Origin of the sequence: Stappia indica (assembly GCF_001696535.1) — a bacterium.
Lineage (GTDB): Bacteria > Pseudomonadota > Alphaproteobacteria > Rhizobiales > Stappiaceae > Stappia > Stappia indica.
The window spans coordinates 1-57244 of record NZ_MBQE01000005.1 but is presented as its reverse complement, the minus strand read 5'-3'; the positions used below and the strand labels follow the sequence as shown (position 1 = coordinate 57244).

Here is a 57244-nt window from a genome sequence, read left to right as displayed (position 1 = left end):
GTTCGTCGGCGATGATCAGCGCCGGATCGGCGGCGCAGGCGATGGCGATCATCACCCGCTGGCGCATGCCGCCGGACAGTTCGTGCGGGAAGGCGCGGGCGCGCGTCTTCGCATCGCGGATGCCGACCCGCTCGAGCAGCGCCACGGCCCGGCGCATGGCCTCGGCCCGGGTGACGGGGAAATGCAGCAGCAGGACCTCGGCGATCTGGGCGCCGACCCGCATGCCCGGATTGAGCGCGGTCATCGGCTCCTGGAAGATCATCGAGATCTCCTTGCCGCGCACCGCGTTCATCCGCTTTTCGGAGGCGTCCTGCAGCGCTTCGCCGCGCAGCAGGATCTCGCCGCTGCGGCGGACCGAACCGTCGAGCAGGCCCATGATCGCACGGCCGGTGACCGACTTGCCGGACCCGGATTCGCCGACGATGCACACGACCTCGCCGGGCGCGACATCGAAGCCGACACCGTCGACCGCCAGGAAATCGCCGAAGCGGACGGACAGGTCGCGGACGGACAGCAGCGGGGCGGCGGTCATTTGCGCAGCTCCGGATTGAGGACGTCCTGCAGCAGGTCGCCGACGAGATTGACCGCCAGCACCACGAAGAACAGGGCAAGACCCGGGAACACGGCCGACCAGGGATTGATGTAGATGTAGTTCTTGAGAATGCCGACCATCTGGCCCCAGGACGGGGTCGGCGGCTGCACGCCGAGACCGAGGAAGCTGAGGCCCGCCTCCATCAGCAGCGCGAAAGAGAAGGTGACCGAGGCCTGCACGGCGATGATCGAATAAAGGTTCGGCAGCGCCTCGTGGCGGATCAGCCAGAGCCGGCCGGCGCCGAGCGAGCGGGCCGCCAGCACATGCTCGCGGGCGCGGATCGAGCGGGTCATGTTGTAGACGACGCGGGCGAATTGCGGGCAGTAGATCAGCCCGATCGTGCCGATCAGCGTGCCGAGCCCCCCGCCGAGCAGCGCCAGCGCGATCAGCGCGACGAAGATTTCCGGCAGCGACACGAACACATCGATCAGCCGCATGGCGACCGCCTCGACGCGTGGGCCGCAAAAGCCGATCAGCACGCCGAGCAACGTGCCGAGCACGCCGGCGAGCAGCACCGCCGACAGGGCGACGCCGAGCGAGATGCGCCCGCCATGGATGATGCGCGAGAGGATGTCGCGGCCGAGCTCGTCGGTGCCCAGCCAGTGCGCCTGCGAGGGGCCGGAGAGGATGTTCAGCGTGTCGATGGCCAGCGGATCCTGGATCGGCAGCAGGGGCGCGGCAGCGGACAGCACCGCGACGACGAGCAGGAACAGCAGGGCGGCGGAGGCGGCCAGGTTCCGCCGGCTGCCCAGCTCGCGCAGGAAGGTCGAGAGGAAGGTGGTCGTCATGCGGTGGCCCTCACGCGCGGGTCGAAGAAGCTCTGGGCGAGGTCGATCAGCAGGCTGATGAGGATGAAGATCGCGAAGATGGCGATCAGGCTGCCCTGGATCACCGGGTAGTCGCGCGAGAAGGAGGCGCTGACCAGCAGCGAGCTGAGGCCCGGCCAGTCGAACAGCGCCTCGACGATGACCGTGCCGCCGAGCAGGTTGCCGGCGCGGATGCCGATGATGGCGATCACCGGCACCATGGCATTGGGCAGCGCGTGGCGGATCATCGCCCGCCCCCGCGACAGGCCCTTGGCACGGGCGAGCGCCACATAGTCGTTGTCCATCGTGTCGATCAGGCTGGCGCGGGTGACGCGGGCGACCACGCCCATGAAGTTGAGCCCGATGGCCAGCGAGGGCAGGACGAGACAGGACAGGTGCAGCAGGGGATCGTCGGCGAAGGGCACGTAGCCCGAGGAGGGCAGCACCTGCAGCCAGACGCCGAAGACGACCACGAGGATGACGCCCGAGACGAAGACGGGCGCGGAAAAGCCGATCACCGAGACGATGGAGCTGATCGCGCCGGACAGGCGGCCGCGGTTGCGCGCCGACAGGATGCCGAGCGGCAGGCCGAGCAGGACGGCGACCAGCAAGCCGCCGGCGATGAGTTCCAGGCTGCGGGGGATGCGCAGCAGCAGGTCGTCGAGCACCGGCTCGCCGGAGCGGATGGAGACGCCGAAGTCGCCCTGCAGCAGGCGCATCGCCCAGTTGCTGAACTGGACGAAGAGGGACCGGTCGAGGCCCAGTTCGTTGCGCATGCGCGCAACCGCCGCCGGATCGCCGCCGGTGGCCTCGCCCAGCATGATCATCACCGGATCGCCGGGGATCATGCGGGCGACGAGGAACACCGCCACGGCGGCGATGGCCAGCGTCAGCAGGGCAGAGGAAAGCCGGTGGCCGAGGAACCTCAGCATGGAACGCTCCCGTTGAACGGAGCCCGCCGCGTCAGCCGGGCAAGGGCGAAGGCGCGGCGGGCGGGTCTGCGATGCCGGACGACCCGGTCAGGCGAGGACGGTCCTCAGTCGAGGGCGATCTTCGGCAGCGAGATGGCCGGGGCCGCCTCGCTCAGCGCGCCGCCGAGATGCACGTAGCCCTTCACCTTGCGCGTATAGGCCTGGGCCTGTTCGCGGTAGTTGATGAAGATCCACGGCATCGTCTCGAGGATCCGCTCCTCCGCCTTGGCGTAGACGGCCTTGCGCGCGCCCTGGTCGGTGAGCTGGCGGCCCTCGTCGAGCAGCGCCTCCAGCGTCTCGTCCCGGTAGCCGATGGGCTTGGCCCAGTATGCGGATTCCGAGCCGAGATAGTAGCTGTAGGCGTCCGGGTCGTTCAGCTTCATGGAGACGCCGTAGATCATCGCGTCGTAGTCCGCGCCGTTCTTGCGCGAGACCAGATCGGACCATTCCACCAGGCGGATCGAGACGTTGACGCCGATCTCCTTGAGGTTGGCCTGCAGGATCTGAGCGGTCGTCGTGTAGATGCCGAGGCCCTGGTAGACGATCAGCTCCATGTCGAGGCCCTCGCCATGGCCGGCCTCGGCCAGAAGCGCCTTCGCCTTCTCGATGTCGAGGGAGACGGTGCCCTTCAGGTCGGCGTTGTAATAGGGCGAATCCTCGGGCGTGGGCGCCGAGAAGATCGGCGTGCCGTGGCCGAAGAAGGCCGCGCGCGAGATCGCCTCGCGGTCGACGGCAAAGGCCATCGCCCGGCGCACCCGCGGGTCGTCGAACGGCGCCCTGGTGGCATTGAACCACACGCTCATGAAGGCGCCGGAGGCGGAGTCCACCTCGAAGTTCGGCATGCGCGCCAGCATGTCGATGTCCTTCCACGGCACGAAGTCGATCATGTCGAGCTGGCCGGACCGCAAGGCGGAGACGCGCGCGTCGTCGCTCTTGATCATGCGGAAGTCGACCGTCTCGAGCTTCGGCTCGCCCTCGATGAAGTAGGAGGGGTTGGCGGCAAGGCGGGCGCGCACGCCGGACTCGTATTCGGCCAGCGTGAAGGGGCCGGTGCCGTTGGCCTGCGACTTGATGTTGACGCCGGACTCGACCCAGGCCTTCGACACCATCGCCGCCTCGGGCAGCGCCAGCACGGACAGGAGCGAGGCGTCGGGCTCCGACTTCTTCACCTCGACCGTGCGCTCGTCGACCTTGGCGATGGTGCAGTCGACCAGATAGCCGCGCAACGTCGCGCCGGTCGCCTCGTCGCGGATGCGCTCCAGCGAGAAGACGACGTCGTCCGCGGTGAGCGCGCTGCCGTCATGGAAGGTCACGCCCTCGCGCAGACGGAAGACGATGGTCGCCGCATCCGGCTGCTCCCAGCTTTCGGCCACCGCCGGCACGATCTCGCCCTTGGTGTCGAAGGTGACGAGGGGCGAGTAGAGCACGCCGATCAGCACCTTCCAGGAGTTGCCGGCATAGATGTGCGGATCGATGTTGGTGACCTCGGTCACCGTGCCGTAGCGCAGGGTCCCGGCCTTGCCGGCGGCAAAGGCGCTGAGCGAGGTGCCGCCGAGGGCAAGGCCCGTCAGGGCTGTCAGGCCCGTCAGGGCAAAGCTGCGACGTGTCATTTCCATGATGAGGCTTCCTTCTGGCTGGTTCTTTTTATCTTGATGGGGTCACGGCAACACGTCGACGAGACGGTCGATCTCGTCGGCGTCGTTGTAGTAGCTGGGCGAGATCCGCAGGCGGCCGCCCCGCTGGGCAAGGTCGACACCGGCCCCGCCCAGTCGCTTGTCGAGCTCTTCCGGCGCGAAGGCCGGATGGCTGAAGGAAAGATTTCCCGAGCGCTCGCCCTCGCCGAACGGACTGTGGATCTCGTAGCCCTTGGCCCGCAGGCCTTCGGCGGCGCGGGCGGTGAGCGACAGGATATGCGCCTCGATGGCGCGCGGGGTGAGCGCCAGCTGCATGCGCACAGCCGCATCCAGGCCCCAGATGCCGGGGAAGTTGACCAAGGCCTCCTCGAAGCGCCCGGCGCCGGGACGATAGTCCAGCACATAGTCCATATGCGCCTCGCCGCGGTCGACCGTGTGGTAGCCGACCGAGGTCGGCTCCAGCTGGTCGAGCACCGCATCGCGGCAGTAGAAGATGCCGGTGCCGACGGGGGCCAGCATCCACTTGTGGCCGCCGAAGGACATGAAGTCGATGCCGTAGCGCTCGACATCCATCTCCAGCGCGCCGACCCACTGGATGGCGTCGAGGTTGAGCAGCACGCCCTTTTCCCGGCACAGCGTCGCGGTCGCCTCCAGGTCCTGGCGGAAGCCGTTGGAGAACTGCACCGAGCTCAGCGAGACGAGGCGGGTGCGCGCGTCCATCGCCTCGCGGATGTCGTCGACGAGGATCCGCCCGCCGCGGTTCTTCACCCAGCGGATGTTGACGCCCCGGGTCGCCAGCTTCATCCAGCAATAGACGTTGGAGGGGTATTCGATATCCGGCAGGACGACATTGTCGCCCTCCTTCCAGGCCAGGCCGTTGGCGACGTTGACGAGGCCTTCCGTGGTGTTCTTGACGAAGGCGATCTCGCTGTGGCGGGCGCCGATCAGCTGGCCCACCCGCGACTTGATCACCTCGTCCGCATGGCTGCACCAGCGGGGATAGTCGTTGCGGCCATTGTCCCGGCAATTGCCGAGGAAGCGCTCGACGGCGGCGACCACCGGCAGGCTCAGCGCGCCGATGGAGGCGTTGTTGAGATAGGTGCGCTTCTGCTTGATCGGGAACAGGCGGCCGACATCGGCCAGCGTGGTGCCGGCGATCCCGTCCGGATCCTCGGCGAACAGCGGGTTGACGGGCGCCTGGTCGATGACAGTCATTCGGGGTCTCCTGAGAATTGCGGGCCGGCGGACGCGGCCGTCCCGCCCAGCGCCTTGAGGGCGGCGGCAGCGGCGCGAGCATGCCGCTCGGCGCGGGCATGGGTGGTCGCCGCCGAGCCGGTATGGGGATGAAGGGTGACGATGCGGGCCTCGTGCCGCTGCGGGGCGGCAAACCCCTCGCGCCAGAGCCAGTAGTGGTTGCCGGGCTCGCCGTTGACGGCGACGACGGCGTGTTCGCCGGCCTTGTCGATGGCATGGATGGTGACGCGCCCGACCAGGCCGCCCTTGAGGGCGCGCATGTCGTCGACGGCGGCATCCACCGCCTGCGCAACGGTCAATCCCATCTTCATGTAGAGGACGACGGCCCGCGCGGTGCCGCAGCGGATGGTCATCTCGCCGACGCCGGTGCAGGCGCAGGCGCCGTAGCGGCTGTCGGCATAGGAGCCGGCGCCGATCACCGGGCTGTCGCCGAGGCGGCCGGGATATTTCCAGCCCCAGCCGGAGGTGCTGGTGGCGGTGGCGATGCTCCCGCGGCCGTCGAGGCCGAGAAAGACCGTGGTGTCCTTGCCGATCTCCGGGTCCATCGACTGCCAGCACAGCTTGCGCAGGTCCGTCGCCGGCCAGGCCGCGCGCTCGTCCTCGCGCAAACTCTCCTCGAACCAGGCGCGCCAGGCGACGCGGGCATGGTCGGCCAGCAGTTCGCCGCGTTCGGCGCCGATCTCGCGGGCGAAGCGCATGGCGCCCTCGCCGACGAGAAACTCATGGGGCAGCTCCTCCAGCAGGCGGCGGGCGATGGAGACCGGATGCAGGAAGCCGGTGATGGCGCCGACCGCGCCGCTGCGCAGCGTATCGCCGTCCATCACCGAGGCGTCCAGCTCGACAACACCGAGAAGATTGGGCCAGCCGCCGCGCCCGACGGTCCACACGGACGGATCGGCCTCGACCAGGCGCACACCGACTTCCAGTGCATCGAGGGTGGGGGCGCCGGCCGCCAGCAGATCCGCCGAGGCGCCTATGCCGCAGGCTCCCTCGTTGTTGCTCAAGACGGTGCACAAGACCCAGCGCCCTCCGATCCGGGGTTCCCGACATGCTCGCGTCATGTGTATAATGAATATTGGATACAAAATAAAGTCCCATATCAAAGCTGCCCGATCCGGCCTGCGGCTGGTGCGAAACGGACCGGCTTGGGATATTGGTGCAGGTGAGAAGAGTCTGGAGCCCGTTCATGGATGACGCGACACACGTGATCGCCCGCAAGACCGTCACCATGCAGGTCACCGAGCGGATACGCTCGATGATCCTTTCCGGCGAGCTGGCGAGCGGCGAGAAGCTGAAGCAGGAAAAGCTCGCCGCGCGGCTGGGGGTGAGCCGGGTGCCGGTGCGCGAGGCGCTGAACCAGCTCGAGGCGGAAGGCCTGGTGAAGGTGGAGGCGCACAAGGGCGCGGTGGTCAGCGGCGTCTCCATCGAGGCGCTGCGCGAGATGTACGAGCTGCGGGCGCTGCTGGAGCCCTGGCTGATCGGCATCGCGATCCCGGCGATGCGGCCGGAGGATCTCGCCGCGGCCGAGGAGATCCTCGACCAGATGCTCGACAAGTCCACCCAGACCCACTGGACGCGAATGAACTGGGCGTTCCACCGCGCGCTCTACACGGCGGCGGACCGGCCGCAGAGCCTCGACATTCTCGAAAAGCTCTACATGAACACCTATCGGCACTTTCCCGTGCCGATGCGCTTCACCATCGGCAGCGAGGCGATGGATGTCGAGCACCGGCACATCCTGAAACTGTGCCGCGAGGGGAACATCGCCGAGGCGCAGACCTTCCTGAAGGACCACATCATGCGCGGCTCGGTCTCGCTGGTGGAGCGGCTGCAGCGCGCCGAACCGCAGGACTGAGAGCGGGCGGGACGCGCTCCCTCGACACCCAGACACGCAAAAGGCCCGCGGGAGAGCGTCTCTCGCGGGCCTTTCGGTGTCCGGCTGTCCAGTCGCAGTCGAGGGGAGGTGCGTCAGCCGGCGCGGTTTTCCGCAAAGGAGATCAGTTCGCCGAGCAGGCGCTCTTCTTCCGCCGTCGGGTCGGTCAGCGGCGGGCGCACACCGCCGGTCTCGAAGCCCTTGAGGCGCACGCCGGCCTTCACCAGCGACACGGCATAGCCCGGAGCGCGCTCGCGCAGCTTCATGAAGGGGAAGAAGAAACCCTTGAGCAGGGCCTCGCAGGTGGCGGTGTCGCCGGCGCGCAGCGCCTTGTAGAACTCCACCGCCATGCCCGGCACGAAGTTGAAGACGGCCGAGGAATAGGTGGTGAAGCCGGCGGCGAGATAGGCCTCGGCGAAGAGCTCGGCCGTCGGCATGCCGCCGAGATAGGTGAGACGGTCGCCGACGGTCGCCGTGACCTGGCGCACCAGGCCCATCTCGCCGCTGCCGTCCTTGAAGCCGATCATGTTCGGGCAGGCCTCGCACAGGCGCGCGACCGTGTCCGCCTTGTAGATGGCATTGTCGCGATTGTAGATCATCACGCCGATGCCGACGGCATCGCAGACCGCCTTGGCATGGGCGTAGAGCCCCTCCTGCGAGGCGTCGATCAGGTAGTGCGGCAGCAGCAGCACCCCGTCCGCGCCGGCGGCCTCGGCCTCCCGGGCGATGGAGACGGCAAGCGCCGTGCCGTAGCCGCAACCGGCGACGATGGGCGTGTCGCCGGCCGCTTCCTTGGCCGCGCGGGTCACATGCGCGATCTCGTCCGGGTGCAGCGAGAAGAACTCGCCGGTGCCGCCGGCGGCGAACAGGCCCGCCGCGTCGAAGCCGGACAGCCACTCCACATGCCGGCGATAGCTCTCGGCGTTGAAGGCGCCGTCGGTGCCAAAATGCGTGACAGGGAACGACAGGAGGCTGGAGGCCAGCCTGTCCTTCAGTTCGATCGGGTCCATGGAAGCGCTCCTCGTTGGCTTATCTGGTTCGCTGAGCTTCTACCGAGCATCAGATGAAAGTCAACAGTTGTATGATGTCTTATTTTATGATGGGTTGCGCGAACCGAGATTTCACACGAGGCAAGGAGCATCCGGACATGGCCTATCGCCCCCACGGCACGCATCTCATCGCCGGCGAGCGCGTCGATAGCAGCGCCCGCTTCGACAGCCGGCCGGTCAGCGGTCCCTCGCACAGCTTCGCCAATGGCGGGGCGAGGGAGGTCGACGCGGCGGTGCGCGCCGCGGAAGCCGCCTTCCTGCGCTACGGGCAGACCTCGCGCGAACAGCGTGCGGCGTTCCTGGAGGCGATTGCCGATGCCATCGAGGCGCGCGCCGAAGATCTCACCCCGACGGTGATGGCCGAGACCGGCCTGCCGCAGGCGCGGGTCGAGGGCGAGCGGGGACGCACCACCGGTCAGTTGCGCATGTTCGCGGGCCATATCCGCGCGGGGCGCCATCTCGACCTGCGCGTCGACGAGGCCTTGCCCGACCGCACGCCGCCGCGCCCGGAACTGCGGCTGTGCATGCGCCCGCTCGGGCCGGTCGCCGTGTTCGGCGCCTCGAACTTCCCTCTCGCCTTTTCCACCGCCGGCGGCGACACGGCCGCCGCCCTTGCCGCCGGTTGTCCGGTGGTGGTGAAGGGCCACCCGGCCCATCCGGCGACCGGCGAGATCGTCGCCGAGGCCATCGAGGCCGCGCGCATCGCCTGCGAGATGCCGGCCGGCACCTTCTCGCTGGTGCAGAGCGCCGACCGGGCGGCCGGCGAGGCGCTCGTCACCCATCCGCTGATCCGCGCGGTCGGCTTCACCGGGAGCCTTGCCGGCGGGCGGGCGCTGTTCGACCTTTGCGCCCAGCGCGCCGAACCGATCCCGTTCTTCGGCGAACTCGGCTCGGTCAACCCGGTCTTCGTGCTGGACGAGGCACTGCGGACCCGCGGGGCGAACATCGCCCGCGAATGGACCGCCTCGCTGGTGATGGGCACCGGCCAGTTCTGCACCAATCCCGGCGTGCTGGTGCTGCGCGAGGGCGAAGCGGCGGAGGCCTTCATCGCCGAGGCGGCGCGGGCGCTGTCGCAGGTCGCGCCGCAGCCGATGCTGACGGCGGAGATCGCCGCCTCATTCCGCAAGGGTGCGGGCGAGCTGGAATCCGCCGGCGGCACGCCGGTGCATCGCGGCCCGTCCTGCGGCCCGCGCGAGGCCTCGCCCGTGCTGCTGCGCACCCAAGGCACGCGCTTCCTCGCCGAGCCGCACCTTGCCGAGGAAGTGTTCGGCCCGCTCGGGCTGGTGGTGACTGTCGCCTCGAACGAGGAGATGGCACAGGTGGCGGGCAGCCTCGCCGGGCAGCTGACCTGCACGCTGCAGCTGGAGCCGGGCGACCATGCCCAGGCGCGCGCCCTGGTGCCGGTGCTGGAGCGCAAGGCCGGCCGGCTGCTGGTCAACGGCTATCCGACCGGCGTCGAGGTCTGCGACGCGATGGTGCATGGCGGGCCCTATCCGGCCTCGACCAATTTCGGCGCGACCAGCGTCGGCTCGCTGGCGATCCGGCGGTTCCTGCGCCCGGTCTGCTACCAGAACCTGCCGGCCGACCTGCTGCCGGACGATGCGCGGGCGGAGGCGCAAAACTGATGTAATCATACATCAGACGTCTTGACATTTTTATGTAGTATGTTGTCATACAAGTGACACGGCCGGCTCCGAGAGGGGCCGGCACGGCTTCAGGCAAGCGGGAGACGCGGCGAACATGACGAAGGACGGCAAGCAGATCCGGGTAGGGGCCGACATCGGCGGAACCTTTACCGATGTTGCCATGGAAGTTGGCGATGCGATGCACTCTGCCAAGGTGCTGACCAACTACACGGCACCGGAACAGGGCATCGTCGACGGCGTGCGGCTGGTGGCCGAACGCGCCGGCGTCTCGCTCGACCAGATCGACACGCTCATCCACGGCACGACGCTGGCCACCAACGCCCTGATCGAGCGGCGCGGCGCGCGCACCGCCTTCATCACCACCAAGGGCTTCCGGGACGTCATCGAGATGCGGACCGAGAACCGCTTCGAGCAGTACGACCTCGACATCGTGCTGCCGGCGCCCCTGGTGCCGCGCAACGAGCGCTTCGTCCTCAATGAGCGCATCGACGCCCATGGCAACGTGCTGAAGGAGATCGACGAGGCCGAGCTCGACGCCCTGGTCGAGAAGGTCCTGGCAGGCGGCTTCGAGAGCATCGCCGTCGGCCTGATCCACTCCTATGTCAACGGCGCGCACGAGCGGCGCATCCGCGATGCGCTGCTGGCCCGCCGGCCGGACCTCTTCGTCTCGATCTCGAGCGAGGTCTCGCCGCAGATGCGCGAGTTCCAGCGCTTCAACACGGTCTGCGCCAATGCCTATGTGAAGCCGCTGATGGCGTCCTACCTGCGCCGGCTGACCGACAGCCTCAAGGCCGCCGGCACCACCTGCCCGGTCTTCATGATCCATTCGGGCGGCGGCATCATCAGCGTGGAAAGTGCCATCGAGTTCCCTGTCCGGCTGCTGGAATCGGGCCCGGCGGGCGGCGCCATCTTCGCAGCCCACATCGCCCGCCAGCACGGGCTGGAGCGCGTGCTCTCCTACGACATGGGCGGCACCACCGCGAAGATCTGCCTGATCGACAACCAGGTGCCGAAGACCGCCAAGACCTTCGAGGTGGCCCGCACCTACCGCTTCAAAAAGGGCAGCGGCATGCCGATCTCGATCCCGGTGATCGAGATGGTCGAGATCGGCGCGGGCGGCGGCTCCATCGCCGCCGTCGATGCCATGCGCCAGATCCGCGTCGGCCCGCACAGCGCCGGCTCCGAGCCCGGCCCCGCCTGCTACGGCCGCGGCGGCGACAAGCCGACGGTGACCGATGCCGACCTGCTGCTCGGCAAGCTGGCGGCGGACGGGTTCGCCGGCGGCTCGATGACGCTGGACACGGGCGCGGCAACGGGCGCCATCGAGCGCGATCTCGCCCGCCCGCTCGACATCGACGGCACCACGGCCGCCTTCGGTCTGTGCGAAGTGGTCGACGAGAACATGAGCAATGCGGCGCGCATGCACGCCGTCGAGAACGGCATGGAGCTCGCCGACTACACGATGATCGCCTTCGGCGGCGCGGCGCCCCTGCATGCCGGGCGGCTGTGCGAGAAGCTTGGCATCAGCGAGCTGCTGGTGCCGCCGGGCGCGGGTGTCGGCTCGGCCATCGGCTTCCTGCGCGCGCCCTTCGGCTTCGAATCCGTGCGCAGCGCCTTCCTGCGGCTCAGCGCCTTCGATGCCGGCAAGGTCAACGCGGTGCTGAAGGAGCTGGCCGAGGAGGCCACCGCCTTCGTGCGCTCCGGCGCGCCGGACGCGGTGCCGAGCCTCGAATGCACCGCCTACATGCGCTATGCCGGCCAGGGCTGGGAAGTGCCGGTCGCGGTGGATGTGCGCGACTATGCCGCCGGCGAGGTCGACGTGTTCCGCAAGGGCTTCGAGGAGGTTTACGAGCAGCTGTTCGGCCGACTGATCGACAAGCTCGACATCGAGATCGTCAGCTGGTCGCTGCGGGCGAGCTCCGAGGCCTATCCGGCGCCGCGCGTGCCGCGCGTCGAGGCGAAACGCCGGCTGGAGGCGGCCGAGACGCGGCAGATGTTCGAGGCCCGCACCGCCGGCTTCGTCACCGCCGCTGTCGTCGCCCGCGCCGAGCTGGCGCCGGGCGACTGCGTCGCCGGCCCTGCCGTCATCACCGAAAACGAGACCACCACGATCATCACGGACGGACAGGAAGCGATCTTCCAGGCCGACGGATGCCTGCTCGTCCGCTCGAAAGCGTGAAGGAAACACAAGCCATGACCGGAAATTCGCTCTCCGACGTCCGCATGCAGGTCATGTGGAACCGCCTCATCTCGGTGGTCGAGGAACAGGCCGTCACGCTCATCCGCACCGCCTTCAGCACCAGCGTGCGCGAGTCCGGCGACCTGTCCGCCGGCGTCTTCAACCGCGGCGGCAAGATGATCGCCCAGGCGGTCACCGGCACGCCGGGCCACGTCAACGCGATGGCCGAGGCCGTCGGGCATTTCATCAACGACATCGGCCGGGACAACATCTTCGAAGGCGATGTCTACATCACCAACGATCCGTGGAAGGGCACCGGCCACCTCCTCGACATCACTATGGTGACCCCGTCCTTCCGGGGCGGCGCACTGGTCGGCTTCTTCGCCTGCACCGCGCATGTGGTTGACGTGGGCGGGCGCGGCTTCGGCCCGGATGCCAACGAGGTCTACGAGGAAGGCATCTTCATCCCGATCATGAAGTTCGTCGAACGCGGCACCGTCAACCGCGACCTCGTCAACATCCTGCGCCACAACGTGCGCGAGGCGGACCAGGTGGTCGGCGACATCTTCTCGCTGGCGGCCTGCAACGAGACCGGCCACCGGCGGCTGATGGACATGATGGGCGAGTTCGGCCTCGCCGACCTGGAAGAGCTCGCCGACTTCGTCTTCGACCGCAGCTACAATGCGACGCTGGAGCGGATCGCGGCTCTGCCAAAGGGCTCCTACGACAACGTGATGCGCGTCGACGGCTACGGCAGCCCGGTCGATCTGGCCGTGCGCATCGACGTGCATGACGACCACATCCTTGCCGATTTCGACGGCACCTCCGGTCCGAGCCCCCTCGGCATCAACGTGCCGATGATCTACTCCAAGGCCTATGCCTGCTACGGGCTGAAATGCGCGCTGGCCCCGGACATTCCCAACAATCACGGCTCGCTCGCCCCGTTCCACTTCGCCGCGCCGAAGGGCTGCATCCTCAACGCGCAGCATCCCGCCCCGGTGGCGGTGCGCCACGTGCTCGGTCATTTCATTCCCGACGCGGTGCTCGGCGCGGTGCACAAGATGCTGCCGGGCCGCGTGCCGGCGGAAGGCTCCGGCGCGCTGTGGAACCTGCATGTCAGCGCGCGTCCGCTGCAGGGCGCCGAGGCGCCCGCCGACGGCGGCCGGCGGGCCGAGGTGCTGCTGTTCAACAGCGGCGGCGCGGGTGCGCGGGCCAGCCTCGACGGCCTCAGCGCCACCGCCTTCCCCAGCGGCGTGCACTCCATGTCGATCGAGGCGACCGAGCATGTCGGCCCGGTGATCTTCTGGCGCAAGGAGCTGCGCGACGGGTCGGGCGGCGCCGGCCAGTATCGCGGCGGCCTCGGCCAAGTGGTCGAGATCGGCGCGGCGGCCGGCCACGAGTTCCACTTCAACGCCATGTTCGACCGCATCGACCATCCCGCGCGCGGACGCGACGGCGGCCATGACGGCGAGCCGGGCTCGGTGACGCTGGACGACGGAACGCGCCTTGCCTCCAAGGGACGCCAGCACGTGCCGGCCGACCGGCGGCTGATCCTCTCGCTTCCCGGCGGCGGCGGCTTCGGTGCCCCGGACAAGCGGGACCCGGATGCGTCGGCCCGCGACGAGGCGTTCGAATATGTGGCGAGCAAATGAGCGGGGTCGCCATGACCTACGAGGCCGAACGCGCCAGCCTCATCAAGCTGTCGCCGGCCATGGCCATCTCGGTGCGGGCGCGCGAATTGCGCGCCGGCGGGGCCGATGTCGTCGACCTCAGCGTCGGCGAGCCGGACTTCGACACGCCCGCCCATATCCTGGACGCGGCCGAGGCGGCGATGCGGCGGGGCGAGACCCACTACACCGCCGCCGATGGCACAACGGAGCTGAAAGACGCCATCGTCGCCAAGTTCGCGCGCGAGAACGGGCTGAAGTTCTCCCGCCAGGAGGTCTCGGCCGGCAACGGCGCCAAGCAGGTCATCTTCAATGCCCTGATGGCGACGCTGGAGCCGGGCGACGAGGTGCTGGTTCCGGCGCCCTACTGGGTCTCCTATACCGACATGGCGCTGCTGCTGGGCGGCGTGCCGAAGGTGGTCGAATGCCCGATCGAGGCGGATTTCAAGCCGACCCCGGAGCAGCTGGAAGCGGCGATCACTCCGAAGACGCGCTGGCTGTTCCTCAACTCGCCGGGCAATCCCTCGGGCGCCGCCTTCTCCCGCGCCGAGCTTGAAGCCCTCGGCGCGATGCTCGAGCGGCACCCGCGGGTGCTGGTCCTGTCGGACGAGATCTACGAACACATCCTGCATGACGGGGCGCAGGCGACGCCTTTCCTCGCCGCCTGCCCGCAGTTGCGCGACCGCACGGTGACGGTCAACGGCGTCTCCAAGGCCTATGCGATGACCGGCTGGCGGATCGGCTATGCGGCAGGGCCCGCCGGCCTGATCAAGGTGATGGCCAAGATCCAGTCGCAGAGCACGTCCAACCCCTGCTCGGTCGCCCAGGCGGCGGCGATCGCCGCGCTGAACGGGCCGCAGGACTTCGTGGCCGAGGCGGGCCGCGAATACACCGCCCGGCGCGACCTGGTGATCGAGGGGCTGTCCGGCATTCCCGGCCTGCGCCTGCGCAAGCCGGAAGGCGCCTTCTACGCCTTCCTCGAGTGCAAGGGCCTGATCGGCCGGCGCCGGCCGGACGGCACGGTGCTGACCAGCGACGCGGATGTCTGCGAATACCTGCTGGAAGCGGCCGGCGTTGCCACCGTTCCGGGCGCCGCCTTCGGCCTGTCGCCCTATGTGCGCCTGTCCTTCGCCGCCGCGCGCCCGCTGCTAGAAGCCGCCTGCACGCGCATCCGCGAGGCGGTCGCAGCGCTCGGAGATGCGGCATGAGCCCGCTGGAGCGGCTGCGCGATCTCGGGCTGGAGCTGCCGCCGGTGCGCACGGCTGCCGGCTCCTACATTCCGGCCCGGCGGGCAGGCCCGCTCCTGTTCCTGTCGGGACGGGGCGGGGCCGGGGCCGACGGACAGGTCGCCTCGGGCCGTGTCGGCGAGGGTGTGACGACGGCCGAGGCGCACGACCATGCCCGCTCGGCCGGGCTGCAGCTGCTGGCCGCCGCACAGGCGGAGCTCGGCGATCTCGGCCGCATCCGCGCCGTGGTCAAGCTGCTGGGGATGGTCAACGCCGTTCCCGGCTACCGCGACCACCCCAAGGTGATCGACGGCTGCTCCGACCTCTTCCTGCAGGTGCTGGGCGAGGCCGGACGCCATGCGCGCAGCGCCGTCGGCGTCGCCTCGCTGCCGCACGACATGAGCGTCGAGGTGGAGGCCATCCTGCTGGTGGATGACTGAGGGGAAACCGCCAAAGCAGGTTGCTATTGCTGGCACGGTCATGTGGTCTGTTATATGATGCCCAACAGGCATAGCGGGACGCAAAAAGGAAGAAGAATGCTCGGGAGACGGGAAAGCCTTTCATCGCAGCTGAAGAAGCAGATCCTGCAGAAGATCGACGACAAGGTTTATCTTCCCGGCGAGCGCATCCCCTCCGAAAGCGACCTGTGTGCCGAGTTCGGCGTCAGCCGCACGGTGGTGCGCGAGGCGGTCGCCTCGCTGCGCGCCGACGGGGTGCTCAAGTCGCGCCAGGGCATCGGCGTCTTCGTCGACGACGCCCCGCGCCTGCAGCCCTTCGAGATCTCGCCGCTGCCCGATGCGGCGGTGCAGGAGATCCTGCAGATCCTGGAACTGCGCCTCAGCGTCGAGCTGGAGGCCGCCGCCATGGCGGCGGAGCGGCGCAGCGACGAGCAGCTGGCCGAAATCCGCGATGCGCTGGCGCGGCTGTCGGCGGAAGGCGCCGGGCAGAGCGGGCCGATGGACTTCGAATTCCACCTCGCCATCGCCCGGGCCACCAACAATCCGTATTTCGAGAAGTTCCTGACCTTTCTCGGGCCGCAGATCATCCCGCGCCTGCGGGTCAATGCCATCGCCGGCACGGCCCGCACCGGCGCCTATAACGACAAGCTGCAGGACGAGCACCGCGCCATTCTCGATGCCATCGAGGCGCAGGACCCGGCCGCCGCGCGCGATGCCATGCGCCGCCACCTGTCGGGCAGCCTGATGCGCTACCGCCAGTCCGCCGTCTGACGCGGACCGGCGCGCGGCAGCATCGCCCGCCAGCGCGCGCCCGTCCTCGGAACGACCGTTTCGCCTGCCCTTTCCTGCGCCTGATGCCTCCGACCGCCTGCGGCCGGCCGATGCCGGCTGCGCGTCTGCGCTCCATCGCCCGACCATCGACAAAATCGCGGGAATCGCCGAAACCGCGTTTTACGGTTTTGACACATATGACAACATATGACAGTCTGCATACCTAAAGCGAGAGGCAAGCCAATTGCCCACGCGCCGGGCAGTGCCCGCAGGCGCCCATCACCCCAACAGACGGAGAACAAGAATGTCCCTGAAGTCCCTGCTTCGCGCGGCCGCCCTGGCTTCGGCCACGCTCGCCCTCGCCGGCCCCGCCCTTGCGGCAACCCAGTGGACGATGGCCTCGGGCTATCCGGAAACCAGCTTTTTCACCAAGAACATCCGCCAGTTCATCGCGGCGGTGGAGAAGAGGACCAAGGGCGAGCTGAAGATCGACCTGCGCTCCCATGACAGCCTGATCAAGCTCGACAACATCAAGCGCGCGGTGCAGTCGGGCCAGGTGCAGATCGGCGAGATCCGCATGGGCGTCTACGGCAACGAGCAGGAGATGTTCAATCTCGACAACATTCCCGGCGTCGTGCCGACCTTCGACAAGTCGTGGAAGCTGATGGAGGCCCAGAAGCCGTTCTACGACGAGTGGTTCGGCCGCAACGGCATGCGCGTCATCACCTATGTGGCCTGGCCGGGCCAGGGCTTCTTCACCGCCGAGCCGATCAACTCGCTCGACGACCTGAAGGGCGTGAAGCTGCGCATCTACTCGCAGCAGACCCAGGTGATGGGCGAGAAGCTCGGCACCCAGGCCATCATCCTGCCCTTCGCCGAAGTGCCGCAGGCCTTCGCCACCGGCATGATCGAGGCGCTGTGGACCAGCGCGCAGTCGGGCACCGACGTGCAGGTGTGGGATTACCTCGACGTGTTCACCTATACCGGCACGATGCACAACAAGAACGCCGTGATCGTCAACGAGCGGGCCCTGCGCGCCCTTCCCGAGGACATCCGCGCGATCGTCCTGGAAGAGGGCGAGGCGGCGACCGCACGCGGCTGGGAACTGGCCAAGGCCGCCAGCGAGGAGCGCGAGAACGTGCTCAAGGAGCACGGCATCACCATCAACCAGGCGCCGCAGGACGTGCTCGACCGCATCGACGAGATCGGCAAGGAGATGGTCGCCGACTGGATGACCCGCGCCTCCGACGCGGAAAAGGCGGTCTACGAGGCCTACCAGGCATCGCTCGACTGATCCGGCCACAGCCAAGGAGGGAGGAATCGGCTCATGATCCGACGCGTCCTCGACAGCCTCTATGAGGCGGCCGGCTATCTGGCAGCCTTGTTCCTGATCGGCATCGGCGTGACGATCGTCGTGCAGGTGGTGGCCCGCACCATGTCGGTCACCGTCGATTCCACCGAGGCGGCCGGACTGTGTCTGGCCGCCGCCACCTTCTTCGGCCTGGCCCATACGTTCCGGCATGGTGCGCATGTGCGCATCACGCTGGTCGTCGGCCATCTGCCGGCCGGGCCGAAGCGGGTCTTCGAGGTGTTCAACTGCCTCGTCGCCGGCGCCGCCGTGTGCTTTCTCGCCTGGCACGTCATCGAGCTGACGTTCCAGTCCTACGCCTACAACGACGTCAGCCCGGGCCTGCTGGCCATGCCGTTCTGGATCCCCCAGGCCGGCGTCTCGGTCGGCGTCGTGCTCTTCGCCGTCGCGATCCTCGACGACCTGGTGCAGGTGCTGCGCGGCAGGGCGCCGAGCTACGACGGCGACACCCACCCCGAAGACAGCCACGCGGAGTAGACCCTCATGGACATGATCTTCGTCTCCGCCATCACCCTTGTGGTCCTCGTCTTCGGGCTGCTGGCCTCCGGCGTGTGGGTCTCCGTCACGCTGCTGGCCGTCGGCATGGCGATGATGGCGCTGTTCACCTCCGCGCCCACCGGCTCGCTGATCGCCTCGACCCTGTGGGACAGCAGCTGGGGCTGGGCGCTGACCTCGCTGCCGCTATTCGTGTGGATGGGAGAGATCCTCTTCCGCTCGAACCTGTCGGAAAACATGTTCCGCGGCCTGTCGCCGCTCGTCGGGCGCCTGCCCGGCGGCCTGCTGCACGTCAACATCCTGGGCTGTGGCGTGCTGGCGGCGATCACCGGCTCCTCGGCGGTCACCTGTGCCACCATCGGCCGCATGACGGTGCCGGAACTGTCGAAGCGCGACTACCCCGACAACATGACCATCGGCACGCTCGCGGGCTCGGGCACGCTCGGCCTGCTGATCCCGCCCTCGATCATCATGATCGTCTACGGCGTGACGGCGGAACAGTCGATCGCTCGCCTGTTCATCGCCGGCGTGGTGCCCGGCCTGCTGCTGATCGCCCTGTTCATGGGCTACACGGCGATCTGGAGCCTGGTGCGCCGCGACAGGATGCCGGCGCCGGAGACCGCACCGACGTGGCGCGCCAAGCTGGCGGGCCTGCGCAACCTCGCCCCTGCCGTCGGCCTGATCGCGCTGGTGATCGGCTCGATCTACGGCGGTTTCGCCACCCCGACGGAAGCGGCGGTGATCGGCGTGATCGGGGCGCTCGCCCTGTCGGCGCTGAGCGGCACCCTGACACGGGCGACGTTCATGGACGGGGTGATGGCGGCCGTGCGCACGTCCTGCATGATCTCGTTCATCATCGCCTGCGCCGCGTGCCTGTCCATCGCGGTCGCCTTCGTCGACCTGCCGCGCCAGCTCGCCAGCTGGGTCGATGCGCTGAACCTGTCGCCCTATGCGCTGCTGGCGGTGCTCGGCCTGCTGATCCTCATTCTCGGCTGCTTCCTGGAAGGGATCTCGATCATCGTGCTCACCTCCTCGGTGATGCTGCCGATGGTGCAGACGGCGGGCGTCGACCTGATCTGGTTCGGCATCTTCATCACGATCCTGATCGAGGCGGCGCAGATCACCCCGCCGGTCGGCTTCAACCTGTTCGTGATGCAGAGCGTGACGGGCGCCAACATCCTCACCGTGGCGAAGGCGACCTTTCCGTTCTTCCTGCTGCTGATGGGGCTGCTGACGCTGATCACCGTGTGGCCGGACATCGTGCTCTGGCTGCCCCGCCTGATGAACTGAGGGCGCGGCAGCCTCCCACCTCGCCTCCCGCCGCCTCCCTCGGACCGGCAGGCGCCTGCAGATCGCGGGCGCCTGCCTTTTTTCGCAGTCCCCGCCGTCGCGCTCCCCTACGGAAGCCGGACGCTGGACAGGGCGGGCAGGCACACCTATTGGTAGTGCATGTCGGTCCTCACCCTCTCCGCCAGCGATTTCGATCCGGATGTCAGGGTGGCAGCCTTCCAGGACGCCGTTGCCTCCATGTGCCGGCTCCAGATCACCCCTGCCGACGACGCCGCCTTCCACTCGCACACGACCATCGGCCTGCTGCCCGGCCTGATGACCGGCAAGACGATGCATTCGCGCTGCGGCGTGGTGCGCACCCAGGCGCTGGCGGCGGAAACCGGCGACAACATCATGGTGCATGTGCCGTTGTCGGGCGGCTTTTCCATGTACCAGCAGGGCGGCAGCAATGTCGTGTGCACGCCCGGCTCCGTCTATCTCGACCCCAACGAGATGCCCGGCTCGGCCGAGTTCCACGGCGAGCGCAACGACGCCTTCTACCTGTCGATCCCGCGCGCCTTTCTCGCCTCCGCCGGCACCAGCCTCAACGGCGCCCTGCGCGAGGTGCGACCCGTGACGCCGCAATGGCGGCTGCTGCTGCGCTACGCCCGCTCGCTGCACGAGGAACTGGCGCTCCTGCCGGCCGAAGAGATCGCCACCTGCTCCAGCCACATCCACGACCTGACGATCATGGCGATGGGCGCCTCGCGCGAGGCGGAGGAGATCGCCAGGGGGCGCGGCGTGCGCGCCGCCCGGCTCAAGGCGATCAAGGCCGACATCGAGCAGAACCTCGTCTCGCCGCAGCTCGACAGCGGCTGGATCGCCGCGCGCCATTCCATCTCGCCGCGCTACATCCGCTCGCTGTTTGCCGGCGAGGGAACGAGCTTTCGCGACTATGTCGCCCGGCGCCGGCTGCTGCTGGCCCATCGGCGCCTGTGCGATCCGGCCCAGAGCATGCTCGGCATCAGCGAGATCGCGCTGTCCTGCGGCTTCAGCGACCTGTCCTGGTTCAATGCCAGCTTCCGCCGTACTTTCGGCAGGACGCCGAGGGACGTGCGCGCCGAGGCGCTCGCCGCCGCCTTCGCCGCAAGGTGAGCGCCGCGCCCGGCCACAGGCCAGGCGCCGTTCACGAATGCGCGAGGCGCCCGATCTGTGCCGCCTGCCCCGCATCCGCTACCGCCGGCCCCAAGAGCAGGACCCGCGAACCGACTACGCTCGCCCCGCATCCCGCGCGGGATGCCGCGATTCATCGCCACATCTTCTGCGGGAGAGCCTTGCATGTGGGATTTCAGTATGGGCCGGTCGCTCGGCCTGATGGCGCAGACCGCGCCCTTCATCATCTTCCGGATGGTGGTCTATTTCGGCATCGCCTGCGCCTATGTCATCGTCACCGGCACGGGCGCCGGCATCGGCTGGGGCATCGGCGGTTTCGGCGACGAGGGCTTTCGCGCCAGCTCCACCATGTGGGGCGGCATTGCCGGCTTCGGCCTGACCGCCGGCGTCCTCTATCTGCTGCGCGAGTACATTCTCTATGTGGTCAAGGCCGGCCACATCGCCGTGCTGGTGGAGCTCATCGACGGCAAGCAGATGCCGGACGGCCAGGGCCAGATCGCCCATGCCCGGCAGGTGGTGACGGCGCGTTTCGCCGAGGCCAGCGTGCTGTTCGCCATCGACCAGCTGGTCAAGGGCGTGCTCGCCGCCGTCACCGGGCTGATCCAGGGCATCGCTTCCTTCCTGCCCATTCCCGGCATCCAGCAGATCATGGGTCTGGTGCGCGCCTTCCTGCGCATCGCCATCGGCCTCGTCGACGAGGTGATCCTGGCCCACGCGATCCGCACCCGCAGCGACAATCCCTGGGCCTCCGCCCGAACCGCCCTGGTGCTCTACGGCCAGAATGCCGGGCGGATGATGAAGAACGCCGCCGTGCTGACCTTCATCGTCTACGGCCTGTCGTTCCTGGTGTTCCTGGTCATGCTGGCTCCCGCCGCGGCGGTCGTCTACCTGATCCCCGGCGCCTGGTCGGCCGGCGGCATCGTCTTCGCGCTGATCTTCGCCTGGGCGGTCAAGGCGGCGCTGATCGAGCCCTTCGCCATCGCCTGCATGCTGCAGGCCTTCTTCAAGGTCACCGCCGGCCAGACGCCGGACCCGGCCTGGGACGCGAAGCTGTCGCAGGTCTCCAAGAAGTTCGACGCGATCAAGCAGAGGAGCGGGTTGTGGTCTCCGGCGCCGTCCTCCACCCCGCCCGCCGGGCCGGCACCGGCACAGCCGCAGGCCTGAGGCCCGCCGCGCATCGACATTGAAATCGCTTTGGTCCGGCTCAATCCGGCATTTGCCTTTTAGGTTGGCAAAGCAGGGACGCAACTGCCGGAACCGGACCGCAAACGGGGGCGCACCATCCCACCCGAAGGATCCATGAAATGATTTGCAGATCACGTCTTGCCTGCGGCGGCATCGCAGCCCTCGCCCTGCTTGCGGCGACCGCCGCCCAGGCACAGCCCGCCCCCCAGGTCGCGCCGCAGGCCGACTTCGTGTTCGACACGCTCGGGCCGGCTGCCTGCGAAATGCCGCCTCCCGGTTTCGACATCTCGCAGTTCCGCACCTTTGTGGAGACCAAGCCCGACGCTCCGGTCACCAGGGGCGAGATTTCCGGCGGGCTCGCTGCCGGCTTTGCGGGCGGCGGGCTCTACGGCACGGATGCAGGCGGCGGCCTCGTCGTCGGCGTCCAGGGCATGGTGTTCGACGACGCGCCGGCCCTGACCATGCTCTGCATGGTGCTGGTCCGCCTCGGCGACAGCGAGGCCACATCCGGCGCCATTGTCGGCGAGGCGGGGATGGCGGATGCGCCCGACGGCGCCTTCTTCGGCGTCTTCAAGCTGGTCCAGCGCAACGACGCGGACGTGCCCGTCACCCTGGCCTCCGGCACGGTGGACGGCGGCTCTGTCTCCTTCGACCTGCGCGACGGGCTTCTCGTCGACGGGTCGATCACCGTCGAGGGCAGCTATCGGCAGCTGCCCACCGACGAGGCCGTACCCTTTTCGGCCCGCATCGCCATCCCGCGCGCCGAAAACGTGCTGCGTCCGGCCCTGAGGCTCGCCCGCGACTGAGCGGCCCCATGAGGAGGAAGATCATGAAACAGTCCGGCTTCACGGCGGCACTCGCCGCCGCAACGCTCGGTGCGCTTGCCATCACGCAGGCAGCGAACGCCCAATCGTCTTCATCGCAGTCACCGTCGTCCCAATCCGGCAAGGCGGCGATCCTCATTCTCGATGCCTCCGGCTCGATGTGGGGCCAGCTCGACGGCGGCATCACCAAGATCGAGGTGGCGCGCGACGTGATGGGGCAGTTCTTCGCCACGCGCGATGCGTCCATCCCGCTCGGGGTCATCGCCTATGGCCACAACCGGCGCGGCGACTGCTCCGACATCGAGATCATCGCCCGGCCAGGGAGCCAGGACGCCCGCGCCCTGTCGCAGCGGCTCAACCGCATCAACCCGCGCGGCATGACGCCGATTTCCGAAAGCCTGCGAATCGCTGCCCGAGAGATCCCGCCGACGGCCGAGGAGGCCGACATCATTCTGGTCACCGACGGGCTGGAGACCTGCGAGGCCGATCCTTGCGCGGTCGCCGCCCAACTGGCGCAGGAGGGCATCAAGATCCGCGCCCATGTGGTCGGCTTCGGCCTGAGCGAGCAGGAGGCCGATGCGCTCGCCTGCGTGCCCGACCAGACCGGCGGGCAGCTGCTACGCCCGCAGTCCGGCGCCGAGCTCACCGACGCGCTCAACCAGATCGCCGCGGCCGAGCCGATGCCGGAACCAGAGCCAGAGCCGGCCGTCCAGGAAGCCTTCTTCGACATCGGCCCGAAGGCCGAGGCCGGGCACACCTACCGGATTTCGTACAAGGGCACGGCGCGGCCCGTCGACTATGCGGGCTTCACCCGGCGCGGTGCGGCAGAGCCCGATGTCAGCCCGTCCTTCGGTGTGATCGGCGGCAGCGGCAACACCGGCAACAACCCCTTCACCAGGCAGGCCCCGGCGGAGCCCGGCGACTACGACCTGATCCTCTTCGTCACCGGCCAGGGCATCATCGCCCGCCAGCCGGTCGAGGTGGTTGCCGCGTCGAACGGGTTCGATCCGATCGGCTCGGTGGAGCCGGGCAAGCGGTTTCCCTTCACCTGGCGCGGTCCGGACCAGGTCCAGCAACGCATCGTCATCGCGCGGCCGGACGATCCTGCCGGCACTTACCAAGGCGACTGGGGCTATTCGCTCAGCAAGAACGGGCGCATGGGCCTGAAGGCTCCGGCCGAACCAGGCCTTTACGAGCTGCGCTACCTCTCCGCCAACCAGAAGGAGATCCTGTTCTCCCGGACCTTCGGCGTCGGCGTTCCTTACGAGGACGCCGACCTGACGACCAGCACGGAGCTGGCGGAGCGCGCCTTCGCGGCAACGCAGGCCGCGCCCGGACAGGACGCGCTGCCGATGGTGCGCGCCACCTTCCGCCTGCCGGACGGCTTCCCGCCGACGCCGCTGTCCTGGTCGGCCGTGCCGCTCGATCCCGACATGAGCCCGGAAGCCTGGGCGCCGCAGTCCGAGATGGTGGTCGGCGAGGGCGAGTTCGAGCCGGGGCGCTACGAGGTCTCGACCATGGGACCGGGCGAGACCGAGTTCCGCGGCGTCGTCGAGATCGTGCCGGGGCAGCCCAACGACTTCGTCATCCCGCTGGTCGGCGGCGGCGAGGCGGAGCAGAACCCACCGGGACAGCGCGGCGATGCCGGCCCCTCGGGCGCCGGCTCCTCGGGCGCCGGCACCCTGGCGCAGGAGAGCCAGGGCATGACCTGCCGGGCCCCGTCGGGCTGCGCCTATCACGACCCGGTGACGGGTCTGGCGCTGATCCTGCCGCAGGGCTGGCAGATCGAGCCGCCTTTCTTCTACGAGACCGCGGCAGGGTCGAAGGCCCGTCTTCCCTCCGCCACCCTGTTGCGGAACGCCGGCGGCGAGCTGCAGCAGATCATGCTGAACCCGCGCCAGTGGATGGCCGCCAGCGGCCCCTGCACCGACACGCCGGCCGGCGAGCTGTGCCGGGTGACCAGCGCGGACGTTGCCTATCTCGGCGCCTTCGAGGTGGTGCGCTCCTCGCTGCGGATCGCGACGGCAAGTGCCGCACCGGCCCCCTCCGCCGTGCCGCGCAGCACCGCCCCGGCGGCAGGCGCAGGCGCGGCTGCCGGCGCCGGTGCAAGCGCAGGTGCGGGGACAGGTTCCAGCCGGGGCGGGGATATCCAGCCGCGCAACGGCCGCTGGACGGTGACGGTCGGCCAGACCGCCGTGGAGGGCTGTCCGGCGATGATCGCCGAGCAGATCCGCGGCGCCGGGTTCGAGCGCCGCTCCGGCACCCGCGAGATGACCTTCTCCGATCCGTTCCATCCCGGCCCGCTGATGGCCGAGGCACCAAGGCAGATCGACTGGTCGCGCACCGGACCGAGTAGCTGGCAGGCGGCCCTCATCGGGCAGTCGATGGGGCCGACCGGCCAGGTCGACGTGCGCCTGGAACTGACCGTCGTCTCGGAGACCGAGCTGCACGAGGTCAGCCATTTCTCGATCCAGCTTCCGGCCCCGTTGATGGCCGCGCTCGGCGGCGGCGGCAGCGGCGCCTGCACCTCGCGCACCGGGATGCGGTGGACCTGGCAGGGCTGAGCCTGGCTTGTCCCCGCTCTATCCCCGTTTCACCGGTCGCTCGCTCCGGTCCCTGGCAACAGGGGCCGGAGTTTTTTTTGCAAGGACCACCCCGATCCGCCGGAATTGAGAGGCCATTCTCGAAATTTCGCGATTTCGAGACGGAATTTCGCAAAATCCGTCTCAATTTTCGCAAACGCCGCCGGCGGGGACAGGCTACATCTCGCGCCAGAAATGGCACGCCGCGCGGTGCTGCGGGGAGACCGCATCCAGCTGGGGTTCGACCTCGCGACACGTTGCGCGAACATGGGCGCAGCGACTGGAAAAGCTGCAACCCGGCGGCGGGTCGAGCGGATTCGGCAGGTCACCCTTGAGCACGATCCGGCGCGAGCGATACGTGGGATCGGGTCGCGGCACGGCGGACAGCAGCGCCTTCGTGTAGGGGTGCTTGGGCGAGGAAAAAAGCTCGTCCTTCGGTCCCTGCTCGATGATCTTGCCGAGATACATCACCGCGATCTCATGGCTGATGTAGCGCACCACACCGAGGTCATGGGAAATGAAGACGTAGCTGACCCCGAGCTTTTCCTGAAGATCCGTCAGAAGGTTGATGATCTGCGCCTGGATCGAGACGTCGAGCGCCGAAACCGGCTCGTCGCACACGATCAGGCTCGGGTCGACGGCAAGCGCCCGGGCAATGGCGATGCGCTGGCGCTGCCCGCCGCTGAACTGGTGGGGATAACGGTCCATCTGATAGGGCGCCAGCCCGACCAGCTCGAACAGCCGCGCAACGCGCTCGCGCACGTCCTTTCGGGTCGCGATCCTGTGGAGCAGCATCGGTTCGGCGACCAGCTGCCCGGCGGTCATCTTGGGATGCAGCGAGGAAAACGGGTCCTGGAAGACGATCTGCATCTTGCGCCGCATGGCGCGCAATGTTGCTGCCGACGCCGTGGTGACGTCGGTCCCGTCGAGGTGAACCTGGCCGCCGGTGGGCTGCTCCAGCCGCAGCAAGCTACGCCCGAGCGTGGACTTGCCGCAGCCGCTTTCGCCGACGATGGCGAAGGTCTTGCCCTTGCCGACCGTAAAGCTGACGTCGTCGAGGGCCTTGACCGTCTGCGTGTCGCGGCGGAACAGGCCGCCCCCGCCGACATTGAAGTGCTTGGTCAGGTTGCGGACTTCAAGCAAGGGCGTTTCGTTTTGTGCGGTCATGCGCTCGCTCCCGGTCCGGCGTGCCAGCACGCAACCCTGTGTCCTGCCAGCTTTTCTTCGAGCGGCGGCCTTTCCGCACGGCATTTTTCGTCGCTGAAGCTGCAGCGCGGATGGAAGGCGCATCCCTTCGGCCGGTCGTGCGGCGGCGGCACGGTGCCGGGAACCGGCTGAAGCCGGTGCTGCTCGCCCTCAACAGCCGGTATCGATGCGAGAAGGCCCTGGGTGTAGGGATGGGACGGCGCGGCAAACAGGCTGTGAACCGGCGCCTGCTCAATGATGCGCCCCGCATACATGACGATCACGTCGTCGGCCATCTCGGCGATGACGCCGAGATCGTGGGAAATCAACATGATCGCGGTGCCCGACTCCGTCTTCAGCGAGCGCATCAGGTCAAGGATCTGGGCCTGGATCGTCACGTCGAGCGCCGTGGTCGGCTCGTCGGCGATCAGGACACGCGGCTCGCAGGCGAGCGCGATCGCGATCATCACCCGCTGCCGCATGCCTCCCGAAAGACTGTGGGGATATTCGTCGACCCGCTTTTCCGGATTCGGGATGCCGACCTTGCGCAGCAGCTCGATGGCTTTCTGGCGCGCCGCAGCAGAGCTGAGCGAGGAATGGGCCCGCAGCGCTTCGCCGATCTGGTAGCCGACCGTGTAGACCGGGTTCAGGCTGGTCATCGGCTCCTGAAAGATCATCGAGATGCGGTTGCCGCGCACCTGCTCCATCTGCTTGTCGGACAGCGGAACCAGATCGCTTCCGTCGAGCAGGACCTGCCCCTCGGCGATCTTGGCCGGCGGGGTGGGGATAAGCTTCATGATCCCGAGCGACAGCATGCTTTTTCCGCAGCCGGACTCGCCGACGATGCCGAGCGTCCTGCCTTCATGGACCTGGAAGCTGGCCCCGTCGACGATCGGGGATACCATCTTGCCCGTCACGAGCTCGATGGTGAAATCCCGGATGTCGAGAACGGGCGCGGCCGCGGCGCCGGGACTATCTGCATGGTTGGTCATGGTCGTCCTCAGCTTCGCAGGCGCGGATCGAGAATGTCGCGCAATGAGTCCCCGAGAATGTTCATCGACAGGACAAGGAAGAAGATCACGAAGCTCGGGATCAGCGTCACATGGGGGGCAAAGAAGAAGAAGCCGATGCCCTGTGCCGCCATGGTGCCGAGCTCCGGGGCGGGAGGCTGCGTTCCAAGGCCGAGGAAGCTGAGCGAGGCGCCCAGCAGGATCGCCTGGCCGAGCCGCAGGGTCAGGAACACCACGATCGTGGAGATGCAATTGGGCAGGACGTAGCGCCAGAGCAGGGCCCAGTCGTTCAGCCCGATGGCGCGGCCACTGCTGACATAGTCGTGGGCCAGTGCCATCAGCGCGGCACCGCGTGCAATGCGCGCGACCAGAGGCGTCGTCGACACAGACAGGGCGATGATGACGGCAGTGGTTCCCGAACCGATGATCGCGGCGATGGCGAGGCCGAACAGGATTGCCGGAAACGAGAGGATCACATCCATCAACCGCATCAGGATGGTGTCTGCCTTAGGGTAGAAGCCGGCCACCAGGCCGATCACCGTACCGACGGTTCCGCCGACGAAAATCGCCGAGAAACCCAGCAGGATCGTCACCCTGAGGCCGTAGAGGCTGCGGCTGAAGATGTCGCGCCCCTGGCCGTCGGTGCCGAACAGGTGCTCAAGGGACGGTGCCTTGAGCACCTTCATCATGTCGATTGCGAGGGGATCGTACGGCGCGATCCAGTGCGCCAGGACAGCCCCGAGAAACAGCGCCGACAGCGTGGCAAGGGCAATGCACGACACCGGGTCGCGGCCGAGCGACACCAGCAGGTGGCGCCCTGGAAAGCCCGCCGCAGTTTCGGAAGAGATGGGAGACGTCATTTCGCTTGCACCCTTGGGTCGAGCACTGCGTAGAGCAGATCAACGATAAGGTTCATGGCGATAAAACCGAGGGAAAGCGCAATGATTGCGCCCTGCGCGACGGGTATGTCGTTGGCGACGATGGCTCCTACGGCAAGCCGTCCGACGCCTGGCCAGGAGAAAATCGTCTCGGTGACGATGGCCCCGCCGAGCAGATAGCCGATCTGCAGGCCGACAAGCGTCGTCACGGGGATCAGCGCGTTGCGCAGCCCATGGCGAAACGTCACGACGCGTTCGCTCAAGCCCTTGGCCCGGGCCGTTCGCACATGGTCGGCCTTCAGCGTTTCCAGCATCGACGTGCGGGTCATGCGCGCCACGGGCCCGATGAAGATCAGCCCGAGGCAGACGGAGGGAAGGACCGCGTGCCGGAAGCCGTCCAGCGTCCACAACGGGCCGCCGCGCCCGGTGAAGGGCAGCAGCTGCAGCTTGTAGCCGAACACCCACAGCAGGATCATGCCGATCAGGAAGACCGGCAGCGAAACGCCGGCGACCGATCCGCCCATGATCACCCGGTCCCAGATCGTTCCGCGCCGCGAGGCCGCCAGAACACCGAGCAGGATCGCCGTCGGAAGAGCCCAGACCAGGCAAAGGACGACGAGTTCAAGCGTGGCACCGAAGGCCCGCGACAGCTCGTCCGCGACGGACATGTTGTTGACGAGCGACGTGCCGAGGTCGCCCGTCAGGACGTTCCCGACATAGCGCAGGAATTGCTCCCACAAGGGTCGGTCGAGCCCCATCTCCGTTCGGATCTGGGCGATGACCTCGGCACTTGCCGCCGGCCCGGCGCGCACCGTCGCCGGGTCGGAAGGCACGAGGTTCAGCAATGTGAACCCGATCACCAACACCCCGAGAGTGACCGGAACAGCCAGCACCAGGCGTTGAAAAGCGTATCTCAGCATGCGTGTGGTCTCCCGGACACTCTATGGCGACCAAGCGTTCAGGTCGGCTCGGTGGCGCGGACCGACGGCTTCACGTCGTTGGGACGCAGCACCTGGGTGATGAAATGCTGGGTCTGCGGCTTGTAGGTCTCCCACAGCGCGCGCAGCTTCTTTTCAGGGCTCGCCTCGTAGTCGACGCGCAGATCGACCAGCGGCCAGTCCTGCTCGTCGACGATGAGAAGCGCTGCCGAATACAGCGGCTGCGTCTCGCCGCCGGCGGCAAGCCCCGCATCGATGGCCGCCAGAAGCCGCTCCGCAAACTCCAGATCCAGCGATGCCTCATAGGCCTTTACCATGGCCTTCGGCACGTCCGCATTGGCGATGACATTCCCCGTCGAGACGCAGTTCCGGCCCTGATAGCCCGAATTGATGGACGGGATTTTCGGGCCGCAATAAAAGGCCGTGCCGCCGTTCCTGTCGATGGCTGCGACCTGGCGCTGGTCGGGGAACTCGCTTTCGTCGATGAGGCGCTTGACGGTCTCCTCGGCGCTCAGGCCCTGTTCGAGCAGGTCCAGCCCCTTGGGCCCGAGCCGGATGTCGCTGCGGTGCTGGGAGGTGACGGCCCCCACCTTGGCGCGTGCCCACGGGCAGCGATTGCCAACCGCGATCGAGGATGTGGTGATCCCGATCCCGAACATGCCTGTCGCTTCGTCGCGGGCGATGAGAGAAAAAGTCATTTCGTCGATTCCTGTTTGGTCGGTCTATCTGTTGAGCAGTGCGCGCAGCCGGTCGTCGATCCCCATCGCGGTGGCGATCACGGGCATGAACCAGGCGTTGCCGCGGTAGAAGGGCGGCGCCTTGAAAGCGTTGCCGTTGAAGGCGCATGGCGCGTCGTCGCCGTTGGCGAGCCTGGCGATCCGCATCCCCAGATACGAGGCCATGACGACGCCCGAGCCATTGCAGCCGGTCACGTAGTGAATGCCGTCATACACGCCGATATGCGGGACGCGATCCATGGTGAAGGCGACGTTTCCTTCCCATGCGCGGCTCGCCTTCAAGGGCGGCAGGTCGGGCAGAACCTGGCGGAGAACGGCCATGAGCCGCGTCGCGATGTGCCGCGCGTCGAAATTGTTTCTCGACAGGGCCCTGCCGCCGACCAGAAGCCGGCGCCCGTCGGGGCTCTTGCGGATCGCATAGGCGAGGCTGCGCGTGTCGTTCACCAGGCTTTCGGTCGGCAGCAGGGCGTCGATGGCGGAGGCCTCGAGCGGTTCCGTCGCAACCATATGGCTGCCGACCGGGATCACCCGCCGGCGAAACCATGAAAACGCGGTATCGGTATAGGCGTTCGTCGCCAGAACGACGGTCGCGGCCTTGATGTGCCCTCGCGCCGTGCGGACAACGAAACCCGGGCCGGCCCTGTCGACCCCGACCACCGGCGTGTGCGCCACCAGCGCCACCCCTCGCCGGGCGGCGCCGGCCAGCAGCCCCTCATGATAGCGGGCCGGATGGACGCCGCCGTCATCGGGCAGAAGAAGCGCGCCGTGGTAGAGCGGCGTGCGGACGTGTGATTGCAGCTGGTCCTTTTCGAGCACCTGCGAACGGATGTCGAATGTCGCCAGGGTTTCGCTCTGCCGGCGGATGCCGGCCAGGTCCTTTTCGGTCCAGGCGCAGATCAGACGCCCCGACTGCCTGAGGTCGCATTCGATGCCTTCGTCCGGGACGAAGTTCAAGAACCAGCTATAGGCCCCGGACGTCTCCTCGAGAAGCTCGCGCGCCTTTGCAGGTCCGAAGCGGCGCGACAGCACCGGGAAGGACTGGCGCAACCGGCCGCCGATCATGCCGACGCTGCGGCTGCTGGCGCCGAAGCCGAGACTTCTGGCCTCCAGGACGGTTACCGAGCGCCCCTGTCGTGCAAGCTCGATGGCGCAGGACAGGCCGGCATAACCAGACCCGACAACGACGACATCGGTTTCGTCGGGAAGGAGATGCTCCGCGGCACCGGGCCGCGGAACATCCTCCCACCAGTATGGCTCCGGCTTGAAATCAGCCGACAGCGCATCGCTCATTTCACGACCTCAATGTCGAGGCCCTTGTAGAGCGCGCTGTTGTAGATGCCATGCACCCGGACGCCTTTGACCCTGTCGGTGGAGAACAGGAACAGCTTCTCGTGAACCAGGGGGATCACCAGGGCTTCCTCGACGATGGTCTTCTGGATCGCGGCGTAGGCAGCGCTTTTTTCTTCGGCCGACAGAGCGGTCTGGCCCTTTTCCAGCTGAGCGTCGGTTTCCGCGCTGTCCCAGTGGAACCGGTTCGGAGCGGGGATATTGTCGGACTGGAAGACCATCAGCGCCTCGCCGGCCGTCGCATAGGGCGCAAAGAGCGCATATCCGTCGAAGTCCGGGGAACTGTTGATCTGCGCCATGGCCGCGGCCGGCTCGACCAGCTGGAGCTGCAGATCGATGCCGACCTGCTTCATGTAGCCCTGGATGGCCTCGAGGCGCGAGCGCCAGCCCGATGTTCCGGCCGCAAGAATGCCGGGAGCCAGACGCTTGCCGTCCTTGTAGCGGAAGCCATCATCCGCCAGTTTCCAGCCGGCTTCGTCCAGCAGCGCACGGGCCTTGTCGGGATCGTAGGAGGCCTGGTACTCGCCCGAATAGTCGATCGTCTTCGGGCTGATCAGCGTCGTTGCCGGCGTTGCTTGGCCGAACCACATGCTGGCCGCCAGCGCTTCCCGGTCGACGGCGTGGTTCATGGCCTGGCGAACGCGGCGGTCGCTGGTCATCTCGCGGAACGGACGCAGACCGAGGTAGGCGGAGTAGTTGGAAACGCGCGGCTCGGCGATCGTCAGGTTGGGCGCGGCCCGCAACTGCTCGATGGCCCATTCGGGCATCACATAGGAGATGTCGCCGGCGCCGGTCTGCAGGGAGGCCAGGATCGCACCTTCTTCCGGAACGACCTTCCAGATCACGGAGTCGACCAGCGCAGGCCCGGTATTGGCGTAGAATTCCGGCCCCCAGGTGTAGGCGTCGTGGCGCGTCAGCTTGAAGTGATCGCGCGGCATCCAGCTTGCCCAGCAGAACGGCCCCGTACCGTTCAGGCCCTTGACGCCGAAGTCGGCACCGAGCTTTTCGACGTCGTCCTTGTCGATGATCGCACCGAAGCTCTGCGCAAGATGAAGCAGCAGCTCATTGTGCGGGCGCTCGAGCGTGTAGCGCACCGTGTGGTCGTCGGCCGCCACGATCTCCTTGACCTCGCCGAGGCGCCAGGCCGTGGGAGAGCGCGTCGCGGGATCGAGCAGGCGGTTGAAGGAGTAGACGACGTCGGCGGCGGTCAGCTTCTTGCCGTTGCAGAAGGCAACATCGTCGCGCAGGTGAAAGGTGTATTCGAGCCCGTCTTCCGACACGTCCCACGACTTGGCGAGCAGCGGGTGCAGCGTTTGCTGGTCGTCTTCCACCGACACCAGCGTGTCGGTCATCATGAACAGGACTTCCGCGGCCCCTCGGCCGGTGACCTTGTGAGGATCGAAGCCGACGGAGTCGTTGCGAACGAGCACCGTGACCGAATTTTCCGCGAGAGCACCGGTCGCCAGTGCAAGGACCGAGACGGTCAACCCCAGTGTAAACAGGCCGATTTTCTTCATATCGTTCCCCTCTTTTTCGACTATTGCGCCTGATTGAGGTAGCGGACCGCGCTCATGGCGTGGACCTTCACCACAGTGATCAGCTCTTCGATGGTGACATGCTCGTCTCGCCGGCCCATCGTCTTTGGCGAGGGTCCGTAGAGGTAGGCCGGGATGCCGCGATGCCGCCAATACCGGGTATCGGAACCGCCCAGACTGATGATGGGTTGGGGCCGCAGACCGGTGACCGCCTCGGCCGATTGCTGAAGGATCGCGACCATCTCGTGTTGCGGATCGCACCAGCTTGAATCGTAGCTGTGGTGATCTCGGATCTCCCAGGTCGTCGTCGGATATCTAGCTACGATCGACAGCAGCTCCCGCTCGACGAGCGAACGCTGCAAGCCCGGCGGCATCCTGATCTCGACCTCGAGAACGCACTCGTCCGGCAGCATGTTCACCTTCAGACCGCCGCGAATGACGCCGATGTTCACCGTCGCCTTGTCGACGACATCGCACGCGCCGGCCCCCAGGCTCTTGTCGGTCGCCTCCCGGATCTCCGGCCTGGAGAGAACATCGAGAATGTGCTCCGGCAGGTCCGGAGTCAGGTCCGCCAGCGTCTCCAGCTCGCGCACCAGATCGGCCGCGATCTTGATGGCGCTGTCGCTCATGTGAGGGTAGGCGCCGTGACCGCCTCGGGTCTTCGTCGTCAGGACCGCTCGCAGCGCGCCCTTCTCGCCGAACCGCAAAGTGGCAAGCCCGCTCGGCTCTCCGTCGAGGCAGCAATCGCCGAGCACCTCGTCGGGAATGGCCTGCATGAGATAGCCCGTGCCCCAGCGCCCGCCGGTTTCCTCGTCGGACACGACGGTCAGGGTCAGGCGGCCCGAAAGCTGCTCGAGGAGACGCGCGACGTATCGATAGGCAAACAGCGCGGCGGTCGTTCCGCACTTCATGTCGGCCGCGCCGCGCCCGTACACGCGGCCGTCGACGACCTCGCCGCTCCACTGGCTGCGCTCGCCCGGAATGTCCTCTATCGCGGGAAACACATCCATATGCCCGTTGAGCACGAGATGCTTGCCCGGCCGGCCACTGTCGAGCGTACCGACGATGTTGGGCAGGTGATCCTGGCCGGACAGAACCCGATAGGGCAGGCTGGCGGCTGCGAGAAACTGCTCGACGCAGGCACTGGCCTCGCGCGTGTCGCCCGGCGGGTTCGGGGACTTCGCCTGCAGAAACCTGCTCAGGAATGCAACGATCTCGTCGCGGTCCTGCTCCACCCAGTCGCCGACCTTCTGCGCCAGCTCATCCGCCGTCTGCATCACGCCCCCTCTCTTTTCGCATTATGTTAGCGCTAACGTTAGCGTTCACATTTCCCTTCAAAGCGACGGCGTTGTCAAGTAGGTTGCGCGATAAGATTCGACGGAGGCCAAATGGCTGACAATTCAATCCGCAGAGGGATGGGCTGGGCGACCATGGCCGACGTGGCTCGCGAGGCCGGCGTGTCTCTCATGACCGTATCGCGGGTGTACAAGCGACCAGAGTCGGTCTCCCCGCGCACGCGCGAAAACGTGCTCAAGGCGGGCGCGCGCCTCGGTTTCCTGCCCAACAGCGTTGCCGGAAACCTGGCGTCGGGAAAGACCAACATGATCGGCATCGTCGTGCCGTCGCTGCGAAACTCGAACAACGCCACGAGCATCCAGGGCATGGCCGACTACCTGCGCCAGGCCTCCTATCACTTCATGATCGCCAATACCGGCTATTCGCTCGAGGACGAGACCGCCGTCGTCAAGGCGTTCGTCCAGCGCCGCCCGGACGGGATCGTGCTGACGGGAACCCGTCACGGGCAGGAAACGGTGGATCTACTGAAGGCGGCCGGCGTGCCCGTCGTCGAGACCTGGGAGACCAAGGGCCCGTTCCTGGACATGGCGACCGGGTTTCGCAACTACGAAGCCGCGCGGGAAATTACCGCGCACCTCATCGAGCGCGGCTATCGCAAGATCGGCTATATCGACTACCCGGCCATCGGCCTGACGCGCTACGTCGAGCGCCTGGCCGGCCTGAAGGACGAGCTCAAGGCCGCCGGACTGCCGAGCGGCCACATCGTGTCGCCGCTCGAGGCGCAGGACCTCTATCAGGATGCCTCCAGCTTCCGGGGCGGGGCCGTCGGCCTGCAGATGCTTCAAGGCAAATACGATATCGACGCCGTCCTGTGCGCTTCGGACATTCTGGCGGTGGGCGCGCTGTTCGAATGCCAGCGGCAGGGCATCACCGTGCCCCGACAGATGGCCGTGGCGGGGTTCGGCGATTTCGAGATCGCGGCCGAGGTGCATCCCGGACTGACCACGATTCGCACGAACGGCTACCAGATCGGCTGGAATGCAGCGGAAATGCTCGTGCAGAGGATCCTGCAGCCGGATGCCGACATCCCGCTGCGGGATGTCGGCTATGAGCTCGTCACCCGCGGCAGCACCTGAGACAACCCCTCGGGTCGCCCCGTGGCGGACATCGGGATCGACACGATGCGCGTCGCGGATTATCTATAATCTATGACCGCAGCGACAGAAGACCCCATTTCCGAGCGAATCGCGCGCATCCTTGCGGACCGGATCATCTCCGGCGAGATCCAACCCGGGGCACGATTGCGACAGGACCATGTCGCGACGGAATTCGGCACCAGCCATGTGCCGGTGCGCGAGGCATTTCGCGCCCTGCAGACCCAGGGTCTGGCGGAGAGCGAGCCCTGGCGGGGCTTTCGCGTCACGGACTTCGACGTCGCCGAATTGCGCGAGGTCGCCGAGATGCGGGCCAGCCTCGAATCGCTGGCCTTGCGGCACGCCGCACCGAACCTGACGCGCGCGATTCTTGCGGAAGCAGAAGAGGTTACCCGGCATGGAGACCGCGCCGGCAACGTCCGCGACTGGGAGGCCGCGAACCGCAGGTTCCACCGGCTGATCCTCGCCCCATGCCGCATGCCGCGCCTGCTGCAGACCATCGACGGCCTGCACGCCGCCAGCGCAAGGTTCCTGTTCGCGGCCTGGCGCAGCGACTGGGAAGCGCGCACGGACCACGACCACCGCACCATCCTCACTGCCTTGAGGGACGGGCGCACGGAGTTCGCGTGCTCGACGCTGGCGCGCCATGTCGGCTGGATCGGGAAGCGCAAGCCGACGTCAAAAAACACCGACGCCAGAGAGACTTATGAAATTCCCGGATGATTATCTATAATCTGAGTTGATCAGACGAGAACGCCTCCAGAATTATAGATAGGACCTGAACCTATCTTCCGAGGACGTTCTCATGGCATTGCTGACCCCCTCCTTGACGCGCTCGACCTCGCTTTGGCGCGGTGTCGTGATTTCGCTTTGCGGCGCGGCGCTGATCACCCTCGGCGCCAAGGTGCAGATCCCGTTCTGGCCCGTGCCGATGACGCTGCATACGTTGGCCGTGTTTTTCCTGGCGGCAGCTCTCGGCCCCCGGCTCGGCTTTGCCGCCATGGCCGCCTATCTCGGCGCCGGGGCGATGGGCCTCCCGGTGTTTTCCGGCTCGCCGGAACGCGGGATCGGGCTTGCCTACATGGCGGGCCCGACCGGCGGCTATCTCGCCGGCTACCTGCTGGCGACCCTCGTGGCCGGGCGGCTGGCCGAAGGGCGCGGCCTTGCGGGTCGGCTCCTGGCGATGCTGACCGGCCTTGCCGTGGTCTATGCCTTCGGCCTGATCTGGCTCGCCCTTTTCGTTCCCGTATACGGCCTGATCGCCGCCGGCTTCGCCCCGTTCATCCTCGGCGACCTGGTCAAGATCGCACTCGCCGCCACCCTGGCAACCGGCCTCGGCCGCGTGAAAGGACGCGTGGAATGACCCACCCAGAGATCAGGAGCGACTGGTCGATGGAAGAGGCGCGGGCGATCCACCGCCTGCCCTTCCCCGACCTGATCTACCGGGCGCAGGCCCTGCACCGGGCGCATTTCGACCCGGCGGCGATCGAGACGGCGAGCCTCCTCAGCATCAAGACCGGCGGCTGCCCCGAGGATTGCGGCTATTGCTCGCAATCGGCCCATCACCGGACCGGGGTGAAGGCGACGAAGCTGATGGAAACCGCTGAGGTGCTGGCGGCCGCCCGCCGCGCCAAGGCCGCGGGCGCCCAGCGCTTCTGCATGGGAGCCGCCTGGCGCAGCCCCAAGGATCGCGACATGGACACGCTGTGCGAGATGGTGCGCGGCGTCTCGGAGCTGGGGCTGGAAACCTGCATGACGCTGGGAATGCTGAAGCCAGACCAGGTGGCGCGGCTCAAGGCGGCCGGGCTCGATTTCTACAACCACAACATCGACACCTCGCCCGACTATTACCGGCAGATCGCCTCGACACGGACGATGGACGACCGGCTGGAAACCGTCGGCCACGTCCGGAAGGGCGGGATCAGGGTCTGTTGCGGCGGCATCGTCGGAATGGGCGAGACACAGGAGGATCGCATCGCCATGCTGGTGACGCTGGCCACCTTGCCCGCGCATCCCGACAGCGTGCCGATCAATCTGTGGAACGAGATCGAAGGCGTGCCGGTGCAGGACACGGCTCAGCCGGTCGATCCGTTTGCGCTCGTCCGTCTCGTGGCGCTGGCGCGCATCCTGATGCCGGCCTCCGTTGTGCGTCTGTCGGCCGGCCGCACGGGAATGAGCGACGAGCTGCAGGCGCTGTGCTTCCTTGCCGGGGCGAACTCCATCTTCGTCGGCGACCAGCTGCTGACCACCGGCAACCCGGCCGCGCGGAAGGACCGGGAGCTGCTGGCACGGCTTGGAATGCATGTCGCGCCGGCTCACTCCCGCCCGGCGGTCCCGGCGGACGCGGCAGCGCCGGGCCAGCTGCGGGCAAGGAGTTCCACCGCCCGGGCGATCTGAGCCTCGCCCAGTTGGAGCGGGGCGGGGCCGGGCGCAGGGTAGTCGACCGGCCGGATGCTACAGGGACCTCGAGACGCGCGCGACGGCATTGCGCAGCCACAGATGCGCGGGATCGCCGCCGCGCCGTTCATGCCAGACCTGAACGAACGGAAAGGACGGGATCGAAAACGGCGGCTCGAAGATGACGAGGGCCGGGTCGCGTTCATGGCCCCCCAAGGCCTTCCGCGCGACGGTCAGGACAAGATCCGTGCCCTGGATCAGCCGCGGCGCATTTCCCCAATGCGGCAGCGTGACGGCGACGCGGCGCACATGGCCGATGGCGCGCAAGGCCATCTCGATCTCGGTATTCGCTTCGTCCTTCAGCGCCACGAGCATATGGGGCCGGGCGAGATAAGCCTCCAGATCGAGACGGCCGCGTCCCGCCAGCCCCTCCCGGTCCGCGAGGCACGCGAAGTGCTCCAGGAAAAGCTGCTCGGCCTCAATCCGTTCGGGAAGATCGGGAAAGACGCCCAGCGCCAGATCGCACTCCCCATCCAGAACCAGCTGAACCATCGCCTCGCGGCTCGCCTGGGTTATCGCCAGATCGATCCCCGGCGCTTCGCGGCGCAGTTTTTTCAAAAGATCGGGAAGAACGACCGCAGAGCCGTAATCCGACATCGCCAGACGGAATGCCCGCTTCTCCCTGGCGGGATCGAAGCCGCCCGGTCCCAGCACCTCCCGCACCTGTCGCAGGGCCTCGGTCAGGACGGGCGCGATTTCGCGCGCCCTGGCGCTCGGCACGAGCCGCCCGGAGCGGCGGATCAGCAGGGGATCGCCGAAGAGATGCCGCAGGCGTGCGAGCGCGTGGCTCACGGCCGGCTGGCTCATGTTCAGCCGAGCGGCCGTGCGCGACACATGCCGCTCGGCCAGCAGCGCGTCGAGAACCACCAGCAGGTTGAGGTCGATGCCCCTGAGAGTATTCATGTTATGCATGTTGCGGATATTTTATTGGAATTTCCATCCACAAATCAAATACCGCATCTGGTGCGCATCGGAGGTTCATCCATGCACACCAACTCACTGCTTCTCATTCTCGCGGCCATCATCACAGGTGCCGTTGTGCCGTTTCAGGCCGGGGCGAATGCCGCCCTCGGGCGGTCGCTCGGCCATCCGCTTTGGGGCACGCTCATCTCCCTTTGCGTCAGCTTCGCCTGCATCTTGCCCGTCATGGCGCTCGCGAAGGTGGGAGCACCAACCCTGTCCGGCCTGGTGCAGGCGCCGCGCTGGATATGGATCGGCGGCATTGTCGGCGCCGTCTACATAACCGGCGCGCTCATGCTCGCGCCGAAGCTCGGCGCCGCCGGCTTCATGATGGCGGTCATCGCCGGCCAGATGCTGGCGTCGATCATCATCGACCAGTGGGGCCTTGTCGGCCTGCCTCAAAAGCCCGTCACGCTCTCCCGTCTGGTCGGCGTCGGTTTGATCTTCCTCGGATTGATCGTGATGCAGCTGCAGGCGTTCGGCCTGAAGCCGCTTGCGAGCTCCTGACGGCGCAACACCGGCCCAGACGTTTCAAGAAAGATCCCCCATGAAACTGCTTCATATCGATTCCAGCATTCTCGGTGCGCACTCGGTGAGCCGGGAGCTGTCCCGGGCGACCGTTCAAAGGCTGAAAGACCTTAATCCGGAGACCGACGTCGCCTATCGCGATCTGGTCGCCGCTCCCGTTCCGCATCTGACCGGCGAGCACCTCGCGGCCTCCCCCGCGGTGGCGCAGGAGATCGCGCTCGGCGAAGAAATCCTGGACGAGTTCATGAGTGCCGACGTCGTCGTCATCGGCGTCGCATTCTACAACCTGGCCATTTCAAGCCAGCTCAAGGCGTGGATCGACCGGATCGTCATCGCGGGAAAGACCTTCCGCTATACCGAGACGGGCGTCGAAGGGCTGGCGCGGGACAAACGGATCATCCTTGCCGTGGCGCGCGGCGGGCAGTACCGGCACGGCGGGTCCCTCGTCCCGTGCGAGCATGCCGAAGCCTATCTTCGGTCGATGTTCGCCTTCATCGGCGTGACACGGATCGAGGCGGTCGTGGCGGAAGGTCTCTCCCTCAGCGAAGCCCGAAAGCAAAGCGGCAAGCAGGCGGCTTTCGAGGCCATATCTGCGCTGGCCCCGTGCTGCGGGCACCGCGGCGCCGCCTGACGGGGGAGCGTCCCTTTCCAGACATTGACGGCAGATTCCGGCAAGCCTAGAAAAAGTGCAGCAGCAGAAGGAGATTTATGCGCAGAGGCAGCTAACGCAACCGCTCCCGGCGGTCTCGAACGGCACTTGGAAAAGTCGCCGCACCTCTCGGCATACCCATCCTTCGGAGTTGTCATGAAAACCCATGACGCCGTCATCCGGCCCTATGACCCGGCCACGGATACGAAAAAGCTGTCGCACATCTGGCTCGAAGCCTCGCTGCTGGCCCATCCCTTTGTCGGGGAGCAGCGCTTGCGCGGGCAAAAAGCGCTTATCGAAGACCGATATCTCCCGCAATCCGAGACCTGGGTCGCTTGCATGGGCGGTGATCCCTGCGGCTTCATCAGCCTGCTCGGCACGTTTGTCGGGGCCATTTTCGTGTCGCCCGACCGGCAAGGATCCGGGCTTGGGCGTCAGCTGATTGCCCACGCCGTGGCCCTCAAGGGCGAGCTGACGCTTGAGGTCTACACCGATAACCGGCAGGCGATGGCCTTCTACAAGCGCCTGGGGTTCCGGGAGATTTCACGCCGCCCCGTCGACGACGACGGGAACGCGTTCGAAAACGCCCGCCTTCGCCTGATCGGCTAGCGGACGGTCGGGCGGGGAAAATCCCGCCCGGCCAACTCCCGGCGAGCTGCGCGCCCAAGTCGTGGGCAGTACAAAGCCCGACACCTAGCTCAACAACCTCAGCCCCTGCGAAAACGGCTCTCGCCCCTGCCTGATCCCCCAAGCGCCCGCCCTGGCGATGCACGTATCCTCGCGCCGCAGAGCAAGAGGCCAAGGGTGGATGCGGATGATCGGTGGAAATTCATGTGTCACTGCGAGCGGAAAGCTGCTGGGAACGGTGCTCGGGGCGCTGCTGGGTTCGACCGCGTTGAGCGCCCTTGTCAGCCATCCGGCCCATGCGCAGCAGGTCATCGAGGGCGGCGCGAGCGAAACCGTCATCGGCGGAGGCGGCGGCACGCGGCCGGACCCCTGGATCGTCGGTGCCCCGCTCACGGTCGGCCAGGCCGGCTCGGGCACGCTGACCATCACCAATGGCGGCGGCGTCGGCAGCGGCGTCGGGCGGATCGGCAATGGCAGCACCGGCACCGTGACGGTCGATGACCTCGGCTCGACCTGGGATCTGCAGAATGCCGCGCTCTATGTCGGCAGCGCCGGCGCGGGCAACCTGAACATCACCGATGGCGCCGTGGTGGAGAACGGGTCGGCCTACATGGCCGACGGGGTCGGCAGCGAGGCGGTGGTCAACGTCAACGGCGCGAACGCAGCCTGGCTCAACGGCGGAGGCCTGATCGTCGGGGGAAGCGGCGAGGCCACGCTGAACATCTCCAACACCGGCGATGTCAGCAACAGCAGCGCGCGCGTCGGCGATGTCGCGGGCAGCATCGGCAACGTGAATGTCGACGGCGCGGGGTCGACCTGGACGAATTCGGCCAGCCTCTATGTCGGCGATCAGGGGCAGGGCTTCCTGAACATCACCAATCAGGGCGTGGTCAGCAGCAACACCGGCGTGATCGGGGTTTCAGACGGCGGCGAGGGCACCGTGACGGTGGATCGCGGGACCTGGACCATCGCCAACACGCTCGATGTCGGCAACGACGGCACGGGCAGGCTGGATATTTCCGGCGTCGGCGCGGTCACCAACGGCAATGCGAATGTCGGCAGCGCCGCCACAAGCAGCGGCGTGGTCACGGTGAGCGACCTCGGATCCGTCTGGAGCAGCGCCACCCTGGTCGTCGGCGAGTCCGGCACCGGCGAAGTGCATGTCGCCAATGGCGGCACGGTCAACAGCACCGTGGGCACCATCGGCTCGGAGAGCGACGGCGTCGGGACCGTCACCGTCAACGGCGCGACGTGGAACAACTCCAGCAACCTGCGCGTCGGCAGTCGCGGCACCGGCACGCTGGAGATCTCCGGCGGCGGCTCGGTCGGCAGTGCGGCCGGCTTCGTTGCCGCGGCGGCGGGCGGCGTCGGCACGGTCACCATCGACGGGGCCGGCTCCAGCTGGACCACCACGGGTGCGAATTTCATCGGCTGGCAGGGCGACGGCACCCTCACCCTCACCAATGGCGGGCGGGTCGTGGTCGGCTCCGGCCAGCTGTCGCTGGCCAATGCCGTGCCGACCACCGGCACGCTCAACATCGGGACGGGCGGCGCGGCGGGCGTGGTCGACGCCATCACGGTCGATGGCGGGGCCGGCACGGCGGTGATCAATTTCAATCACAGCGATGCCGACTATTACTTCACCAGTGACGGCACGGTGGCGGGCACGAACGTGACCATCACCGGCTCCGCCGCGGTCAACCACATCGGCTCCGGCATGACGACCCTGCGCGGCATCAACAGCCATACCGGAGGCACGACCGTCTCCAGCGGCACGCTGCGCAACATGGGCGTGGTCGGCGACGTGCTGGTCACCGGGGGCACCTTCGGCGGCGACGGCACCGCAGGCGCCGTCACCGTCGCGTCCGGCGGCACCCTGGCGCCGGGCAACTCCATCGGCGTGATGACCGCCGCCTCCGTCAGTTTCGTCCCAGGTTCGGTCTTTGCGGTCGAGCTGGACGATGGCGGCTTCGTCGCCGGCATCAACAACGACGTGCTCAATGTCGCCGGAGCAGCAACCCTCACGGGCGGTACGGTGCATGTGACGCCGGAAAACGGCACCGACGACGGCTCGACCTATCTGCCGGGCACCTACACCCTTCTCACCGCGGGCGGCGGCGTCAGCGGCACGTTCGATGCCGTCACAGACACCTACGCCTTCCTCGGCTTCTCGCTCTCCTACGATCCGAACACCGTCTATCTGACCTCCACGGCAGCCACCAGCTTCTGCCTTGCCGGCATGACCGCAAATCAATGCGCGGCCGGAAGCGGCGCCTACTCGCTCGGTGCGGGAAACAGCGTGTTCAACGCCGTCCTGGCACTGGCCGCAGCGGAGGCCCCCATCGCCCTCGACCTGCTGTCGGGCGAGGTACATGCCTCGGCACACACGGCGCTTCTGGAGGACAGCCGCTTCCCCCGCGAAGCGGCGATGGAGCGCCTGCGTGCAGCGCGCGGCGGCGCCGGCACCAGTGACGGCACCCGGATCGAGGATCGCATCTCCGAGAGTTTCGGCCTTTGGGGACAGGGCTTCGGCTCCTGGAGCCGATGGGACGGCGACGGGAATGCCGCCACGATGGACCGCAGCATCGGCGGATTCCTGATGGGCGGTGACGCGCAGCTCTGGGACGGTGTGCGTCTCGGCGTGCTGGGCGGCTATTCCCGGTCGAGCTTCAGCGTCGACGACCGGTCCTCCTCGGGAACCGCCGACACCTACACGCTCGGTCTGTATGGCGGCGGCGAATGGAACGCCTTCGCCCTGTCCGGCGGCCTGGCCCATAGCTGGCACCGGCTCGACACGTCCCGCTCGGTCGCATTTACCGGCTTCACGGACAGTCTGAGTGCGTCCTACAACGCACGCACCCTGCAGGCCTGGGGCGAGGCGAGCTACCGCTTCGAGGCAGGCATGGCCCGCTTCGAACCCTTCGCCAATCTCGCCCATGTGCGCCTGTCCACCGACGGCTTCACCGAGGCCGGCGGCGCTGCCGCCCTGACGGCGGCCTCGAGCACGGTCGATGCGACCTTCACCACGGTCGGTCTGCGGGCGGAAAGCGATGTCAGCCTCGGCGGGACGCAGGCCACCTTGCGCGGCACGGTGGGCTGGCGGCATGCGTTCGGCGGCACCCCGACATCGCAACTCACCTTCGCCTCGGGCGGCGCTCCCTTCGTCATCGCGGGCGTGCCGCTGGCGCAGGACACGCTGGTGCTGGACGCAGGCTTCGATGTGGCGCTCACGCAGAACGCCACGCTCGGCCTTGCCTACGGTGCGCTTGTCGGCTCGGGGCTTCAGGATCACACGGCCAGCCTCAAGCTGAACGTCCGCTTCTGACCGCGGCTCTCCCCGTCCGCATGGCAGGCGCGCGCGATCATTGCCCGGAGGGACAACCCTGCGTTACCCTGCCCCTGTTGCACCGGTCCACCGGGCGTCCTCGTCCGGTGACGGTCATGACGGCATGGCAGCACTCTAGCTGGAGTGAGCGGATTTGACCGTAGGCAGCTTTCATCGATTGTCGTTCACGGAAGCTGGCCCGTCCGAAATAGCCAGGCTTCTGGAAGCTCTTGAGCCGAGCATCAGCTTTTTCATGGATCGCCACGAAGACGAGCGAATGGCGTTCGACTTCTCGCTCCGCATCATGCCGAACGCCTATGCCAGCTTCCAGACGATGTCCGGCATGGCGAACATGCGCCAGAAAACCCATGTCGCGCTCGACGGAAACGACGACCTGTGCCTGCTGGTCCATCGCGGGGGACACCCGATCCAGATGCGCCTGCACGACCGTCGTCATGGACGCGACGAAGTGACCGTGGGGCCGGGAGGGCCGGCGCATCTGAGAGGCAACGAGGAGAGATACAGCGCCTGGTCGCTGGAGAGCCACAGCCAGGTCATCTGCGTTTCCCGCGCACAGATCGCCGCGGCCGTCGGCAATCTCGACCATGCGCTCGACAACGGCGTGCCGCAGTCTGCCGCGCTCGACCTCCTGTGCGGCTATGCAAGGACGCTCGCCAGCGACATCGGGCCGCTCGGCGGCGAGGCGCTGCTGCAGGCCCGGAAAACGCTGACCGACCTGTTCATCCTGGCAATCGGCCCCGGCCGCGATGCCATGGAAGCGACCAAGGACAGCGCGCGGGCGGCCAAGCTGGCGCGCATCAAGGAGGATATCGGCAACAATCTCGCCCATCCCGATCTCTCGCTGGACTGGATCGCCGGCCGGCACGGCCTGTCGCCGCGCGCCGTTCGCGACCTGTTTTACGCGTCCAGCGCGAACTTCACCGATCATGTGCTCGCGGCCAGACTGGAGCGAGCCCACCAGCGGCTTTGCGATCCTCGTCTCGCCCACCACAGCATCACCGCCATCGCCTATCAGTCCGGCTTCGGCGATCTGTCGTGGTTCAATCAGGCCTTTCGCCGGCGCTACAGGATGACGCCGTCGGAAGTGCGCAGGTTCGGAGCAGCGGCCCCTTCCGTCTGATACCGGGCGGTGCGGCTCTCACCCCTGCCGCATCCCCCAAGCCCGTGCCCTCGCCACGCACTATCCTCGCGCGGCAACGCTGGATAGCGAGGACGCGCCGATGTCTGCCGAAAGCCCGTTGGTCTCAAAAATACTCCGGAAGATGCCTCCCGCGGCCCTGTTCCTGTGCGCGGCAGGTGCGCTGGCGACGCCAGCGGCGGCGGAGCCGCCTCGATTCAACAACATCGAGATCAGCGGTGGTTTCAATGTGGAGACGATCTTCGTCGAACAGGAAAACGGCATGTGGACCCGGATCAGCGACCATCCGCGAACGATCCCCATCCATGTCACCATCGAGATGTCACGCGGCTATATCGAGTTCTATCGCGTCGGACGCAATCTGACCAATGGAGCGGTTCGCGATATCTTCTCGACCTACATCAAGACTGCCTACGGCAACCAGCCCAACCCCATAGAAGCCATCATCGACTCCAGAACATCGGTTTCCGGCCCGGCGAACATCCTCATCGACGAATTCACGAGGCTGAACCAGACCGACGAGCAGGCGATCGTCAATCGCTGCAATGCCAATTGGACCGAAACCGAGCAAGGGCACAGCTTCAGCTACCCACTGCCGCTGGCCATACATGCCGATGCCAGGGAAAAGCGTCGCAAACGCTTTCCCTATTATCTGAACGAATACGAGGGTTATGGCGACTTCGGCCGGGCCACCGCCTTCGGCTTCGTCGGCCTCAAGATCGAGTGCCTCGGCCAAAATTCGAAGCCCCCCGTCCCCGATTCCAAGCCGCCGAGCGATGACGGCGGCATTCCGCGGACCAGCGGCACGGACACGCCCAGGACCCCGGACGATCAGGATCTGGCCTTCGACCAGGGCCCGATGACGGTCAACGACATTCGCCTGACGCTGACCACCTACTCCAACGCTTATACCGAGCCGACGGCCGGCACCCGCTGCAAGAAGGCCAAGCTGCGGGTGACACTGGAGACCAACCAGGAAGGCCCGGTGTCCTTCAGGCTGTGGGAACAGCGCGGCGACGGCGCCATCACAAGCGAGGATGTCGATGCACAGGCCCAGCACGAGGGCGGCTATTTCAGGGCCGTTCACGAGCGCTGGGTCGAGGTCGACGGGACGACAAGCGTCCAGTTCAATGCGCGCGATCTCGTCAACGAGACCTTCAACCAGGAGACTGGCTGGAAGGACATCACCCTGCAATGCACCGGGGCGGGCGGCGGCGGACTGGCATCGCCGAGCGGCACGGACGACGACGACAACACGCCGAAGATTGCCGCGTTCCAGGGCAATTTCCAGTTCATCGACAACGGCCCGCTCGCGCAGAGCAACACATGCCCGCGCGATGCGAAGGCGCTGGTCTGGTTCGACGCGCCCAAGGCGGACAACATCCATTACTCGCTGGACTGCGGGGCGCTCGGCAATTTCTCCGGGGTTCTCCAGCCCGAGCAGGTCGCCAGCAGCCACTACCGCGCTGCGACGCTGATCAATTTCGACATTACCGACACGATCGACGCCGGCTGCACGCTGCGGACGGTGTCGCCCGGAGACCCGATCGACCATGCCTTCACGGCCCGCACCTTCCAGTGCGTGAAAGCCTCCGGCCACAGCAGCGGCATCGGCGACCTGACCGGCAGCAAGCGAGACCCCGGCCACGACCTTCCCAAACCCGCACCTCGGGTGAACCCTGCCGTCGGCGGCGGTGTCGGCGTCCTGACCGCGGACCCCAATCCGACGCATGCCCCCCCGCGGACTCCCGACAGGTCAGGCAATGGGGCAGCCGACAGGGCGCCCATGCCGGCCCGCACCAACCCGACACCGCCGCAACCGCGTCTCGTCTGTACCGGCGGCCGGATCGCCAGGGGCACCTGCCAGTGCGGCCAGAACAAGATCCGCAGGCAGACCGGCAGCGCCTCGTATCAGTGCATCGCGGTCGCCAAGCCACCCGAGCCGAAGCGGCCTGCGCGAACCAACCCGACGCCCCGACGGGTGGAGATCGTCTGCCGGGGCGGGCGGGTCGCCAACGGAAAATGCCGCTGCGGGCCCAACCGCAACCTGGTGAAGATCGGCAAGACCGCCTTCGCCTGCCAGAAGAAGCGGGCCGTGCGAAGCGATCAAAGGACGAATCCGTCCACCAGACCGCCCTCCCGGGTGAACCCTGCCCCCAGACGGCAAAGTGTGGTCTGCCGCGGCGGCACGGTGCGCGCCGGCAGGTGCATCTGCGGCCGGCAGGCCGTCGCCAGGAAGCTGGGAGCCCGCAGGTTCGCCTGCGTGCCGCGGCGGGGATAGCGATGCCGCCCCCTCGCGAGGCGTCGCCTGATCCGGAGGCGCCAGCAAACCTGTCGCAATTGTAAGCTTCGAGCAAGGACCAGGCCGGGCAGGCCGCCTATCTCAGTCTCGACGACACGTCGACGAAGGAGGCGGCAGATGCCCGAGGCAGAGCGAAACGTGCTGGTGCTGCAAGGCGGCGGCGCGCTGGGTGCGTACCAGGCCGGCGCCTACGAGACGCTGAGCGAAAGCAGCCTTGCACCGGACTGGGTGGCCGGCATTTCCATCGGCGCGATAAATGCCGCGATCATCTGCGGCACCCCGCCGGAGGCCCGCCTGCAAAGGCTCCGGTCCTTCTGGGAGGAAGTGACCTCCGAGCTGACCGCGACGCCTTTCTTTTGGGGCATGCAGCCGCGGCGCGCCTATTCGGAACTGGCGGCGGCGGAAGTGACGCTGGCCGGCGTGCCCGGTTTCTTCCGTCCCCGCGTGCCGCTGATGCTGTGGCCTTTCGCCAGCACTCCGGCCCTGAGCTTCTACGACACCTCGCCTCTGCTCGACACGCTCGGCCGGCTCGTCGACCTCGACTATCTCAACGACAAGGGCCCGCGCCTGAGCGTCGGGGCGACCGACATCGAAACGGGCAACTTCACCTATTTCGACAGCGCGAAGATGCGTCTCGACCTGCGCCACATCATGGCCAGCGGCGCGCTGCCGCCGGGCTTTCCTCCGATCGAGATCGACGGACGGTTCTATTGGGACGGCGGCCTCGTATCGAACACGCCGCTCCAATACGTCATGGAGAACGCAGGCACCGAGACGCTCTGCATCTTCCAGATCGACCTGTTCAATGCCAGGGGCGAGCTGCCGGGCGACCTCGCCGATGTGCAGCAGCGCGAGAAGGACATCCGCTATTCCAGTCGTACCCGGCTGACGACGGACAGGTTCAAGCACCTGCACGCCTTGCGCGCCGCTGCGGACAGGCTGGCGGAAAAGCTGCCCGCCGCCCTGCGCTCGGATCCGGACCTCGCCCTTCTGCGGGGCGCCGGCCCGGACTGCCCGGTCACGCTGGTGCATCTCATCCACCGGAAGGAGGGGTTCGAGAGCAACTCCAAGGACTACGAGTTCTCGCGCCTGTCGATGACGGAGCACTGGGCTGCCGGCACCAACGACGTGAAGCGCACCCTCGCGCACGGAAAATGGAAAAGCCGCGAGATCGGCAAGGACGGCCTTCAGATCTTCGATCTGGGCGCCAGGAACGCATGAGGAGACGGACATGAGAACGAAAGACGTCGCCGAGCGCGCATCCGCTATGCCGCTCACCAACCCCTCCTATCCCAAGGGGCCCTATCGGTTCGTCAATCGCGAGTTCTTCACCATCACCTATCGCACCGATCCGGACATCCTGCGCCGCCTGGTGCCCGAGCCGCTGCAGATTCCCGAGCCGCTGGTGAAATACGAGTTCATTCGCATGCCCGATTCCACCGGCTTCGGCGACTACACGGAAAGCGGCCAGGTCATCCCCGTCACGCTCGACGGCATCGCCGGCAGCTATTCGCATTCCATGTATCTCAACGACGAGGCCCCGATCGCCGGCGGGCGCGAAATCTGGGGCTTTCCCAAGAAGCTGGCCGACCCGTCGCTCACCGTGATCAAGGACACGCTCGTCGGCACGCTGGACATGGGCGGCATCCGCGTGGCGACGGGGACGATGGGGTACAAGCACCGCGAACTCGATCACGACACGGTGCTGCGATCGCTCGACGCGCCGAACTTTCTGCTCAAGATCATTCCGCATGTCGACTGCACGCCGCGGATCTGCGAGCTGGTGCGCTACTTCACCACCGACGTGACGCTGAAGGGTGCCTGGGAAGGTCCGGCACGGCTGCAGCTTTTCCACCATGCGCTTGCCCCCGTCGCCGACCTTCCGGTGATCGAAGTGGTCTCCGCTGTGCACCTGGTCGCCGACCTGACCCTCGGCCTTGGCGAAGTCGTCCACGACTATCTCGCCTGACCCGCCCACCCCCCGCAACTGCGTACAAGAGGACGCTCATCATGACCCTGAAGGACAAAGTCTGCATCGTCACCGGCGCCGCCAGCGGCATCGGCCACGGCATCGCCAAACGCTACGTCGCCGACGGCGCAAAGGTCGTCATCGCCGATCTCAAGCTCGACGCGGCGCGGAAGGCTGCGGACGAACTGACGGCCCAGGGGCCGGGCAGGGCGATGGCGGTCCAGATGGACGTCACCGACGAAGCCCAGGTCAATGCCGGCATCGACAAGGTGGTGAAGGAATGGGGCCGGATCGACGTCCTGGTCTCCAATGCCGGCGTCCAGATCGTGCATCCGATGGAGAAGTTTCCGTTCTCGGACTGGAAGAAGCTCCTGTCGATCCATCTCGACGGTGCGTTCCTGACGACGAAGGCCTGCCTGCCGCACATGTACAAGGCGGGGTCGGGCACCATCATCTTCATGGGCTCCGTCCATTCCAAGGAAGCCTCGCCGCTGAAGTCCGCCTATGTCACCGCCAAGCACGGTCTTCTCGGCCTTGCGCGCGTGCTCTCGAAGGAGGGCGCGGCACACGGCGTGCGCGCCAATGTCATCTGCCCGGGCTTCGTGAAGACGCCGCTGGTCGAGAAGCAGATCCCGGAACAGGCCCGCGACCTCGGCATCTCCGAGGAGGAGGTCGTCAACCGCGTCATGCTCGGCGATACGGTGGACCAGCAGTTCACCACGATCGAGGATGTGGCGGAGGTCGCCTATCCCTTCGCCGCCTTCCCCACGAACGCGCTGACCGGACAGTCGCTGGTGGTCAGCCACGGCTGGTACATGAACTGACCGGCAGCAGCATCTTTCGGCTGCGCCGAGGCGGTCTCCGGCCCGGAGCGCATCGCGGCGCGGCCCTTCGCTTTCCCTCCCGTTCGGCAGCATCTGTTCTTGACCGACCGCATGGATACCCCTGAATTGTCGTGACCACCCATGCGCGAGCTTCTTCAGCCAAAGGCCCCGTAAACATGAAGCATGTTAAGACACTTGTCCTGCTTGCCGCCGTTGTCGCGATCGGTCTCGGGCTCTGGTTCTGGTGGCAGCACGAGAAGGTCTATCCCTCCACCGACGATGCCTATCTGCGGGCGAACATCCTGACCATCTCGCCGCAAGTGGCGGGGCAGATCGCGAGCGTCGGCGTCAGCGAGAACCAGCACGTTTCCGCCGGCGACGTGCTGTTCCAGATCGACACTGCCGAACTCGATGCGGAGTTCGAGGCCGCGCAGGCGGAATACGAACTCGCGCGCCAGAATGCGGGAGCGCTGGTCTCCAACCTGTCGGCCGCCGAGGCACGGCTGCAAAGCGCCCAGGCCGCCCTGACGGAGGCCCAGATCGCCTTCGACAGAACCAGCAAGCTGAGGGCGCTCGGCGACATCTCGCAGGCGTCCCTGGATCAGGCGACGGCCGCCCGGGACCAGGCCCAGGCCGCGGTCGAGGCGAGCCAGTCGGCGGTCGATGCGGCGCGAAAGCAGGCCGGCGTGCCCGGCGACGACAATGCCGCCGTCCGCGCGGCCCTCGCCAAGCTGACCCTGGCGCGCATCAACCTCGAACGCTCGCGTGTCGTTGCACCGGTCTCCGGCTGGATCGCCAATATCGACCTGCGTCCCGGTGCCCTGGTGACGGAGAATGCACCGCTCTTCTCGCTGGTGGAGGACAGCGCCTGGTGGATCGATGCCAATTTCAAGGAGACCGATCTCGACCGCGTGCGGCCCGGACAACCGGTAGAGATCGCCATCGACATGTATCCCGGCCTCTCGCTGACCGGCACCGTGGAGAGCATCGGCGCGGGATCGGGCGCGGTGTTTTCCCTGCTTCCGGCACAGAACGCGACCGGCAACTGGGTGAAGGTGACGCAGAGGTTCCCCGTGCGCATCCGTCTCGACGCGGAGCCGGGTGACACTGCCTTGCAGCTCCGGGTCGGGGCCAGCACGACCGTCACGGTCGACACCTCTTCCGTGGACGCAAAATAATGGCCGCGGAGGACACGGGCGCACACAACGGAGCGGATGCCCGTGCGGCCGTCCGCTGGACCATCGTCCTCGCCGTCGTCCTCACCGCCGTGCTGGAGGTGCTGGACAGCACCATCGTGAACGTGGCCCTGCCCCAGATCCAGGCGGCTTTCGGGATCACCAACGATCAGACCGTCTGGATACTGACCAGCTACATCGTCGCCTCGGTCGTGGTGATGCCGTTGACCGGCTTCTTCGTCCGCATGATCGGCAGGCGGCGCCTGATCACCACGGCGATTCTCGGCTTTGCCGGCTTCTCCGCCCTGTGCGGCGTGTCCTGGAGCGTCGAGATCATGGTCGCCTGCCGGCTCGGCCAGGGCATCTTCGGCGCCTTCCTGATCCCGCTGTCGCAATCCATCCTGTTCGACAGCTTTCCGAAGGAGAAGCGGGGCCAGGCCATGGCGCTGTTCGGCCTCGGGGTCGTGGTCGCACCGGTGCTCGGCCCGACGCTCGGCGCGCTGCTGACCGAGTATTTCTCGTGGCGCGCGGTCTTTTACGTGAACCTGCCGATTGCCGCCTTCGCGCTGATCATGATCTCGGGCGAGCTGAAACGCGAAGACACCAAGCGGATCACGGTCGACTGGCTCGGTCTTGCGCTGATGGTCGGCGCCATCGGCTCGCTGCAGCTGATGCTGGACCTTGGCGAGACACGCGACTGGTTCGCGTCCCGGCTGATCCAGATCGCGGCGCTGTCCGTCCTGATCTGCGGTGTCACCTTCGTCGTCCGAGGCTACGGCAAGAGCGACAATATCATCAACTTCTCGATCTTCAGGGACCGCAGCTTCGCCGCCGCGAATGTCGCGATCATGGGGTTCGGCGTGGCGATGTTCGGCTCCATCGCCATCCTGCCGCTGTTCGTTCAAGGCCTGCTCGGCTATCCGGTGCTGGACGCGGGCTACCTCTTCATTCCGCGCGGCATTGCCGCCGGCTTCTCCATGGTCCTGACCGGCGCGGTGCTGGTCAACCGGTTCGACCCCCGCAAGCTGCTCGCGGTCGGCCTGGTCCTGACCGGCTCGGGCAATGTCATGCTGGCGCTTCTCAATCTCGATGCCGGCTTCTGGAATCTCGCCTGGCCCGGTGTCGTGTCGGGCCTCGGCATGGGGCTGTTCTTCGTTCCGATGTCGACGCTGGCCTTCCAGAACATCGGCCCGGACAAGCAGGACGAAGCCTCCGGCATCTACGGCGTGACACGCTCGATCGGGTCGTCGGTCGGCATCGCCCTGGTCGGCTGGCAGGTGGCAAGCCGGATGCAGTTCCACTATGCGACCCTGTCCGCCGGGATCACGCCGTTCAACCTGGCAGCGCGCCAGTATCTTGCGCCGCTCGGCCTCGAGCCCTCCTCCCCGGCCGGCGCGGCGCAACTGGCACAGCAGGTCCAGCAGCAGGCCAGCATGCTCGCCTTCCAGGATGCGTTCCTGCTGACCGGCATGGCCGCCTTCCTGATGCTGCCAGTGATCCTGGTCCTGCAACGTCCCGCGAAACGCGCGGCGCCGGCCGTGGCGCATTGAGCCAGGCCGGCTTTCCGCATGTCTTCAGGGCTGCGCCCTGACCGGAAGCCGGAAGGGGGCGCCCAGCCGATTGAAAGCGTTCATCGCGGCGATCGCGATCGTCAGATCGACCAAGTCCCTGGGATCGAACACGGCCGAAACAGCCGCATAGGCCTGGTCCGACGCACGGGTCTCGCTGACCAGCGTCACCTCCTCGGCCCAGGCCAGCGCGGCCCGGTAAGGTTCGGAGAAAAGATGCGGCACCTCTTCCCAGACCGGGATCAAGGCGACCTTGTCGGCCGCCATGGTCTTCAGCAGGTCGCGGGTGTGCAGGTCGATGCAATGGGCGCAGCCGTTGATCTGCGAAACGCGCAGGAACACCAGATGGATGAGTTCCTCGGGCAGATTGGTGGCGTGCGTGACGTAGTGATGCACACCGAACAGCGCCTTGGCTCCGGCGGGGGCCACTTCGTGCCAGTTGAGACGCACGGTCTCGTTCATGGTCGTCTCCTTGGATGTGCGCCATCAGCCGGCGCTGCCCTGTAGACGACGCGGCCGCACAAGGTGTGACATCAAGGGTCGGAATTATTATTCATAGCGCCATGCCGCACCCGCGCGAGCTCGCGCTCCGCAGATCACGTCGACGCGGGAAAGCCGATCTCCACCCGCAGTCCGGGAGCGTGGTCGTGCAGGGCGATGGTGCCGCCATGACGCTCGACGATGGCGCGAACCAGGGCCAGCCCCAGCCCGGTGCCCGGTTTGGTGCGGCTCGGGTCCAGCCGGTGAAACGGCTGGAACACCGCCTCGCGCGCCTCTTCGGGTATGCCCGGGCCCCTGTCGGCCACCACCAGCTCGATGTCGGGCCCGCGGCGAGCGAGTTCCAGGCAGATCTCGTTTCCCTGCGGCCCGTGGTTTATCGCGTTCTGCACCAGGTTCAGCACGAGTTGCTGCAGCATCTGCGGGTCGCCCCGCATCTCGTAGTCGTCCGCATCGTCCAGATGCGCCGTCAGGCGTTGTCCGGCGTCCTCGGCCACGAGGGCGCAGGTTTCGGCAAGATCGCGCACCAGCGCGCCCAGCCCGACCGCGCCAAACGTCGCGCTGTCCGTATTGGCCTCGATCCGCGAGAGCTGGAGATAGGTCGCGAAAATGCCGCGCATCTGCTCCAGATCGCTCTCGGCATCGAGCAGCGCATCTCGAGGATCCGCCCCGGCCTCCAGCTTGTCCTGCGCGCGGCCGAGCGCCAGGAACGCGCGGCCGAGCGGCGATTTCAGGTCATGGGCGACCGCGGCGGCCGTGTTTCGGGTGGTCGTCATCAAGCGCGAGGACCGGTCGAGATGCCGGTTCATCTCCCGCGCCAGCCGGTCGATCTGCGTCGTTCCTCCCGTGTCGGGAATGCGCGCGGAGACATCGCCTTCGCTTGCGCGCTCCAGCGTCGCCTCGATTTCACGCAGCCGGACAAGGCTCTGCCAGCTCAGGAAATATCCGAGCGACAGCATCGACAGGACGACGATGAACCCCGTCAACGCCAGCGTCTGCACGAAGGCCGCCCGCGTCCGGTGCAGCATGTCGAGCCGCTGGCCGACCACCAGCCAGCGCCCGCCCAGTTCGCCGGCATAATAGACGAATTCGCCGGCGTTCCCCGGAGGCGGCGCGCTCTCATGATCCAGCGGGCCTATCTGAAACCCGTCTCCGGGCGGCCGGGTCCTGATGTTTCCCGCCAGATATCCGCCGCCATCGAAGATCGCCAGCGCCCGTGCGCCGGAATCGTGAAGCGTCCGGACATGGCGGATGGTGTCCACCACGTGGTCGGGGCCTTCGGCCTCATGATCGGCCGCGAGGATATCCCAGCGCTCCTTCACGTCCGCCCGGTACTGCGTCAGCAGATTGGTTTCGACATAGGTCAGCGCCGCCCAGCCGACCGAAACGAGGACCAGCAGGAAAACGACCGCCGAGCGCAGGACCGCCGTGAAGGCGGACCCGGAAAGAATGTCACCGCGGTCCATGTATCGAGTACCCGCTGTTGCGGATCGTGTGGATCAGGCCGACATCGAACGGCTTGTCGATCTTCGCACGCAGGCGGCTCATGTGGGTTTCCACCACGGTGGTGTTCGGCTCGAAATTGAAGTTCCAGACACGTTCCAGCAGCATCGTGCGGGTCACGACGCGGCCGGCATTGCGCATCAGGATTTCGAGCATGTTGAATTCCTTGGTGTGCAATTCGATCACGGCCCCCTGCCGCCGCGCGGTGCGCGCCAGCAGGTCGAGCGTCAGGTCGTGCACCTTCAGGACCTGTTCTGCCGAGGTTTCCTGCCGCCGCCGGACGACCGCGCCGATCCTGGCCAGCAGTTCGGAGAAGTGAAACGGCTTCGCCAGATAGTCGTCCCCGCCCGCCGACAGGCCTTCGACCCGATCGTCCACCTGTCCCATCGCCGTCAGGAACAGCACAGGCACATTGTTCCCGGCGGCCCTCAGCGCCTTGAGCACCGACAGGCCGTCCATTCCCGGCATCATCCGGTCGAGGATCGCCAGGTCGCAATCGTAGTGAAGGCAGTAACTCAGCGCATCGCGCCCATCCGTGACGTGATCGACGCCGTGACCGTTCTCGGTCAGCCCGGCGACGATGTATTCCGCCATCTTGGCATCGTCTTCGGCAAGCAGGATCTTCATGGGATGCGGCCTCTGTTCCGCAGGACGGTACATCGATATCGGCTCACCCGACAGTCTGCCGGCATTCCTGTCACGAATGTAAGGTTCGCGCGAAGTCCAGGGACATCGGCGCGCGTATCACCGCACTGTATCCGGCCGACAGGACCGGACCGCCCGGAGGAACGACCATGACCACGAAAGCCGTCTCGGCGCGCGGGGTCGCAGCCCCGCAGCAAGACACCCGCCGCCTGACCCTCGTCGGGGCGGCCTTCGCCGCGATCGGCGTCCTCGCCATTCTTCTCCCCACCCTCGCGACCCTCACGGCAGAGCTGCTCGTCGCCACGATATTCGCCCTGTGGGGCGGCGTCGGCCTCTGGTTCGCGTGGGAGATGCAGCCCGCACCCGAGTGGCGCTATGCCGCCGCGGTCTTCGGGCTCTTGCTGCTTGCCGGCATCGTCTTCATGATCTTCCCGGTTGCGGGGGTTGCGGCCCTTACCATCTTGATGATGATCTCTTTTCTGATGGAGGGAATTCTCTCCGTCATCTTCGGCCTGCGCAGTTCCTCGCATCTGGCCAATTGGGGCTGGCTGATCTTCAGCGGCGTGTGCTCGCTGATCATTGGGCTCGTGATCCTGATCGGCTGGCCCGGCACGGCCCGCTGGATGCTCGGTCTGCTGATGGGTGTGAATTTTCTCTCCAGCGGCCTGTCGCTGATCATGCTCGGCCGCGCGATCAACACCAGGGTGACATGAAGAAACACGACGCCAACATCCCCTGCCACGTTTGCGGACAAAGCTTTCCAAGGTCCCGCCTGCGATCCTGGATTTCCGTCCGGCCGGGCGTCTCGGAGCTCATTTCGCCCGAGGCGCCGGGCTGGGGCGAAGGCAAGTTCATCTGCAAGCCCGACCTTGCGCGGTTCCGGCGGCTCTATGTCGAGACCTTGCTGAAGAACGAGCGCGGCGAGCTGGACGCGCTCGACCGGCAGGTCATCGAAAGCCTGGAAGCCGGGCAGACGATCTCCCGCAACACGGAAGACGATGTGAAAGCTCAGGCGACCACCGGCGAACGGCTCGCCGACAAGGTCGCGCAATTCGGCGGGAGCTGGACCTTCATCATGTCCTTCGTCGCCATCCTTCTGATCTGGATGGCCGCCAACCTGCTGTTCCTGGGCAGCAAGCCGTTCGACCCCTACCCGTTCATCCTGCTCAATCTTGTGTTGTCGTGTCTCGCGGCGCTGCAGGCGCCGGTCATCATGATGAGCCAGCGCCGACAGGAGGCGAAGGACCGGCTTCGGGCGGAGAACGACTATCGCGTGAACCTGAAGTCGGAACTGGAAATCCGGCAACTGCACGAGAAGATCGATCACCAACTGGCCCGCCAGTGGGAGAAACTGGCCGAATTGCGCCAGATCCAGATCGAGCTGCTGGAGGACAGCGTCGACGGACGCCGCTGAGCGCCCCGCCGCCGCATGCCGGCTTGCCGTCCAGGCACCAGTTGCTGCGACCCGGACTTGGCCCAACGCGTGAGCCCCTCACAGCAGCGAGTTGAGCGCGCGACGTAACAGCCGTCCTTGCTCTTCCGGAAGAGTGTGCATCAAGGGACATGTTACGCCCCGAGGGCATCGGCCCTCGAGCAACGCAGCCTTTTCCAGGGAGGAAGTCCGCGCACCTGACATGCGCTGGCATGCGCGGAGGCAACTCTGTCGGCCTCGCCGAGCTGCACGGCAGCGGTAGCTGACTGTGCTTTTCGAGCGTTGTTGCGGAAGAGAGAGCGTTCGAAGTCCTAAAAACGCAAAAAGCCCGGCTTGGACCGGGCTGTGTGGCATTCGAATTGTCGAGGAATTTGGTTGCGGGGGCAGGATTTGAACCTGCGACCTTCAGGTTATGAGCCTGACGAGCTACCGGGCTGCTCCACCCCGCGGATGTTTGGTTTTTTGTAGAGGGTTTTTTTTGCGCTTTGCGGGCCTGGCGGCGACCGACTCTCCCACGTCT

Annotated in this window: 50 protein-coding genes and 1 tRNA gene (1 of these 51 cut by a window edge); 31 read left to right on the top strand and 20 right to left on the bottom strand. The window is 67.0% G+C overall.

The window, feature by feature from the left end; translation table 11 throughout:
• From BBX35_RS17710 to BBX35_RS17685, 6 genes are all read right to left on the bottom strand, one after another.
• A protein-coding gene (locus BBX35_RS17710; RefSeq protein ID WP_067222901.1) for an ABC transporter ATP-binding protein crosses the window boundary here: on the bottom strand, window positions 1-532 show its 5' end (the start). 1223 nt of this gene lie to the left of the window's left edge; the window shows 532 of its 1755 coding nt (coding positions 1-532); it begins with the start codon at window positions 530-532; the stop codon falls past the left edge of the window.
• Window positions 529-1380 (bottom strand): ABC transporter permease, encoded by an 852-nt coding sequence (locus BBX35_RS17705; RefSeq protein WP_067222899.1) that lies wholly within the window; start codon window positions 1378-1380, stop codon window positions 529-531. The genes BBX35_RS17710 and BBX35_RS17705 overlap by 4 nt, the downstream gene beginning before the upstream one ends.
• Window positions 1377-2330 (bottom strand): ABC transporter permease, encoded by a 954-nt coding sequence (locus BBX35_RS17700; RefSeq protein ID WP_067222897.1) that lies wholly within the window; start codon window positions 2328-2330, stop codon window positions 1377-1379. Before BBX35_RS17700 ends, BBX35_RS17705 begins: the two co-directional genes overlap by 4 nt.
• 104 nt (window positions 2331-2434) lie before the next feature.
• On the bottom strand, window positions 2435-3985 hold the full coding sequence (locus BBX35_RS17695) for an ABC transporter substrate-binding protein (protein ID WP_067222894.1): 1551 nt from the start codon (window positions 3983-3985) through the stop codon (window positions 2435-2437).
• A 42-nt stretch (window positions 3986-4027) separates the two neighbouring features.
• On the bottom strand, window positions 4028-5218 hold the full coding sequence (locus BBX35_RS17690; protein ID WP_067222892.1) for an aminotransferase class V-fold PLP-dependent enzyme: 1191 nt from the start codon (window positions 5216-5218) through the stop codon (window positions 4028-4030).
• A complete protein-coding gene (locus BBX35_RS17685; RefSeq protein WP_067222890.1) occupies window positions 5215-6261 on the bottom strand; it encodes a glycosylasparaginase in 1047 nt (348 codons plus the stop codon). Before BBX35_RS17685 ends, BBX35_RS17690 begins: the two co-directional genes overlap by 4 nt.
• A 182-nt stretch (window positions 6262-6443) precedes the next feature.
• On the opposite strand from BBX35_RS17685, the gene BBX35_RS17680 reads away from it, so the two are divergent.
• Window positions 6444-7112 carry a GntR family transcriptional regulator gene (locus tag BBX35_RS17680; RefSeq protein WP_067222887.1) on the top strand — a complete coding sequence of 223 codons (669 nt, stop codon included), beginning with the start codon at window positions 6444-6446 and terminating at the stop codon, window positions 7110-7112.
• 113 nt (window positions 7113-7225) lie between these two features.
• On the opposite strand, the gene kdgD is transcribed toward BBX35_RS17680, so the two are convergent.
• On the bottom strand, window positions 7226-8140 hold the full coding sequence (gene kdgD, locus BBX35_RS17675) for a 5-dehydro-4-deoxyglucarate dehydratase (protein WP_067222885.1): 915 nt from the start codon (window positions 8138-8140) through the stop codon (window positions 7226-7228).
• Between the two features lie 137 nt (window positions 8141-8277).
• Here kdgD and BBX35_RS17670 point away from each other — a divergent pair, with 137 nt between their 5' ends.
• The 13 genes from BBX35_RS17670 to BBX35_RS23815 all read left to right on the top strand — a co-directional run bounded on the left by BBX35_RS17670 (window position 8278) and on the right by BBX35_RS23815 (window position 25005).
• Entirely contained in the window at window positions 8278-9804 is a 1527-nt protein-coding gene (locus BBX35_RS17670) for an aldehyde dehydrogenase (NADP(+)) (RefSeq protein WP_067222883.1), read from the top strand.
• A 115-nt stretch (window positions 9805-9919) separates the two neighbouring features.
• A complete protein-coding gene (locus BBX35_RS17665; protein WP_067222880.1) occupies window positions 9920-12004 on the top strand; it encodes a hydantoinase/oxoprolinase family protein in 2085 nt (694 codons plus the stop codon).
• Window positions 12005-12018: 14 nt separating this feature from the next.
• Complete coding sequence (locus BBX35_RS17660) at window positions 12019-13656, top strand: hydantoinase B/oxoprolinase family protein (RefSeq protein WP_067222878.1); 1638 nt, start codon at window positions 12019-12021, stop codon at window positions 13654-13656.
• An 11-nt stretch (window positions 13657-13667) separates the two neighbouring features.
• Window positions 13668-14879 (top strand): pyridoxal phosphate-dependent aminotransferase, encoded by a 1212-nt coding sequence (locus BBX35_RS17655; protein WP_067222875.1) that lies wholly within the window; start codon window positions 13668-13670, stop codon window positions 14877-14879.
• Window positions 14876-15337, top strand: coding sequence for a RidA family protein (locus BBX35_RS17650; RefSeq protein WP_067222873.1), 462 nt, complete (start codon window positions 14876-14878; stop codon window positions 15335-15337). The genes BBX35_RS17655 and BBX35_RS17650 overlap by 4 nt, the downstream gene beginning before the upstream one ends.
• 96 nt (window positions 15338-15433) lie before the next feature.
• Window positions 15434-16126: a FadR/GntR family transcriptional regulator gene (locus tag BBX35_RS17645; protein WP_067222870.1), complete on the top strand. Its 693-nt coding sequence runs from the start codon at window positions 15434-15436 to the stop codon at window positions 16124-16126.
• Window positions 16127-16430: 304 nt separating this feature from the next.
• The gene (locus tag BBX35_RS17640) at window positions 16431-17420 is read left to right on the top strand and encodes a TRAP transporter substrate-binding protein (RefSeq protein ID WP_067222867.1); all 990 of its coding nucleotides are present in this window, start codon (window positions 16431-16433) and stop codon (window positions 17418-17420) included.
• Window positions 17421-17453: 33 nt separating this feature from the next.
• On the top strand, window positions 17454-17972 hold the full coding sequence (locus BBX35_RS17635) for a TRAP transporter small permease (protein WP_083202316.1): 519 nt from the start codon (window positions 17454-17456) through the stop codon (window positions 17970-17972).
• A 6-nt stretch (window positions 17973-17978) separates the two neighbouring features.
• Window positions 17979-19280, top strand: a complete 1302-nt coding sequence (locus tag BBX35_RS17630) for a TRAP transporter large permease (RefSeq protein WP_067222865.1) — start codon at window positions 17979-17981, stop codon at window positions 19278-19280.
• A gap of 159 nt (window positions 19281-19439) precedes the next feature.
• Complete coding sequence (locus BBX35_RS17625; RefSeq protein ID WP_067222863.1) at window positions 19440-20414, top strand: helix-turn-helix domain-containing protein; 975 nt, start codon at window positions 19440-19442, stop codon at window positions 20412-20414.
• 183 nt (window positions 20415-20597) lie between these two features.
• Window positions 20598-21596: a hypothetical protein gene (locus BBX35_RS17620; RefSeq protein WP_067222861.1), complete on the top strand. Its 999-nt coding sequence runs from the start codon at window positions 20598-20600 to the stop codon at window positions 21594-21596.
• Between the two features lie 140 nt (window positions 21597-21736).
• Window positions 21737-22423 (top strand): hypothetical protein, encoded by a 687-nt coding sequence (locus BBX35_RS17615; protein WP_067222859.1) that lies wholly within the window; start codon window positions 21737-21739, stop codon window positions 22421-22423.
• Window positions 22424-22446: 23 nt separating this feature from the next.
• A complete protein-coding gene (locus BBX35_RS23815) occupies window positions 22447-25005 on the top strand; it encodes a vWA domain-containing protein (RefSeq protein WP_067222856.1) in 2559 nt (852 codons plus the stop codon).
• Between the two features lie 195 nt (window positions 25006-25200).
• Here BBX35_RS23815 and BBX35_RS17605 read toward each other — a convergent pair whose 3' ends face one another.
• From BBX35_RS17605 to BBX35_RS17570, 8 genes are read right to left on the bottom strand one after another with little or no spacing between them, the layout of a single operon-like run.
• On the bottom strand, window positions 25201-26190 hold the full coding sequence (locus BBX35_RS17605) for an ABC transporter ATP-binding protein (RefSeq protein ID WP_067223913.1): 990 nt from the start codon (window positions 26188-26190) through the stop codon (window positions 25201-25203).
• Entirely contained in the window at window positions 26187-27200 is a 1014-nt protein-coding gene (locus tag BBX35_RS17600; protein WP_067222854.1) for an ABC transporter ATP-binding protein, read from the bottom strand. The genes BBX35_RS17605 and BBX35_RS17600 overlap by 4 nt, the downstream gene beginning before the upstream one ends.
• An 8-nt stretch (window positions 27201-27208) precedes the next feature.
• On the bottom strand, window positions 27209-28078 hold the full coding sequence (locus BBX35_RS17595; RefSeq protein WP_067222851.1) for an ABC transporter permease: 870 nt from the start codon (window positions 28076-28078) through the stop codon (window positions 27209-27211).
• Complete coding sequence (locus BBX35_RS17590; protein ID WP_067222848.1) at window positions 28075-29016, bottom strand: ABC transporter permease; 942 nt, start codon at window positions 29014-29016, stop codon at window positions 28075-28077. Before BBX35_RS17590 ends, BBX35_RS17595 begins: the two co-directional genes overlap by 4 nt.
• Window positions 29017-29054: 38 nt before the next feature.
• Window positions 29055-29732: a DUF1028 domain-containing protein gene (locus tag BBX35_RS17585; protein WP_067222846.1), complete on the bottom strand. Its 678-nt coding sequence runs from the start codon at window positions 29730-29732 to the stop codon at window positions 29055-29057.
• 24 nt (window positions 29733-29756) lie between these two features.
• On the bottom strand, window positions 29757-31061 hold the full coding sequence (locus BBX35_RS17580; protein ID WP_067222844.1) for an NAD(P)/FAD-dependent oxidoreductase: 1305 nt from the start codon (window positions 31059-31061) through the stop codon (window positions 29757-29759).
• Complete coding sequence (locus tag BBX35_RS17575; RefSeq protein WP_067222841.1) at window positions 31058-32635, bottom strand: ABC transporter substrate-binding protein; 1578 nt, start codon at window positions 32633-32635, stop codon at window positions 31058-31060. The genes BBX35_RS17580 and BBX35_RS17575 overlap by 4 nt, the downstream gene beginning before the upstream one ends.
• Window positions 32636-32655: 20 nt before the next feature.
• On the bottom strand, window positions 32656-33930 hold the full coding sequence (locus tag BBX35_RS17570) for a M20/M25/M40 family metallo-hydrolase (RefSeq protein WP_067222838.1): 1275 nt from the start codon (window positions 33928-33930) through the stop codon (window positions 32656-32658).
• 138 nt (window positions 33931-34068) lie between these two features.
• Between BBX35_RS17570 and BBX35_RS17565 the strand changes: the two genes are divergently transcribed.
• The 4 genes from BBX35_RS17565 to bioB all read left to right on the top strand — a co-directional run bounded on the left by BBX35_RS17565 (window position 34069) and on the right by bioB (window position 37500).
• Complete coding sequence (locus BBX35_RS17565) at window positions 34069-35085, top strand: LacI family DNA-binding transcriptional regulator (protein ID WP_171901485.1); 1017 nt, start codon at window positions 34069-34071, stop codon at window positions 35083-35085.
• 72 nt (window positions 35086-35157) lie between these two features.
• On the top strand, window positions 35158-35826 hold the full coding sequence (locus BBX35_RS17560) for a GntR family transcriptional regulator (protein WP_067222837.1): 669 nt from the start codon (window positions 35158-35160) through the stop codon (window positions 35824-35826).
• An 82-nt stretch (window positions 35827-35908) separates the two neighbouring features.
• On the top strand, window positions 35909-36466 hold the full coding sequence (locus BBX35_RS17555; protein WP_067222834.1) for a biotin transporter BioY: 558 nt from the start codon (window positions 35909-35911) through the stop codon (window positions 36464-36466).
• Window positions 36463-37500: a biotin synthase BioB gene (gene bioB, locus BBX35_RS17550; protein ID WP_067222832.1), complete on the top strand. Its 1038-nt coding sequence runs from the start codon at window positions 36463-36465 to the stop codon at window positions 37498-37500. Before BBX35_RS17555 ends, bioB begins: the two co-directional genes overlap by 4 nt.
• Before the next feature lie 57 nt (window positions 37501-37557).
• Here bioB and BBX35_RS17545 read toward each other — a convergent pair whose 3' ends face one another.
• Window positions 37558-38427, bottom strand: a complete 870-nt coding sequence (locus tag BBX35_RS17545) for a LysR family transcriptional regulator (RefSeq protein WP_244271658.1) — start codon at window positions 38425-38427, stop codon at window positions 37558-37560.
• Here BBX35_RS17545 and BBX35_RS17540 point away from each other — a divergent pair.
• The 11 genes from BBX35_RS17540 (at window position 38395) to BBX35_RS17490 (ending at window position 52628) form a co-directional block, all read left to right on the top strand.
• Entirely contained in the window at window positions 38395-39027 is a 633-nt protein-coding gene (locus tag BBX35_RS17540; protein ID WP_244271657.1) for a DMT family transporter, read from the top strand. The genes BBX35_RS17545 and BBX35_RS17540 overlap by 33 nt on opposite strands.
• 40 nt (window positions 39028-39067) lie before the next feature.
• Window positions 39068-39679 carry an FMN-dependent NADH-azoreductase gene (locus tag BBX35_RS17535; protein ID WP_067222824.1) on the top strand — a complete coding sequence of 204 codons (612 nt, stop codon included), beginning with the start codon at window positions 39068-39070 and terminating at the stop codon, window positions 39677-39679.
• Between the two features lie 174 nt (window positions 39680-39853).
• Window positions 39854-40306 (top strand): GNAT family N-acetyltransferase, encoded by a 453-nt coding sequence (locus tag BBX35_RS17530; RefSeq protein WP_067222822.1) that lies wholly within the window; start codon window positions 39854-39856, stop codon window positions 40304-40306.
• A gap of 205 nt (window positions 40307-40511) precedes the next feature.
• Entirely contained in the window at window positions 40512-43649 is a 3138-nt protein-coding gene (locus BBX35_RS17525) for an autotransporter domain-containing protein (protein ID WP_171901484.1), read from the top strand.
• A gap of 253 nt (window positions 43650-43902) precedes the next feature.
• Entirely contained in the window at window positions 43903-44790 is an 888-nt protein-coding gene (locus tag BBX35_RS17520) for an AraC family transcriptional regulator (RefSeq protein ID WP_083206402.1), read from the top strand.
• 100 nt (window positions 44791-44890) lie between these two features.
• Entirely contained in the window at window positions 44891-47089 is a 2199-nt protein-coding gene (locus BBX35_RS17515) for a hypothetical protein (protein WP_141687891.1), read from the top strand.
• Window positions 47090-47227: 138 nt separating this feature from the next.
• Window positions 47228-48331 (top strand): DUF3734 domain-containing protein, encoded by a 1104-nt coding sequence (locus BBX35_RS17510; protein WP_067222812.1) that lies wholly within the window; start codon window positions 47228-47230, stop codon window positions 48329-48331.
• Window positions 48332-48341: 10 nt separating this feature from the next.
• Complete coding sequence (locus BBX35_RS17505; protein ID WP_067222810.1) at window positions 48342-49079, top strand: acetoacetate decarboxylase; 738 nt, start codon at window positions 48342-48344, stop codon at window positions 49077-49079.
• Between the two features lie 41 nt (window positions 49080-49120).
• On the top strand, window positions 49121-49903 hold the full coding sequence (locus tag BBX35_RS17500; RefSeq protein ID WP_067222807.1) for a 3-hydroxybutyrate dehydrogenase: 783 nt from the start codon (window positions 49121-49123) through the stop codon (window positions 49901-49903).
• A 176-nt stretch (window positions 49904-50079) separates the two neighbouring features.
• Window positions 50080-51081: an HlyD family secretion protein gene (locus BBX35_RS17495; protein ID WP_067222804.1), complete on the top strand. Its 1002-nt coding sequence runs from the start codon at window positions 50080-50082 to the stop codon at window positions 51079-51081.
• Window positions 51081-52628, top strand: coding sequence for a DHA2 family efflux MFS transporter permease subunit (locus tag BBX35_RS17490; RefSeq protein WP_067222801.1), 1548 nt, complete (start codon window positions 51081-51083; stop codon window positions 52626-52628). The genes BBX35_RS17495 and BBX35_RS17490 overlap by 1 nt, the downstream gene beginning before the upstream one ends.
• A gap of 24 nt (window positions 52629-52652) precedes the next feature.
• Here BBX35_RS17490 and BBX35_RS17485 read toward each other — a convergent pair whose 3' ends face one another.
• From BBX35_RS17485 to BBX35_RS17475, 3 genes are all read right to left on the bottom strand, one after another.
• Entirely contained in the window at window positions 52653-53108 is a 456-nt protein-coding gene (locus BBX35_RS17485) for a carboxymuconolactone decarboxylase family protein (protein ID WP_067222800.1), read from the bottom strand.
• Between the two features lie 134 nt (window positions 53109-53242).
• Window positions 53243-54610, bottom strand: a complete 1368-nt coding sequence (locus BBX35_RS17480) for a HAMP domain-containing sensor histidine kinase (RefSeq protein WP_067222797.1) — start codon at window positions 54608-54610, stop codon at window positions 53243-53245.
• Window positions 54597-55274, bottom strand: coding sequence for a response regulator transcription factor (locus BBX35_RS17475; protein WP_067222795.1), 678 nt, complete (start codon window positions 55272-55274; stop codon window positions 54597-54599). The genes BBX35_RS17480 and BBX35_RS17475 overlap by 14 nt, the downstream gene beginning before the upstream one ends.
• A 167-nt stretch (window positions 55275-55441) precedes the next feature.
• Here BBX35_RS17475 and BBX35_RS17470 point away from each other — a divergent pair, with 167 nt between their 5' ends.
• Complete coding sequence (locus BBX35_RS17470; protein ID WP_067222794.1) at window positions 55442-56005, top strand: HdeD family acid-resistance protein; 564 nt, start codon at window positions 55442-55444, stop codon at window positions 56003-56005.
• Window positions 56002-56706, top strand: coding sequence for a DUF1003 domain-containing protein (locus BBX35_RS17465; RefSeq protein ID WP_067222792.1), 705 nt, complete (start codon window positions 56002-56004; stop codon window positions 56704-56706). The genes BBX35_RS17470 and BBX35_RS17465 overlap by 4 nt, the downstream gene beginning before the upstream one ends.
• A gap of 390 nt (window positions 56707-57096) precedes the next feature.
• Here BBX35_RS17465 and BBX35_RS17460 read toward each other — a convergent pair.
• Window positions 57097-57173, bottom strand: a tRNA-Met gene (locus tag BBX35_RS17460).
• Between the last annotated feature and the right edge of the window lie 71 nt (window positions 57174-57244).

Coding starts and splice junctions, on each gene's coding strand:
- BBX35_RS17705 (WP_067222899.1), bottom strand. CDS start 1,380: ATGACGACCACCTTCCTCTCGACCTTCCTGCGCGAGCTGGGCAGCCGG.
- BBX35_RS17700 (WP_067222897.1), bottom strand. CDS start 2,330: ATGCTGAGGTTCCTCGGCCACCGGCTTTCCTCTGCCCTGCTGACGCTG.
- BBX35_RS17695 (WP_067222894.1), bottom strand. CDS start 3,985: ATGGAAATGACACGTCGCAGCTTTGCCCTGACGGGCCTGACAGCCCTG.
- BBX35_RS17690 (WP_067222892.1), bottom strand. CDS start 5,218: ATGACTGTCATCGACCAGGCGCCCGTCAACCCGCTGTTCGCCGAGGAT.
- BBX35_RS17680 (WP_067222887.1), top strand. CDS start 6,444: ATGGATGACGCGACACACGTGATCGCCCGCAAGACCGTCACCATGCAG.
- kdgD (WP_067222885.1), bottom strand. CDS start 8,140: ATGGACCCGATCGAACTGAAGGACAGGCTGGCCTCCAGCCTCCTGTCG.
- BBX35_RS17670 (WP_067222883.1), top strand. CDS start 8,278: ATGGCCTATCGCCCCCACGGCACGCATCTCATCGCCGGCGAGCGCGTC.
- BBX35_RS17665 (WP_067222880.1), top strand. CDS start 9,920: ATGACGAAGGACGGCAAGCAGATCCGGGTAGGGGCCGACATCGGCGGA.
- BBX35_RS17660 (WP_067222878.1), top strand. CDS start 12,019: ATGACCGGAAATTCGCTCTCCGACGTCCGCATGCAGGTCATGTGGAAC.
- BBX35_RS17655 (WP_067222875.1), top strand. CDS start 13,668: ATGACCTACGAGGCCGAACGCGCCAGCCTCATCAAGCTGTCGCCGGCC.
- BBX35_RS17650 (WP_067222873.1), top strand. CDS start 14,876: ATGAGCCCGCTGGAGCGGCTGCGCGATCTCGGGCTGGAGCTGCCGCCG.
- BBX35_RS17645 (WP_067222870.1), top strand. CDS start 15,434: ATGCTCGGGAGACGGGAAAGCCTTTCATCGCAGCTGAAGAAGCAGATC.
- BBX35_RS17640 (WP_067222867.1), top strand. CDS start 16,431: ATGTCCCTGAAGTCCCTGCTTCGCGCGGCCGCCCTGGCTTCGGCCACG.
- BBX35_RS17635 (WP_083202316.1), top strand. CDS start 17,454: ATGATCCGACGCGTCCTCGACAGCCTCTATGAGGCGGCCGGCTATCTG.
- BBX35_RS17630 (WP_067222865.1), top strand. CDS start 17,979: ATGGACATGATCTTCGTCTCCGCCATCACCCTTGTGGTCCTCGTCTTC.
- BBX35_RS17625 (WP_067222863.1), top strand. CDS start 19,440: ATGTCGGTCCTCACCCTCTCCGCCAGCGATTTCGATCCGGATGTCAGG.
- BBX35_RS17620 (WP_067222861.1), top strand. CDS start 20,598: ATGTGGGATTTCAGTATGGGCCGGTCGCTCGGCCTGATGGCGCAGACC.
- BBX35_RS17615 (WP_067222859.1), top strand. CDS start 21,737: ATGATTTGCAGATCACGTCTTGCCTGCGGCGGCATCGCAGCCCTCGCC.
- BBX35_RS23815 (WP_067222856.1), top strand. CDS start 22,447: ATGAAACAGTCCGGCTTCACGGCGGCACTCGCCGCCGCAACGCTCGGT.
- BBX35_RS17605 (WP_067223913.1), bottom strand. CDS start 26,190: ATGACCGCACAAAACGAAACGCCCTTGCTTGAAGTCCGCAACCTGACC.
- BBX35_RS17600 (WP_067222854.1), bottom strand. CDS start 27,200: ATGACCAACCATGCAGATAGTCCCGGCGCCGCGGCCGCGCCCGTTCTC.
- BBX35_RS17595 (WP_067222851.1), bottom strand. CDS start 28,078: ATGACGTCTCCCATCTCTTCCGAAACTGCGGCGGGCTTTCCAGGGCGC.
- BBX35_RS17590 (WP_067222848.1), bottom strand. CDS start 29,016: ATGCTGAGATACGCTTTTCAACGCCTGGTGCTGGCTGTTCCGGTCACT.
- BBX35_RS17585 (WP_067222846.1), bottom strand. CDS start 29,732: ATGACTTTTTCTCTCATCGCCCGCGACGAAGCGACAGGCATGTTCGGG.
- BBX35_RS17580 (WP_067222844.1), bottom strand. CDS start 31,061: ATGAGCGATGCGCTGTCGGCTGATTTCAAGCCGGAGCCATACTGGTGG.
- BBX35_RS17575 (WP_067222841.1), bottom strand. CDS start 32,635: ATGAAGAAAATCGGCCTGTTTACACTGGGGTTGACCGTCTCGGTCCTT.
- BBX35_RS17570 (WP_067222838.1), bottom strand. CDS start 33,930: ATGCAGACGGCGGATGAGCTGGCGCAGAAGGTCGGCGACTGGGTGGAG.
- BBX35_RS17565 (WP_171901485.1), top strand. CDS start 34,069: ATGGGCTGGGCGACCATGGCCGACGTGGCTCGCGAGGCCGGCGTGTCT.
- BBX35_RS17560 (WP_067222837.1), top strand. CDS start 35,158: ATGACCGCAGCGACAGAAGACCCCATTTCCGAGCGAATCGCGCGCATC.
- BBX35_RS17555 (WP_067222834.1), top strand. CDS start 35,909: ATGGCATTGCTGACCCCCTCCTTGACGCGCTCGACCTCGCTTTGGCGC.
- bioB (WP_067222832.1), top strand. CDS start 36,463: ATGACCCACCCAGAGATCAGGAGCGACTGGTCGATGGAAGAGGCGCGG.
- BBX35_RS17540 (WP_244271657.1), top strand. CDS start 38,395: ATGCCGCTCGGCCAGCAGCGCGTCGAGAACCACCAGCAGGTTGAGGTC.
- BBX35_RS17535 (WP_067222824.1), top strand. CDS start 39,068: ATGAAACTGCTTCATATCGATTCCAGCATTCTCGGTGCGCACTCGGTG.
- BBX35_RS17530 (WP_067222822.1), top strand. CDS start 39,854: ATGAAAACCCATGACGCCGTCATCCGGCCCTATGACCCGGCCACGGAT.
- BBX35_RS17525 (WP_171901484.1), top strand. CDS start 40,512: ATGATCGGTGGAAATTCATGTGTCACTGCGAGCGGAAAGCTGCTGGGA.
- BBX35_RS17520 (WP_083206402.1), top strand. CDS start 43,903: ATGGATCGCCACGAAGACGAGCGAATGGCGTTCGACTTCTCGCTCCGC.
- BBX35_RS17515 (WP_141687891.1), top strand. CDS start 44,891: ATGTCTGCCGAAAGCCCGTTGGTCTCAAAAATACTCCGGAAGATGCCT.
- BBX35_RS17510 (WP_067222812.1), top strand. CDS start 47,228: ATGCCCGAGGCAGAGCGAAACGTGCTGGTGCTGCAAGGCGGCGGCGCG.
- BBX35_RS17505 (WP_067222810.1), top strand. CDS start 48,342: ATGAGAACGAAAGACGTCGCCGAGCGCGCATCCGCTATGCCGCTCACC.
- BBX35_RS17500 (WP_067222807.1), top strand. CDS start 49,121: ATGACCCTGAAGGACAAAGTCTGCATCGTCACCGGCGCCGCCAGCGGC.
- BBX35_RS17495 (WP_067222804.1), top strand. CDS start 50,080: ATGAAGCATGTTAAGACACTTGTCCTGCTTGCCGCCGTTGTCGCGATC.
- BBX35_RS17490 (WP_067222801.1), top strand. CDS start 51,081: ATGGCCGCGGAGGACACGGGCGCACACAACGGAGCGGATGCCCGTGCG.
- BBX35_RS17485 (WP_067222800.1), bottom strand. CDS start 53,108: ATGAACGAGACCGTGCGTCTCAACTGGCACGAAGTGGCCCCCGCCGGA.
- BBX35_RS17480 (WP_067222797.1), bottom strand. CDS start 54,610: ATGGACCGCGGTGACATTCTTTCCGGGTCCGCCTTCACGGCGGTCCTG.
- BBX35_RS17475 (WP_067222795.1), bottom strand. CDS start 55,274: ATGAAGATCCTGCTTGCCGAAGACGATGCCAAGATGGCGGAATACATC.
- BBX35_RS17470 (WP_067222794.1), top strand. CDS start 55,442: ATGACCACGAAAGCCGTCTCGGCGCGCGGGGTCGCAGCCCCGCAGCAA.
- BBX35_RS17465 (WP_067222792.1), top strand. CDS start 56,002: ATGAAGAAACACGACGCCAACATCCCCTGCCACGTTTGCGGACAAAGC.